Source organism: uncultured Aquimarina sp. (genome assembly GCF_947495315.1).
Lineage (GTDB): Bacteria > Bacteroidota > Bacteroidia > Flavobacteriales > Flavobacteriaceae > Aquimarina.
Map to the genome: position 1 here is coordinate 57,672 of NZ_CANLYD010000006.1, position 57,671 is coordinate 115,342.

Annotated in this window: 52 protein-coding genes (1 of these 52 only partly in view); 29 read left to right on the forward strand and 23 right to left on the reverse strand. The window is 32.1% G+C overall.

Features of this window, described 5'->3' with window-relative positions; translation table 11 throughout:
* Positions 1–114: 114 nt before the first annotated feature.
* The 4 genes from Q0910_RS12145 to Q0910_RS12160 all read right to left on the reverse strand — a co-directional run bounded on the left by Q0910_RS12145 (position 115) and on the right by Q0910_RS12160 (position 6,285).
* A complete protein-coding gene (locus tag Q0910_RS12145) occupies positions 115–951 on the reverse strand; it encodes a LytTR family DNA-binding domain-containing protein (RefSeq protein ID WP_299216599.1) in 837 nt (278 codons plus the stop codon).
* A 140-nt stretch (positions 952–1,091) separates the two neighbouring features.
* A complete protein-coding gene (locus tag Q0910_RS12150) occupies positions 1,092–2,465 on the reverse strand; it encodes a S41 family peptidase (RefSeq protein WP_299216602.1) in 1,374 nt (457 codons plus the stop codon).
* A 94-nt stretch (positions 2,466–2,559) separates the two neighbouring features.
* On the reverse strand, positions 2,560–5,175 hold the full coding sequence (locus Q0910_RS12155; protein ID WP_299216604.1) for a glycoside hydrolase family 31 protein: 2,616 nt from the start codon (positions 5,173–5,175) through the stop codon (positions 2,560–2,562).
* 9 nt (positions 5,176–5,184) lie between these two features.
* Positions 5,185–6,285 carry a Gfo/Idh/MocA family oxidoreductase gene (locus Q0910_RS12160; RefSeq protein WP_299216607.1) on the reverse strand — a complete coding sequence of 367 codons (1,101 nt, stop codon included), beginning with the start codon at positions 6,283–6,285 and terminating at the stop codon, positions 5,185–5,187.
* A gap of 450 nt (positions 6,286–6,735) precedes the next feature.
* Here Q0910_RS12160 and Q0910_RS12165 point away from each other — a divergent pair, with 450 nt between their 5' ends.
* Positions 6,736–8,595 carry a DNA topoisomerase IV subunit B gene (locus Q0910_RS12165; RefSeq protein ID WP_299216610.1) on the forward strand — a complete coding sequence of 620 codons (1,860 nt, stop codon included), beginning with the start codon at positions 6,736–6,738 and terminating at the stop codon, positions 8,593–8,595.
* Positions 8,596–8,623: 28 nt separating this feature from the next.
* Entirely contained in the window at positions 8,624–11,278 is a 2,655-nt protein-coding gene (locus Q0910_RS12170; RefSeq protein WP_299216613.1) for a DNA gyrase/topoisomerase IV subunit A, read from the forward strand.
* Positions 11,279–11,333: 55 nt separating this feature from the next.
* Here the strand turns inward: Q0910_RS12170 and Q0910_RS12175 are convergent, their stop codons facing one another.
* From Q0910_RS12175 to Q0910_RS12195, 5 genes are all read right to left on the reverse strand, one after another.
* Positions 11,334–12,344, reverse strand: coding sequence for a glycoside hydrolase family 11 protein (locus Q0910_RS12175; RefSeq protein WP_299216616.1), 1,011 nt, complete (start codon positions 12,342–12,344; stop codon positions 11,334–11,336).
* 186 nt (positions 12,345–12,530) lie between these two features.
* Positions 12,531–13,109, reverse strand: coding sequence for an alkylphosphonate utilization protein (locus Q0910_RS12180; RefSeq protein WP_299216619.1), 579 nt, complete (start codon positions 13,107–13,109; stop codon positions 12,531–12,533).
* Between the two features lie 64 nt (positions 13,110–13,173).
* Positions 13,174–13,980 carry a TerC family protein gene (locus Q0910_RS12185; RefSeq protein WP_299216623.1) on the reverse strand — a complete coding sequence of 269 codons (807 nt, stop codon included), beginning with the start codon at positions 13,978–13,980 and terminating at the stop codon, positions 13,174–13,176.
* A complete protein-coding gene (locus Q0910_RS12190) occupies positions 13,980–14,357 on the reverse strand; it encodes a DNA topoisomerase IV (protein WP_299216625.1) in 378 nt (125 codons plus the stop codon). Before Q0910_RS12190 ends, Q0910_RS12185 begins: the two co-directional genes overlap by 1 nt.
* A 79-nt stretch (positions 14,358–14,436) precedes the next feature.
* Positions 14,437–14,916, reverse strand: coding sequence for a helix-turn-helix transcriptional regulator (locus tag Q0910_RS12195; RefSeq protein WP_299216628.1), 480 nt, complete (start codon positions 14,914–14,916; stop codon positions 14,437–14,439).
* Positions 14,917–15,301: 385 nt separating this feature from the next.
* On the opposite strand from Q0910_RS12195, the gene Q0910_RS12200 reads away from it, so the two are divergent.
* The 11 genes from Q0910_RS12200 to Q0910_RS12250 all read left to right on the forward strand — a co-directional run bounded on the left by Q0910_RS12200 (position 15,302) and on the right by Q0910_RS12250 (position 25,730).
* Positions 15,302–16,459, forward strand: a complete 1,158-nt coding sequence (locus Q0910_RS12200; RefSeq protein ID WP_299216631.1) for a M14 family zinc carboxypeptidase — start codon at positions 15,302–15,304, stop codon at positions 16,457–16,459.
* A 75-nt stretch (positions 16,460–16,534) separates the two neighbouring features.
* Positions 16,535–17,014, forward strand: a complete 480-nt coding sequence (locus Q0910_RS12205; protein WP_118456411.1) for a winged helix-turn-helix transcriptional regulator — start codon at positions 16,535–16,537, stop codon at positions 17,012–17,014.
* Positions 17,015–17,114: 100 nt separating this feature from the next.
* On the forward strand, positions 17,115–19,697 hold the full coding sequence (locus Q0910_RS12210; protein WP_299216635.1) for a phosphoenolpyruvate carboxylase: 2,583 nt from the start codon (positions 17,115–17,117) through the stop codon (positions 19,695–19,697).
* A gap of 195 nt (positions 19,698–19,892) precedes the next feature.
* Positions 19,893–20,345 carry a cytochrome c oxidase assembly factor Coa1 family protein gene (locus Q0910_RS12215; protein ID WP_299216638.1) on the forward strand — a complete coding sequence of 151 codons (453 nt, stop codon included), beginning with the start codon at positions 19,893–19,895 and terminating at the stop codon, positions 20,343–20,345.
* 187 nt (positions 20,346–20,532) lie between these two features.
* Positions 20,533–21,117: a Crp/Fnr family transcriptional regulator gene (locus Q0910_RS12220; RefSeq protein WP_299216641.1), complete on the forward strand. Its 585-nt coding sequence runs from the start codon at positions 20,533–20,535 to the stop codon at positions 21,115–21,117.
* Positions 21,118–21,191: 74 nt separating this feature from the next.
* Entirely contained in the window at positions 21,192–21,881 is a 690-nt protein-coding gene (locus tag Q0910_RS12225) for a hypothetical protein (protein ID WP_299216646.1), read from the forward strand.
* Between the two features lie 197 nt (positions 21,882–22,078).
* Positions 22,079–22,744: a hypothetical protein gene (locus Q0910_RS12230; RefSeq protein ID WP_299216649.1), complete on the forward strand. Its 666-nt coding sequence runs from the start codon at positions 22,079–22,081 to the stop codon at positions 22,742–22,744.
* 203 nt (positions 22,745–22,947) lie between these two features.
* A complete protein-coding gene (locus Q0910_RS12235; RefSeq protein ID WP_299216652.1) occupies positions 22,948–23,538 on the forward strand; it encodes a hypothetical protein in 591 nt (196 codons plus the stop codon).
* A 191-nt stretch (positions 23,539–23,729) separates the two neighbouring features.
* The gene (locus Q0910_RS12240) at positions 23,730–24,233 is read left to right on the forward strand and encodes a hypothetical protein (protein WP_299216655.1); all 504 of its coding nucleotides are present in this window, start codon (positions 23,730–23,732) and stop codon (positions 24,231–24,233) included.
* Positions 24,234–24,465: 232 nt separating this feature from the next.
* Complete coding sequence (locus tag Q0910_RS12245; RefSeq protein ID WP_299216658.1) at positions 24,466–25,065, forward strand: GNAT family N-acetyltransferase; 600 nt, start codon at positions 24,466–24,468, stop codon at positions 25,063–25,065.
* Positions 25,066–25,217: 152 nt separating this feature from the next.
* The gene (locus tag Q0910_RS12250; protein ID WP_299216660.1) at positions 25,218–25,730 is read left to right on the forward strand and encodes a hypothetical protein; all 513 of its coding nucleotides are present in this window, start codon (positions 25,218–25,220) and stop codon (positions 25,728–25,730) included.
* Positions 25,731–25,765: 35 nt separating this feature from the next.
* On the opposite strand, the gene Q0910_RS12255 is transcribed toward Q0910_RS12250, so the two are convergent.
* On the reverse strand, positions 25,766–26,662 hold the full coding sequence (locus Q0910_RS12255) for a type II CAAX endopeptidase family protein (protein ID WP_299216663.1): 897 nt from the start codon (positions 26,660–26,662) through the stop codon (positions 25,766–25,768).
* The gene (locus Q0910_RS12260) at positions 26,662–27,024 is read right to left on the reverse strand and encodes a cupin domain-containing protein (RefSeq protein WP_366142660.1); all 363 of its coding nucleotides are present in this window, start codon (positions 27,022–27,024) and stop codon (positions 26,662–26,664) included. Before Q0910_RS12260 ends, Q0910_RS12255 begins: the two co-directional genes overlap by 1 nt.
* A 126-nt stretch (positions 27,025–27,150) precedes the next feature.
* Here Q0910_RS12260 and Q0910_RS12265 point away from each other — a divergent pair, with 126 nt between their 5' ends.
* The 7 genes from Q0910_RS12265 (at position 27,151) to Q0910_RS12295 (ending at position 31,890) form a co-directional block, all read left to right on the forward strand.
* A complete protein-coding gene (locus Q0910_RS12265) occupies positions 27,151–27,474 on the forward strand; it encodes a helix-turn-helix domain-containing protein (protein ID WP_299216666.1) in 324 nt (107 codons plus the stop codon).
* Between the two features lie 159 nt (positions 27,475–27,633).
* The gene (locus Q0910_RS12270; RefSeq protein ID WP_299216672.1) at positions 27,634–28,185 is read left to right on the forward strand and encodes an AAA family ATPase; all 552 of its coding nucleotides are present in this window, start codon (positions 27,634–27,636) and stop codon (positions 28,183–28,185) included.
* Positions 28,186–28,416: 231 nt separating this feature from the next.
* Complete coding sequence (locus tag Q0910_RS12275) at positions 28,417–29,349, forward strand: helix-turn-helix domain-containing protein (RefSeq protein WP_299216675.1); 933 nt, start codon at positions 28,417–28,419, stop codon at positions 29,347–29,349.
* Positions 29,350–29,451: 102 nt separating this feature from the next.
* On the forward strand, positions 29,452–30,495 hold the full coding sequence (locus Q0910_RS12280) for a S41 family peptidase (protein ID WP_299216678.1): 1,044 nt from the start codon (positions 29,452–29,454) through the stop codon (positions 30,493–30,495).
* Between the two features lie 69 nt (positions 30,496–30,564).
* The gene (locus tag Q0910_RS12285; RefSeq protein ID WP_299216681.1) at positions 30,565–30,903 is read left to right on the forward strand and encodes a DUF2834 domain-containing protein; all 339 of its coding nucleotides are present in this window, start codon (positions 30,565–30,567) and stop codon (positions 30,901–30,903) included.
* Between the two features lie 90 nt (positions 30,904–30,993).
* Positions 30,994–31,506, forward strand: coding sequence for a DinB family protein (locus Q0910_RS12290; RefSeq protein ID WP_299216684.1), 513 nt, complete (start codon positions 30,994–30,996; stop codon positions 31,504–31,506).
* A 12-nt stretch (positions 31,507–31,518) separates the two neighbouring features.
* Positions 31,519–31,890, forward strand: coding sequence for a nuclear transport factor 2 family protein (locus Q0910_RS12295; RefSeq protein WP_299216687.1), 372 nt, complete (start codon positions 31,519–31,521; stop codon positions 31,888–31,890).
* Positions 31,891–31,919: 29 nt separating this feature from the next.
* Here Q0910_RS12295 and Q0910_RS12300 read toward each other — a convergent pair whose 3' ends face one another.
* The 4 genes from Q0910_RS12300 to Q0910_RS12315 are packed head-to-tail and all read right to left on the reverse strand — an operon-like array spanning position 31,920 to position 34,813.
* The gene (locus Q0910_RS12300) at positions 31,920–32,549 is read right to left on the reverse strand and encodes an esterase (protein ID WP_299216691.1); all 630 of its coding nucleotides are present in this window, start codon (positions 32,547–32,549) and stop codon (positions 31,920–31,922) included.
* A gap of 13 nt (positions 32,550–32,562) precedes the next feature.
* Positions 32,563–33,411: an alpha/beta fold hydrolase gene (locus tag Q0910_RS12305; protein WP_299216694.1), complete on the reverse strand. Its 849-nt coding sequence runs from the start codon at positions 33,409–33,411 to the stop codon at positions 32,563–32,565.
* Positions 33,412–33,413: 2 nt separating this feature from the next.
* Complete coding sequence (locus Q0910_RS12310) at positions 33,414–34,253, reverse strand: alpha/beta hydrolase (RefSeq protein ID WP_299216697.1); 840 nt, start codon at positions 34,251–34,253, stop codon at positions 33,414–33,416.
* Entirely contained in the window at positions 34,250–34,813 is a 564-nt protein-coding gene (locus Q0910_RS12315; RefSeq protein ID WP_299216699.1) for a TetR/AcrR family transcriptional regulator, read from the reverse strand. The genes Q0910_RS12310 and Q0910_RS12315 overlap by 4 nt, the downstream gene beginning before the upstream one ends.
* Positions 34,814–34,897: 84 nt before the next feature.
* Here Q0910_RS12315 and Q0910_RS12320 point away from each other — a divergent pair, with 84 nt between their 5' ends.
* The 5 genes from Q0910_RS12320 (at position 34,898) to Q0910_RS12340 (ending at position 39,562) form a co-directional block, all read left to right on the forward strand.
* Complete coding sequence (locus Q0910_RS12320; RefSeq protein ID WP_299216702.1) at positions 34,898–35,323, forward strand: hotdog fold thioesterase; 426 nt, start codon at positions 34,898–34,900, stop codon at positions 35,321–35,323.
* 1 nt (position 35,324) lies between these two features.
* Positions 35,325–36,401 carry a chorismate-binding protein gene (locus tag Q0910_RS12325; protein ID WP_299216705.1) on the forward strand — a complete coding sequence of 359 codons (1,077 nt, stop codon included), beginning with the start codon at positions 35,325–35,327 and terminating at the stop codon, positions 36,399–36,401.
* A gap of 44 nt (positions 36,402–36,445) precedes the next feature.
* Positions 36,446–38,170 (forward strand): 2-succinyl-5-enolpyruvyl-6-hydroxy-3-cyclohexene-1-carboxylic-acid synthase, encoded by a 1,725-nt coding sequence (gene menD / locus Q0910_RS12330; RefSeq protein ID WP_299216708.1) that lies wholly within the window; start codon positions 36,446–36,448, stop codon positions 38,168–38,170.
* A 103-nt stretch (positions 38,171–38,273) separates the two neighbouring features.
* A complete protein-coding gene (locus Q0910_RS12335) occupies positions 38,274–38,615 on the forward strand; it encodes a DUF2853 family protein (RefSeq protein ID WP_298540489.1) in 342 nt (113 codons plus the stop codon).
* 107 nt (positions 38,616–38,722) lie between these two features.
* A complete protein-coding gene (locus Q0910_RS12340; RefSeq protein ID WP_299216711.1) occupies positions 38,723–39,562 on the forward strand; it encodes a S1-like domain-containing RNA-binding protein in 840 nt (279 codons plus the stop codon).
* Positions 39,563–39,584: 22 nt separating this feature from the next.
* On the opposite strand, the gene Q0910_RS12345 is transcribed toward Q0910_RS12340, so the two are convergent.
* Complete coding sequence (locus tag Q0910_RS12345; RefSeq protein ID WP_299216714.1) at positions 39,585–40,067, reverse strand: hypothetical protein; 483 nt, start codon at positions 40,065–40,067, stop codon at positions 39,585–39,587.
* Between the two features lie 170 nt (positions 40,068–40,237).
* On the opposite strand from Q0910_RS12345, the gene Q0910_RS12350 reads away from it, so the two are divergent.
* Genes Q0910_RS12350 through Q0910_RS12360 form a run of 3 tightly spaced genes read left to right on the forward strand, consistent with a single transcriptional unit; the run spans position 40,238 to position 42,574 of the window.
* Positions 40,238–41,080 carry a 1,4-dihydroxy-2-naphthoyl-CoA synthase gene (locus Q0910_RS12350; protein ID WP_299216717.1) on the forward strand — a complete coding sequence of 281 codons (843 nt, stop codon included), beginning with the start codon at positions 40,238–40,240 and terminating at the stop codon, positions 41,078–41,080.
* Between the two features lie 35 nt (positions 41,081–41,115).
* Positions 41,116–41,928 carry a hypothetical protein gene (locus tag Q0910_RS12355; protein WP_299216720.1) on the forward strand — a complete coding sequence of 271 codons (813 nt, stop codon included), beginning with the start codon at positions 41,116–41,118 and terminating at the stop codon, positions 41,926–41,928.
* Positions 41,929–41,959: 31 nt separating this feature from the next.
* Positions 41,960–42,574, forward strand: coding sequence for a hypothetical protein (locus tag Q0910_RS12360; protein WP_299216724.1), 615 nt, complete (start codon positions 41,960–41,962; stop codon positions 42,572–42,574).
* A gap of 105 nt (positions 42,575–42,679) precedes the next feature.
* On the opposite strand, the gene Q0910_RS12365 is transcribed toward Q0910_RS12360, so the two are convergent.
* Positions 42,680–45,094 carry an alpha-ketoacid dehydrogenase subunit alpha/beta gene (locus tag Q0910_RS12365; protein ID WP_299216727.1) on the reverse strand — a complete coding sequence of 805 codons (2,415 nt, stop codon included), beginning with the start codon at positions 45,092–45,094 and terminating at the stop codon, positions 42,680–42,682.
* 521 nt (positions 45,095–45,615) lie between these two features.
* Here Q0910_RS12365 and Q0910_RS12370 point away from each other — a divergent pair.
* A complete protein-coding gene (locus Q0910_RS12370; RefSeq protein ID WP_299216730.1) occupies positions 45,616–46,320 on the forward strand; it encodes a hypothetical protein in 705 nt (234 codons plus the stop codon).
* A 63-nt stretch (positions 46,321–46,383) separates the two neighbouring features.
* Here Q0910_RS12370 and Q0910_RS12375 read toward each other — a convergent pair whose 3' ends face one another.
* The 6 genes from Q0910_RS12375 to Q0910_RS12400 form a co-directional block, all read right to left on the reverse strand.
* Positions 46,384–49,164 (reverse strand): metalloprotease, encoded by a 2,781-nt coding sequence (locus Q0910_RS12375; protein WP_299216733.1) that lies wholly within the window; start codon positions 49,162–49,164, stop codon positions 46,384–46,386.
* A 41-nt stretch (positions 49,165–49,205) separates the two neighbouring features.
* A complete protein-coding gene (locus tag Q0910_RS12380) occupies positions 49,206–50,456 on the reverse strand; it encodes a T9SS type A sorting domain-containing protein (protein WP_299216736.1) in 1,251 nt (416 codons plus the stop codon).
* Positions 50,457–50,494: 38 nt separating this feature from the next.
* Positions 50,495–51,184, reverse strand: a complete 690-nt coding sequence (locus Q0910_RS12385) for a TIGR00730 family Rossman fold protein (RefSeq protein WP_299216739.1) — start codon at positions 51,182–51,184, stop codon at positions 50,495–50,497.
* A 105-nt stretch (positions 51,185–51,289) separates the two neighbouring features.
* On the reverse strand, positions 51,290–54,133 hold the full coding sequence (gene uvrA, locus Q0910_RS12390) for an excinuclease ABC subunit UvrA (RefSeq protein WP_299216742.1): 2,844 nt from the start codon (positions 54,131–54,133) through the stop codon (positions 51,290–51,292).
* A 457-nt stretch (positions 54,134–54,590) separates the two neighbouring features.
* Positions 54,591–57,059, reverse strand: a complete 2,469-nt coding sequence (locus Q0910_RS12395) for a DEAD/DEAH box helicase (RefSeq protein ID WP_299216745.1) — start codon at positions 57,057–57,059, stop codon at positions 54,591–54,593.
* Between the two features lie 4 nt (positions 57,060–57,063).
* On the reverse strand, positions 57,064–57,671 hold the 3' portion of the coding sequence (locus Q0910_RS12400) for a hypothetical protein (protein WP_299216748.1). The gene runs 169 nt beyond the window's last position; the window shows 608 of its 777 coding nt (coding positions 170–777); its start codon lies beyond the right edge, outside the window — the gene reads right to left on this strand; the stop codon is at positions 57,064–57,066.

The following is a 57,671-nucleotide window of genomic DNA, read 5'->3' on the forward strand; positions in this document are numbered from 1 at the left end:
GAGATTATTTAGAACCAAAGACAATGTGACGGACGGTTAATTATGGGACGGAATGCAAGCTAAAAGTGATTGTTTACATGCTGTTGGGACGAAATACAAAGAAGAAATAAAGGACTAGTTATTTCTGAAATAAGAAACACGAGTTCTCGAAACAGGAATTATTTTATCACAATCAGAAAGAGAAAGCAGCAATCCTTGAGCATTTCCTTTGGTAGAAATAATCGCATCTTTATTAACCAAATAGGATCTATGGCATTTGATAATTGAGGTGCCTTCTGTTTCTGTTATAATTCGTTTCAAAGTGCTTCGTTCAGTTTTAACTTCTAAACTGCCTTGAGAATTTATAAATCCTATTTTAGTATAATTTTGTAATGCTTCAATATATCGAATTTGATAGGTTGGTATCTCAAATACGGAATGGTTCTCAACTTCATTACTTTTAGAAATAGCATTTTTGGAATGATTTATTTCATTAGCAATGTTTTGATACTTTTTTTCGTTTTTTAAAAGTGACCATCCGCCAATAATAATTAATGGTAAGATGCCAATCGTAAATGTACTATAAATCATTTGAGGAAAAAGACTCCAGTCAATATGTCCAATTATCAAAAGACGTGCAAAGAGAAAGTTTGTTAGACTAATAATGATCATGATACATAGATTGTCAAGTATCCACTTACCAAAAGTCCATTTTTCTTGCAGTTTTCTATGTTTAAAGGTATAATGAAGAAAAGCCTCATAAATACAGGCTCCAAGAAAAGTCATACTTCCAAAACCTAAACAAATAAGAAACTTTTTAGAGGTTAATGTAGAAATTCCAAAAGGTTGAAATATATAAAGGAATAAAGTAACAAATACACTAAGAAAAATAAGATTTCTGTAATAAATAGACCTGCTTTCTTCTGGAAATGGTTTTTGAAGTATTTGTATTACTTTCTGAAATAGTTTCATTTTCTAAAAATACCAAAAAAGTTTTTTTGATGAATAAAAGAGTAGGATATATGAAGAAGTATTCTAAATTTTGATATTCGTTTTAGGTTTTGCAGGGATATTAGTATCAAATAGAGTTGTCAAAAATGATCAATCATTATTTAGTTTAATTTTTCCAATAATAGATCTAAAATTTCATCAGTTTCGTCAAGTAAATGATCTCTTATAATGATGTCAGGTATCACACCTTCTTGTTTTTTGCTACCATTAACACGAACAATATATCCTTTAGACACTTTTACAACGATTCCGGTATTTGGTAATGAATATTGAAATTGGGATGCATAAAGAGACGGATAATCTCCTGTTTCTTCTCCTACAATAGTTCCGAATTTATAATCTTGAATTTGAGCTGCTGTGACAGCAGATTGCGAGTGAGATTGCCTATTAATTAGGACATAAACCTTGCCTTGGAATCTTTTATTTTTCTCTTGCGGTTGATACTCTTCGAACTCATAATCATAAATTTCATTGTCGGTATGACTTAAAATATTTTTAAAATAAGTGTCCGTAGTGTCATTATGTTTCCTGGTATGCTCTTTAAGAAATTTACTAGTCTTTATAGTTAGTTTTGAATTCCATCGAAATGGTTTGTTAGCAATATAAGAAACCAGATAGTCACTAAAAGAATTATCTCCGCCAGCGTTATTTCTTAAATCAATTATTAAATTATTCTTTTGATTTTTGTATATTTTTATAAATGCTGAATCAATAAATTTCCGATATGCCTTTTCATCACCTGAAAAATTGCCAGGATTTATGTAATCAGAAGATTTAAAACTTTTTACAGACATTGTTGAATTTAAAACTTCTGTTCTTTTCTTTTCATATCCTTCGATTAGATTCACAGCATTGATAACATGCTTTTTGATTGTTTTCTGATCTCTTATTTCGATTTCGAAACGATCTTGTTTACCAAATACTTGCCAATAGAGTCTTGGAAAAGAAGCTACTTCAATTTTCGCATTTTTTAAATATGTTCTTTCCGCTGATATATGCGGATGTATTTTTGAAAGAATGTCTTTCATTGATATCTCGTTAATCTTTAAAATCTCTGCTCCAACTTTAATCTCCGGATTATTTGAAAAGTTCTTCCGAATTAAATTTTTCCCATCTTCAAAAGATATTTCAAGAGGGAAAAGTGTTCCTTTATTGTATGCATATTCTCTGTAAGATTTAGCTGGAAAATCTATTTCCGTATGCCCATTATTTATAGTAGAGATGAACCTTTGGAAGGTATTTATAGTCTTTAATAAGGTTAACGAATCTTTCTGTATTGACTCTTTTACTGTTTGATAAGTTGAATCTAATTTTTCCTTAGAAACATAAGAATAGATATTGTAATGCGCATCTTTTATTGATGTATTTAGAAAATCTAAGTCAGCTACTATTTTTTCTTTTTCGAATTGTTGTGAAAAGCAATTAGGTACTAAAAAAAGTATTATCAAAAATGTAAAAATGATTTTATTATTCATTGTTTCTTTTTAAATAAAATGTTACCAAAGATTTGTTTTAATAAATACTGTTTATGTATATATGATTTGGTTGTATGATATTCTTGAAACAAATTTATCGTTCTAATGGTATCAAAATGTTGTCTGTGATTTTTTCTCTGGCATCTCTGTGTGTTCGCATATCCTTCAGCATAGCATCATAGTTTTTTTCAAATAATTCTAGTTGCTTAATAATGGATTTAGGATTGTAGCTAATATTTACCGGTACTTGTTCTGCAGAAAATACTCGATCAGATAATAGAGCCCACCAATTTTCTCTGGCAATCTCAATCTTCATTAACCCAATAATCTCTTTTAGTCGTTTAAACCTCCCAGGTTTACCATATAAAAGTTCTTTTTTGGCCATAGAATCTTTATCATAGGTTACGCTAATTTCTACGGTTTCTGAATTTGAAATCTTAGGAACGGTTATATAGGTGGTTAATTCATGACCATCATACGTCCAACTTTTCTCGGTTTTAGCATCACTATATTTGTAGCTTTCTCCATTTATTTGTACAGCAGTAGGAGGGAAACTTACAGGCAGTTGTATTTCATAACTTCGTGAGGTTGGCATACCTTCATAAGAGCCCTTTGGAGGAGAAATGATTATTGTTTTTTTGTTTTCGGTTTCTGCCTGAACAATTGAGGTTTTGGCAAATGCTCCCTTTTTATAGTGTTCATTATCACCTTGATCTTCATAGAGATCAAAAGAACCTTTAGTTCCCGGATATACCTTAAGAAGGAGATGATTAGGTAATTCCTGTAGATTCGTAATTTTAGGATACATAGGGATTATAGAACCTTCTTTTATATAAAGCGGAAGTTCTTTTAACATATAGTTTTTATTGATAATCTCACCACCTTTATATTTTTCGCCGGTTGACCATTCAAACCAATTTCCTTCGGGAAGCCATACTTGTTGTTTAGTAATTAAATCCTCTCCAACAGGTTCGGCGACTGGAGAAAACAAAAGTTGATCGCCATACATATATTGGTGTTTAAACGTGTATGCATTATCATCTTTGGGGTAATCATAATACATAGGTCTGCAAATCGAGACTCCCTTATCATAAGCTTCTCTTGCCATAGTGTATGTATAAGGCGCTAATGCATATCGAAGATGAATAAGTTCTCGCATATGTTGAAATTCATTCGGGAACATCCAAAACCTTCGCTCTATAGATGATATTTTTGCACTATGGGTTCTTAGAATAGGACTAAAAACCCCAAATTGTAACCAACGTGTATATAATTCGGCATCTCTATCCAAGTCTCCTGAACCATGGCCTCCTATATCATGACTCCAATAACCATAGCCTACATTAGAGGCTGTGTGGGTAAAGTAGGGTTGGTATTTCAGAGATTCCCAAGAAATCTTATAGTCACCAGAGAAACCAATTTGATAGCGATGATTTCCTAATCCTCCCCAACGATGAAATAATAATGGACGTTTACCTGTGCGTTCTGCCATACTGGAAAAAAAAGTATAATTGAGCCACCAGGTATTATTTAAGCCTTCTAGTACTTTACTTTCAGGGAATTGTTGCCAATCCAGCCACCAAAAATCTACACCCCAATCTTCATAAGGTTTGAGCAGCACATCAAAATAGGTTTCAGCCCATTTTTTATCTGCCATGCGATACGGAATCCAATCTCTTTTTGTGGTATCAAAACCATAGTTTTTAGCAAAATCCTCATATTGTGACTCAAGTGGTGCCACACCTGATGCTGGGTGTAAATTCAGAGCAGTTTTAAGTTTTTCCTGGTTTGTCCATTCTATAAACTTAGAAGGTTCCGGGAATAATGCCTTATTCCAGGTGTATCCTGTCCATCCTAAAAGCTCTCCGAAAGGGTCTTTTTGTGGATTTTTAATATTTTTTAGCCCTCCATGTGTCAAATGCCAATCCATATCTATGATAAGCACATCTATCGGAATGTCATATCTCCTGAAATCGTTTACCAAAGATTTGAGTTCAGGATCAGAATACGCCCAGTATCGAGACCACCAATACCCAAAAGCATAACGTGGAGGTAACGGGATTTTACCTGAGATTAAGGTGTAATCAGCCAATGCTTTTTTGTATTGTAGGCCATAACCGAAAAAATACCAATCTTGTTCTGAGGTAGATTTTGCTTCTGATACCCAGTTCCAATCAGAATTATCAAAGCGGAAACTATTAGAGTCATCAAGTAGATACCATCCATCTTTAGAGAGAATCCCTTGTTCTAAAGGTATGGGTTTACCATCCCAGGTCTTACCACCATCATAACCATCAAGCGTACGAGTAGTTCCTAAAAGGTTTCCTTTATTTTCTATACCAGGTTTCCAGATTACTTTGTCTCCATTATTATTTAATGAAATTTGTAAATTATCCACAGAAAATTTACCGCTTTCTTTTTTGTAACGCAATTCTAATTCATTAGTTACTATGACTAACCAACCATCTTTTTCGGTTACATCAAATTTGGGTATGGTTGTTTTACGGTTTATGACTATAAAGGAAGCTCTGTTTTCAAATTTCTTTTCATTATTCCATTCCATTCTAATTACTCTAGGAGTTAGCACAGTAAATCTGGCTTGACCAGAAGTAATAATAGCTTTAGGATTGGCTTCTGGGTTTTGGAATGCAAAAGTGTCTATTTTTAGAAATAGTAATAAAAATGCAAATAGATAGATGTTTTTAGACATGAATGTGGATTATTTTTTTAAACGAATAGTTTGACCTAGTTGTGCACTTTTTTTGGCAGCATCCAAAATTTCTACAACAATCATGTTGTTTTCTAAAGAGTTAAGATCGAATCTGTCTAGTTGTACTTTGTTCTTTATAACCGATGCAAAGAGTGCAAATGGATCATCGTATGGCGCTTTTCTTTCTTCAAGTTTCATTACTTGTTCATCATAGCCGTCATAACCTTCTGAAATTCTAACCCGAAGATCATGTCTGTTATCCGCATAAATTACACCTTTTAAACCATAGATTTCCATATCTTTTCTGCCGATAGGCCAGTTCCAGGAACCTTGAATGATAGCAACGGTGTTATCATACTGTAATAAAATAATAGATTCATCATCAACCTTTGGGTTATTTTTAGATTGTAGCTGTTGTGTAATTGCTGTTACACTGTTTGGACGTTTACCATCCATAAACCAAGTAAGTAAATTGGCACCATAACAACCAAAATCTACGATAGCACCACCACCATTTTGAACTGGATCGGTAAGCCAGTCTAAGAATTCAGAATTCACTCCAATTTTTTTTGGTCCTTTATGCCCATCTCTAACTACAATTTTTCGAATATCGCCAATGGTATTTTCTTTTTTACTTAATTCAAAAGCCTTGTGATTCGTTGGATACCAAGTAGTTTCATAGTTGGTAAGTAGATGAATGTTATGTTTCTTGGCAAGAGCTTGCATTTCTTTAGCGTGTTCCATACTGACCGCAAGAGGTTTTTCTACCATTACATGAATGCCTTTGGGAGCAGCGGTTTTTACAACTTCCAAATGTTCGTAGATCGTTCCAAAAGCTGTTACCGCCTCAGGATTTGTTTTAGAAATAAGTTCCTCTATAGTATTGTATACAATGTCCATAGAAAACTTATGTTGATCAGAATAACGCTGAGCTAGTTCTTTATTCGGTTCTACAATTCCTACGATTTTAATGTCTCCTCTTGGATCGCTACCAAAAATCCAATGCACATGAGTATGTGTAAGTCCAATTACACCAACTCTTAATGGTGAGTCTTGTCCGAATAAATTAAGTGAAAGTGAAAGCGCTAATATAATTACTGCTTTTTTCATAATTAAGAGGTGTTTTAGAAGGTTTTTCGTAATAAAAATTATTTGTGGTTAACAAATAAAGGTAAACTGTCTTAGCCAAAGAAAAAATATATTTTCTATACTAGATATTGATTTTACTTTTTATAACAATGTTTTAACAGTAATTGCGGCTATATTTTAAAATCGAGACAGCTATAGAGTTTTAATAATTTCAAAGGTATTCATTGGAAAGTCATTGAGTTTTGATCAATAGTATACCTATTAATCATAGAAGTATTGGATACAGGTTTTTATATTACTTTTCTTTTTGGAAAGAAAAGCAAATGGAGAGAGTACCTTTGTAAATCTTCAATCTGTTGTATGCCAATTAATCAACAAAAACCACGTGATAATTGTTAATTACTTTGTAGTGCGACTGTTTTAATTGTATAAGTGAAACCTTATATTAGCAAGCATTCTACCCAAAATTTTATGAGTAAGGAAACGAAATATACCGAAGATAATATACGATCCCTCGATTGGAAAGAGCATATCCGTATGCGACCCGGTATGTATATAGGTAAACTAGGTGATGGATCATCCGCAGATGATGGAATTTATATTTTACTAAAAGAAGTACTTGATAATTCTATTGATGAGTATGTCATGGGTGCTGGTAAGACTATTGAGATTTCTATTCAAGGTGATAAAGTGATTGTAAGGGATTATGGCCGTGGAATTCCACTTGGTAAAGTAGTTGATGTAGTTTCTAAAATGAATACCGGAGGTAAATATGATTCCAGAGCATTTAAGAAGTCGGTTGGGTTAAATGGAGTTGGTACTAAGGCGGTGAATGCGTTGTCTAAATTTTTTAGAGTAGAATCTACTCGGGACGGTAAATCAGCTTCGGCAGAATTCGAGAAAGGGAATCTTACGAATCAAGACATCTTAGACGAAACTTCTCGAAGAAGAGGTACCAAAGTTTCTTTTGTGCCGGATGAAACAATTTTTAAACATTATAAGTATCGTTCGGAGTACGTGGCGAAGATGCTTAAAAATTATGTGTACCTAAATCCTGGATTAACTATCTTATTTAATGGTGAAAAGTATTTTTCGGAAAATGGATTAAAAGACCTGCTTTCTGATAATATTAACGAAGAAGATAGACTGTATCCTATTATTCATCTAAAGGGAGATGATATTGAAATTGCAATCACGCATAGTAAAACACAATATAGTGAAGAATACCATTCTTTTGTAAATGGTCAGAATACTACACAAGGAGGAACGCATCAAGCTGCTTTTCGCGAGGCTATTGTAAAAACAATAAGAGAGTTTTATGGTAAAAACTATGAAGCTAGTGATATCCGTAAATCTATAGTATCTGCTATTAGTATTAAGGTTATGGAGCCGGTTTTTGAAAGTCAAACCAAGACCAAATTAGGTTCAACAGATATGGGAGGTAATTTGCCTACCGTTAGAACGTATATAAATGATTTTCTAAAGACAAATCTTGATAATTTCTTGCATAAGAACTCTGATGTAGCAGAAGGTATACAGCGTAAGATATTACAAGCAGAACGTGAACGTAAAGATTTATCAGGTATAAGAAAACTAGCACGTGAACGTGCTAAAAAGGCGAGTTTACATAATAAAAAATTAAGAGATTGTCGTGTGCATCTTACAGATAGTAAGAAAGACCGGAATCTGGAGAGTACTTTGTTTATTACAGAGGGAGATTCTGCAAGTGGTTCTATAACAAAATCAAGAGATGTAAATACACAAGCGGTTTTTAGCTTACGTGGTAAGCCGCTGAATTGCTATAACATGAGCAAGAAGATTGTGTATGAGAATGAAGAGTTCAATTTATTGCAGGCGGCACTTAATATAGAAGAGTCCTTAGAGGATCTTAGATATAATAATATTGTTATTGCTACAGATGCCGATGTAGATGGGATGCACATTAGACTTTTGTTGATTACATTCTTTCTACAGTTTTTTCCAGAAGTTATTAAAGAAGGGCATCTGTATATCTTACAAACTCCATTATTTAGAGTTAGAAATAAGAAAGAAACTATTTATTGTTATTCTGAACAAGAAAGAAGAGATGCCATTACTAAGCTATCTGGAAAACCAGAAATCACCCGATTTAAGGGATTAGGAGAAATTTCTCCAGATGAATTTGTGCATTTTATTGGAGATGATATCCGTTTAGATCCTGTAATGTTGGATAAAGAAAAGTCGATAGAAGAGTTGTTGTCTTTTTATATGGGAAAGAATACGCCTAGTAGACAAGAGTTTATTATAGAAAATCTTAAAGTAGAGTTAGATACTATAGAAGAAGAATTATAAGGATACAAAAAGTGCCCCGGAAAAAGGTATGGATATAGAAAACGAAAACGAAGAACTACATAATGAGTTAACTCCTGAAGATCATCAGCCTCAGGAAGTGATTACAAAGGTTACTGGAATGTATAAGGATTGGTTTCTGGATTACGCATCCTATGTAATCCTGGAACGAGCAGTGCCATCAATAGAAGATGGGCTGAAACCAGTTCAACGTAGAATTCTGCATTCTATGAAAGACTTAGATGATGGTAGGTATAACAAAGTAGCTAATATTGTAGGTCATACGATGCAGTATCACCCACACGGTGATGCTAGTATTGCCGATGCGATGGTGCAGATTGGACAAAAAGATCTGTTAATTGATATGCAAGGTAACTGGGGTAATATACTCACTGGTGACAGAGCAGCGGCTTCTAGGTATATAGAAGCACGATTATCTAAATTTGCATTAGATGTAGTATATAATCCTAAAGTAACAGATTGGCAATTATCATATGATGGAAGAAAGAAAGAGCCGATTAATTTACCTATAAAATTCCCACTATTATTAGCACAAGGAGCGGAAGGAATTGCAGTAGGACTTAGCACTAAAATTCTACCTCATAATTTTTTAGAATTGATTGATGCTTCTATTAAGCATTTGCAAGGTAAACGGTTTACAATTTTACCAGATTTTCCAACTGCAGGAATAGCAGACTTTACGAATTACAATGATGGTAATCGTGGAGGTAAAGTTAGGGTACGTGCAAAAATTTCTCAATTAGACAAGAACACGTTGGTTATAAGCGAAATACCTTTCTCTACTACAACTTCTAGTTTAATAGATTCTATTCTAAAAGCCAATGAAAAAGGTAAGATAAAAGTAAAGAAAATAGAGGATAATACGGCAGCAAAAGTAGAGATACTAGTACATCTTCCGGGTGGTATTTCTCCAGATAAAACTATTGATGCGCTATATGCTTTTACGAATTGTGAAACATCAATTTCTCCACTAGGTTGTGTAATTGAAGATAATAGCAGGCCTAATTTTATCGGAGTCTCAGAAATGTTGAAGCGCTCTACGGATCACACCGTAGAATTACTGAAAAAAGAATTAGAGATTCAGTTAAACGAATTGCAGGAACAATGGCACTTTGCATCATTAGAAAGAATTTTTATAGAAAACCGTATTTATCGCGAAATTGAAGAAGAAGAAACCTGGGAAGGAGTGATAAATGCAATTGATAAAGGCTTGCTGCCACATATAAAACATTTAAAGCGAGCTGTTACCGAAGAAGATATTGTTCGTTTGACAGAAATTAGAATTAAAAGAATCTCAAAATTTGATATAGATAAGGCACAACAGAAGATTGAGGCTTTAGAAGAAGATATTGCTCAGGTAAAACATCATTTGGCAAATCTTATTGAATACGCTGTATCCTATTTTAAAAGATTGAAAAGTACTTATGGTAAAGGATGGGAGCGAAAAACTGAAATAAGAATTTTTGACGATATAGAAGCGACCAAGGTGGTTATTAGAAACACCAAGCTATATGTAAATCGAGAAGAAGGATTTGTTGGAACATCACTTCGTAAAGATGAATATGTAACGGAATGTTCTGATATAGATGATATTATTTGTTTCACTGCAGATGGTAAACTCATGATTACTAAAGTTGACGCTAAAACTTTTGTTGGTAAGGATATTATCCACGTTGCTGTCTTTAAAAAGAAAGATAAGCGTACCATTTATAATATGATTTATCAGGATGGTCGAGGAGGAGCATCTTATGTAAAACGCTTTGCGGTTACTGGAGTTACAAGGGATAAAGAATATGATTTAACACAAGGAAAGAAAAGCTCGAAGGTTACTTATTTTACCGCAAATCCAAACGGAGAAGCAGAGATAATTACTATTTTCTTGCGCCAGGCAGGAAGTGTGAAAAAATTGAAGTTCGATCTTAATTTTTCTGATCTATTGATAAAAGGTCGTGGAGTTAAAGGTAATATTGTTACTAAATATAATATCAAGAAAATTGAACTAAAAGAACAAGGTGTTTCTACCTTAAAACCTCGCAAAATCTGGTTTGACGATACTGTGCAGAGATTGAATGTAGACGGAAGAGGAGAATTGCTAGGTGAGTTTAAAGGAGAGGATCGATTGTTGGTTATTAGTCAAAAAGGACTTCTTAAAACTATTGTTCCTGAGATTACGGTGCATTTTGGTTCTGATATGGTGGTGCTTGAGAAATGGAAGCCAATGAAACCTATTTCGGCTATTTATTGGGATGGAGAAAAAGAAAAGTATTATGTTAAACGATTTTTAGTTGAAAATGCAGATCGCGAAGAGGTGTTTATTTCGGATCATCAGAAGTCATTTTTAGAAATTGTTTCCACGGATCATAGACCTGTTGCAGAAATAGTATATAATAAACTAAGAGGGAAAGATCAGAAACCGAATGATGAAATAAGTCTGGAAGATTTTATTTCTGTAAAAGGAATTAAAGCTCAGGGCAATCAATTGACTACCGAAAAGGTGAGACAGATAAATTTAGTAGAATCTTTACCGTATGATGAACCTGAAGAATTGCCTGCAGAAGAAATAGAAGTGATAGAAGAAGAAGCGGTTTCATCTGATTCTAAAAATATTTCTGAAAGTAATGATTTTGAAGATGATGAGAATAGTGATCAACCAACATTATTCTAAAAAAAATACGGTAGAAAACTAAATCATTCTCCGTGAATATGATTTATGACCTTTGTTAGTAGATAATTAATTTATCTACTACCCTGTGATTATCGGTATTTAGTAAAATAAAGTAGATACCCTTTGTTAAATTAGAGATTTTAGCTGTATTCTCTGTATGATTATAGGTTTTTGATAGTATCGTTTTTCCGGAGGAGTCATATATTTTGAGCTTTTTTATTGAACTAGACGTGTTTTTAAATTTTATGTATGCCTCATCTCTTGTGGGGTTAGGATAAATCTCAAAGTATGAATTGGGATTGTTACTATTATTTATTCCTAAAGTAGTATTATCAACAAATACGTCGAGCTCAGTAAATTCAAAATTACCGCTACTTTGGTATCCTTCTACAACAAAAGAAACCTCGTGTAATTTCCCTAAATTCATATCGATAGACTCCCATTGTTTAAAATGCTCAGAAATATCTATAGTACCACTATTTCTTGTGTCTCTTCTTATGCTAAAATATTGTTGAAATGTAGTGATACCTAAAATCGAAGGTTGATTCACTCTTGTATTCTCGTATACATCATATATACTTCCATTTATTTCAAAAGATTTTTTTAAAACAGCTCCATCTGCCATTGATGGAATCCAATTACGCCAATCTTCAATGATATAATATTCTACAAGAGGCTCAATAGTCCATCCGTAAATAGACAAATAGGAATTCCCTGAATTGGTGGAAGGGTTGTAATTACAATTGTAAGTCGTGTAAAAATTTCCTATTTCTTGATGTAGTTGTGTTTGATCATATCCTAACCCTCTTCTTGCTAAATAGTTCAATATGCCATCCCATTCTCCGCTAAATAATGCTTCATTTCCAAGTGTCATACAAGCAGTTCCTTGCGAATTTTGGTTCCATAATTCATATCTGAATCCATCTTCTTCTCCAGCAATCTGTTCTGATCCTGATTGTATGCAATAGGTTTGTGCTTTGCTACTTAGAATATTTCCTAGAAGAAACATAAAAAGTAATATTGGTAGAATTGTGTGATTTTGTGGTTTAGGGAATTGTTTATTCATAATTATTATTTAATAAAAATCTTATTTTTAGTAATTTAAATGATTTACTTAAAGTGATACTTTAGTCATTTAAATCGGAATAAAATTCTTTAATAACAACGAAAAACAAAAATTATTGAGGATATTAAATGTTTTTTTTACTTAAATTTTAAGTAATCTATAGCTTATCCGCTATAAATAAATTGATTAAGTTTTTTTTATAAACTTGGTTAAGATCACGATGTGCTGACCATTAACTTTGCCTTCTATATGTTCAGGATTATCATGTACTAAAGAAATATTACGAACTACAGTACCTCTTTTGGCAGTGAAATTAGCTCCTTTTACGTTTAGATCTTTAATTAGTACTACACTATCTCCAGCTTGTAACACAGAGCCGTTAGAATCGATATGCTTTATAGCAGTATTTTCATCATCACCTTCTCCAGTAGCTTTTGCCCAAGCTAAGGTGTCATCATCCAGATATAACATATCTAACAAATCCTGTGGCCAACCTTCAGAACGTAATCGGGTAAGCATTCTCCAGGCCATAACCTGTACTCCAGGAACTTGGCTCCACATACTATCATTGAGGCAACGCCAGTGATTTGCGTCTATTGTGGCAGCATCTTCGATTTGTCCTTTGCAAGTCGAGCATGCTAAAATGCTAGAATCTAATCCTACATTTGGTGATTCAGGAACATCGTATGCTGATAAATCCTTGGTAGTGCCACATAATTCGCATACAGACCCACTACGATCTTGTAACTCTTTTAATTTACTCATTTGTTTCTATCAATAGGTGAGATCACTATAATTTGCGCAAAAATGCGATAATTTCTTTTAAATATTAATTGTTTTGCCCGCTCAGTTTTCCTTTCTTTCGAAGTTTAAAATTGATAAATTCTACAAATAATGAAAAGGCGATGGTGAAATATAAGTATCCTTTAGGGATGGTGCCAACTTCACTATCAAATAATTGCAAATGTGCTAAATGCGCAGCTTCTGCAATCAACATAAATCCTATCAGAATCAAAAACGAAAGTCCTAGAATCTGAATTGATGGATGTTTGTTTACAAAACGACCAACCGGCGTAGCAAATAACATCATAATTAAAACAGAAATCACCACTGCGATAATCATTATAATTAGCGCATCCGTTGGGTTGTCACTTAATCCATTAGTCATACCGACAGCTGTAAGTATAGAGTCAAAAGAGAAAACAACATTAATCAATGTGATTTGCACAATTGCTTTGGACAATGAACTTGAACTTTTTTCTTTAATTTCTTTCTCTTCTTCTCCTTTTTCATCTACCTTTTCGTGAATTTCGTGAACACTTTTATATAATAGGAAAAGTCCTCCTCCAAATAATATGAGAGACTGTCCGCTAATTCCAGCTTCTATCCAAGGTAGATTAATATGCCAGAAAGGAGCTTCCATTGCTACAAGTAAGGAAATACCAAAAAGCAATACAATTCGCATAACCATGGCTAGTAATAAACCAATATTGGTTGCTTTTTTTTGTTCTTCATTAGGTAACTTGCTTGAAGCTAACGAAATGAATATAATATTATCAATACCTAGTACAATTTCGAGAAAAGTCAACGTCAATAGAGCTACCCAGGCATCGGCAGTTGTAAAAATTTCTAGCATTATTTTGTTTTTTTAGCAGTTCCTCTTTGTTTGTTTTTTTTAACACCTACCAACCCATATTCAAAAGTATACGTGTTTTTATCCGTGGTTAATATCTTCATATGAATTGCTTTTTCCTCTGCCATATTTTTTGGATGAAGTTTCTTTACTATATACTCGCAGTCATTAATCCAGCGAATACTGGCTGTATCACTTTTGCCTTGAAAATAATCTATTTCAATAGAGTCATTGCGCACAAATGTAGTTTTAGCAAGCTGTCCGTTAAGATAGGTTTCAAATTCAAAAGTACCGGTATGGAAATCCTTACAGTCCCTTTCCTGCTGATAACAACTGGAAAGCAACACAGAAATAAGGAGTAAAAAAATAAGTCGCCTCATAGCATTACAATAATGATAAACGAAAATAAATCTATTTCAACAGATTTAACAGCAACAGTCAGAAAAGTTGTTAAGATTTTTAATTCTTGTAGACGTCAAAAGTACCATCCTTATAGAAAAATACAATTTGATTAATTTCTTTAGTAACAGAAGCAGTATTGATGATCTGCTTTTCTTTGTCTTCCGTGATATCCGAAATATTATTTTTAAAATCAGGTTCAGGCAGAGAGAATAAATCTTGTTCAGATTCTTCAGTATTTGGTGCTTGGGTTAGAGTAGGAGTTGTTGGTTTAATTTGATAAGTTGTTTCAATAGGCTTGTCAGTCTCTTCGGATTTAGGAAATGTACCTTGACCATACAGCAACCAGTATAGTTCTGCTTCTGGATAAGCTTCAGTAATTTTCATTACAAAATCTAAACTAGGTTTATTTCTACCAGAAAGAATATGAGAAATAGAGGAACGTCCTACACCCATAGCGTCTGCAAATCCTGATGCCGAAACATGATAAAATTTCATGATTTCCTGTATTCTTTTCCCGAAAGCGGCTGTGTTTACCATTGTAAACGAATTTAAATGAATAAGTTGATTACAAAGTTAAACAAATTCAACACAACATGAGTTTACAATTGTAATATAATAAGAAACACATTGATTGATTGTTAAATAAAAACTTTAATTATGATTGTCTATATTATTGAAATTCATATATTTATGTAAAATATTATTAATCATCATCTTAGTTGTTAATAACTCAATTACTTTAGGAAACTTAGTGTTGCATCCTGTTTAACATACTAAACAATTATAAATTTTAAGTTGTTTACATCTGTAAATAACTATAATTTACAATTGTAAAACCGCCATTAGTTTACATGTGTAAAAACTAAAGTAATTGCTATGAATCTTCAGTAAACAGTAGTAATTTAGACGCTTTAATTAGCCTATGGATATTAAAAAATTGTCGGAGTGGTTCTCTACATATAGAGAATCTTCCTTATCAGGACGTTATATACATTTAGAACATATTGGACCGCTTTTGGCTACTCTTTCAAAAAAAGTAGAGATTGAACTTTTAGGTACTTCAGAAAATAATGCTCCAATACACCTTATAAAACTTGGTAATGGACCGAAGAATTTATTGTTCTGGTCACAAATGCATGGAAACGAAAGTACTACTACAAAAGCAGTGTTAGACTTTATAAATATGTTAACAGATGATTCTAATGAATTTTCTGAACATATTTTGACATCTTGTACCTTATATATCATTCCTATATTAAGCCCTGATGGTGCCAAAGCATATACCAGACTTAATTATAATCAAGTAGATCTTAATCGAGATGCTCAAGATAAGACCCAAAAGGAAAGTATTATACTAAACAATCTAATTCATAAGATTCGTCCTGATGTTGCATTTAATTTGCATGGCCAGCGTACTATTTTTAGTGTAGGAGAAACTGATTTTCCTGCTACAGTTTCTTTTCTGTCTCCAGCAGGAGATCAAAAACGTACCGTTACTCCTTGTCGTAAGGTAGCCATGGAAATCATCTCTGAGATGAATTTTGTGTTACAACAGTATATTCCAAAAAGCGTTGGAAGGTATGATGATGGCTTTAATATTAACTGTGTCGGAGATACCTTATCTGATATGGGGATACCTACTATATTATTCGAAGCTGGACATTATGCTGAGGATTATGATAGAGAGAAAACCAGAGCTTATATATTTTATGCATTGGTTACTGCAGTTCGATATATTTCGGACAAAAATGTAACAGGAAATGGGTATGCAGGATATTTTGATATTCCAGAAAACGGGAAATCTTTCTATGATATCATTATTAGAGATGTTATTTTAAATAAAAAAAATGTGGATATAGCAATTCAGTATACCGAAGAATTATCAGAAAATGATATTAAATTCATTCCAAAAATTGTTAAAATTGAGAATTTAGGAAATTTTTATGGTCATAGAGAAATTATCGGTAATAAAAGAACTATATATAACGAAAACGTTACAGTAGAGGTACTTCCAGAAAATGAGTTGTTAAAATTCCGACTAAACGATGAATTATTCTCAACAGAATTGAGAAAAAGTTGAAAAAAAATGTATGAAAACATTATTTTTCTGTTATTTTTGCAATGTAATTAATCGGGAAAATTTATTAGAATTACTATGGCAAAATTTAAATTAGATGAAGTAGATCACCAAATTTTAGACATGTTGATCGAAAATACACGTACTCCTTTTACGGATATTGCAAAGAAATTACTGATTTCTGCCGGTACCGTTCATGTGCGTGTAAAGAAAATGGAAGAAGCCGGAATTATTGAAGGATCTTCATTAACATTAGATTATAAAAAATTAGGGTATTCTTTTATTGCTTATGTAGGTATATATCTTCAGAATACGTCACAAACCAAGTTTGTATTACAAAGAATTAAGGAAATACCGTTTGTAACCGTTGCGCATATTACTACAGGTAAGTTTAATATCTTTTGTAAAGTAAGAGCAAAGGATACGAATCACGCGAAGGATATTATTTTCCAATTAGATGATATCGATGGTGTGTATCGTACGGAGACCATGATCTCCTTAGAAGAAAGTATAAACGATAAGAAACGTTTGATGCATTCTATCTTTCAAGAAATGTAAAGGGCATTCTATTTAAACATATTAACCCTTTAGGAATCAATCTTAGAGGGTTTTTTAATATAAAATAATTTATTAATCAACCATATTCGTAACCACAATTATGGCAAGACAACCAAAAATAGAACGTTTTAATCATAACGTTCTTACTAAATATCAAATATACAACAGTATATTTATTACATTACCTTTTGATGAAATCACCAATACAGGTGTTTTATTACCACTTTTTAAAGAAGTTTGTGAAAAAGGGTATGATAAAAAGAAGAATCCTTCAGAAATTGTAGAAAGCTTTTTTAAGCTATATCAGGATAACCCTTCTGATAAAGACAAGCATGATCTTTTATTTAGATTTATACAGTATATAGAACGTCAGGTAGTATTATTTGACGCGATAGAAGATGCAGCTTTTCCTATTGTTAATAATATGGATGGTCGCGGTACGCTAAGGAGTATTAAAGAAGAAGCACAGGCAAAGGGACAATTAGAAGAATTGAAAGATTATCTAAGAAGATTTAAAATTAGACCGACTTTAACTGCGCATCCTACACAGTTTTATCCAGGAACCGTATTGGGAATTATTCATGATCTTGATACTGCTATCCGAGCTAATGACTCGCAAAGAATCAAACGACTACTAGCTCAATTAGGTAAGACAGCTTTCTTCAAAAAAGAAAAGCCTACGCCTTATGATGAAGCTGTAAGTTTAATCTGGTATCTCGAAAATGTATTTTATCACTCTGTAGGGACTATCTATAATTATATTCAGCAGAGCATTTTTCAGGGAGAAGATCTGGAAAATGACCTTATTAACCTAGGATTCTGGCCTGGTGGAGATAGAGATGGTAATCCTTTTGTAACCACAGAAACAACACTTAAAGTTGCAAAAAGATTAAGAAAAACGATTCTTATCAACTATTATAGAGATATACGTAAACTAAAGCGCAGAATCACTTTCGGGAATCTACAAGATAAGCTAGGAGTTCTGGAGGAAGCATTATACGATAATTTTTATTACGCAAAAACTGCTGAACCTTTATCAATTGAAACATTGATGAATGGTTTACTAGAGGTAAGAGAAGAATTGATCAGCAAGCATCAATCTCTGTTTTTAGAAGAATTACAAGATCTAATTAATAAAGTTAAGATTTTTGGATTCCATTTCGGAACTTTAGATATCAGACAAGATTCCAGAGTACATCATAATGTACTTACGGAAATTGTAAAAAAGACGAACGATTTAGGTCTAGGTTTTTTTCCTGATAATTATGATTCGTTATCAGAAGAAGAGCAGATACAAGTATTATCTAATGTTACAGGAAAGTTAGATCCATCTGTGCTAGATGATGATATGGCAAGAGCAACAATGGAATCTATTTATGCAATACAAACCATACAGCAAAATAATGGAGAACGTGGCGCTAATCGTTATATTATTAGTAATAATGGTAGTGTTCTTAATGTGATGGAAACCTTTGCGATGATTAGGTTAAGTGATTGGGAGCAACCTTCAGTCGATGTGATACCGTTGTTTGAAACAGTACCTGATCTTGAGGTTTCTCACCAAGTTATGGAAGCATTGTATAGCAACCCTGTATATATGGAGCATCTAAAACGTCGTGGAATGAAGCAGACTATTATGCTTGGTTTCTCTGATGGAACGAAAGATGGGGGATATCTAATGGCGAATTGGGGTATTTTTAAAGCTAAAGAAGCACTGACTGAAATGTCAAGAAAATACGGCGTAAAAGTAATATTCTTTGATGGTCGTGGAGGGCCGCCAGCCAGAGGAGGAGGAAACACCAATCAGTTTTATGCTTCGCTGGGTCCAACAGTAGAGCATGAGCAAATTCAGATTACAGTTCAGGGACAAACGATTAGTTCTAATTTTGGAACCTTAGATTCCTGTCAGTATAACCTAGAACAGCTATTAGGTGCTGGTGTAGAAAATCAATTGACGGATAATGAAGCTAATTTATTTTCTAAAGAAAATAAAGAGACCATGCAGGAATTGGCGGACGTTAGTTATAAGACTTATGTAGATTTTAAGAATCATCCTAAATTTTTACCGTATCTAGAACATATGAGTACGCTTAAGTACTATGGAAAAGCCAATATAGGTAGTCGTCCTTCTAAACGTAGTAAAAGCAGTAGTTTAGATTTTGGAGATTTACGAGCAATACCATTTGTCGGTAGTTGGAGCCAGTTAAAACAGAATGTTCCTGGATTCTATGGAGTAGGAACTGCTCTAAAAACTTATGAGGACCGAGGAGAATTTGATAAGATAACAGCACTATATAAAGGATCTGCTTTCTTTAGAGCTTTGGTAGGGAATAGTATGATGAGTTTGACAAAATCATTTTTTCAGCTTACTGCCTATATGAAAGACGATAAAGAATACGGTGCTTTTTGGGATATCATTCATAAGGAGTATGAATTAACCAAGCGTCTTTTATTAAAATTGACAGGATATACTGAGTTGATGGAAAACGAATCAGCAGGTAAGGCATCCATTGATATTAGAGAAAATATTGTATTGCCATTACTTACGATCCAACAATATGCGCTGAAGAAGATTCAGGATATTACTCGATCAGGTAAGGGTACAGAAGATCTAGAAATTTATGAAAAAATGGTAACCCGTTCGCTATTTGGTAATATTAATGCCAGTCGTAATTCGGCATAAGAAACTATAATTTTTAAACGAAAACCACAGTTACTATTGCTGTGGTTTTTTTGTTTGGTTAATTTTGATTTTCTTTAATAAAAAATGATCGTAGCCGTAGAATTATATGTTTACAAACGGTTACAATAAAGTATATAATAGAAATATACCCAATTGGTTATATACACATGTTACCAGTAATTATAAAAAACGAATATGAATAACGAAATAATTGAACATAAAAGTTGGTGGAAAAGAAATTGGAAATGGTTTATTCCTTTAATAGGCTTATTCCTTGTCTTTATTATTTTGTTTTCCTCTTCCAATTTAGGTAATCATATGGGTGGTTTTGCAAAGGCATACGCTGACTCAGAACTTTCCAAAAACGCATTGGAAATAGCAAAACAAAATAAACGAGTAATTGAAGTTATGGGTGATTTAAAACCAATTGACAACTTTGCAATTCTTGCTGGAGAAGTTATGTATTCTAACGATAGTAAATCTGTTGATTTATATATTCCAGTTGAGGGTAGTAAGAGCAAAGAGGCTTCTATGGATATTTCTGCTGACAGAATAAATGGAAAATGGAACTATAAAAAGATTAATATTCGAATTAAAGAGCCTGTTGAGGAAAAAGAAATTATTGAGGTGATTAAGCAACTCGAATAAAAAACTGGTAACATTATATATAAAATCAGAGCAATTTAGTGTTTAATCGAAAGGTCTTTTCCTTTTTGCAATGGCGCTATATTTTTATAAGTTTAATAATAAATAAAAATGCGCAGATAGATCGGTTGGTTTAAGTGTATTTGCCTTGCTCCGATTCATATATTTGGCGTTAGCTGCAATTTGAAATATGGATAAAAATCAATCTTCATTAATAAATTTTATTAAACAAATCATTCCAATAAATGAAATTGAAGCTGAAGAAATCGCTAGTACGTTTCACTTTACAAAAATTGAAAAGAATTCACTTTTTTTAAAAGAGAATAAAGTTAGTGACGACTATTTTTATCTTGAAAAAGGATTAATGAGAGTTTTTCTTTATGATTTAGAAGGAAATGAAATCACTACAGATATTTTCACGGAAAATAACATCGTTTTTGAAATCACCTCCTTTTTCAATAGAGTTAAATCTGAGACCAATATTCAAGCTATAACTGATTGTATTGGTTATCGCATTTCTTACGAAGAATTAAACAAGCTGTTTCATCATAAACCTGCATTTAGAGATTTTGGTAGAGCTATTTTAGTTAAAGAATTCATCGCTTCCAAAAAGAGAAACTATGCTATGATTAATCAAACTGCCGAACGACGCTACCAACACTTATTAACTTCAAGACCTGAAATATTAAAATATGTACCATTAAAATATATAGCTTCATACATAGGTGTTACAGATAGTACACTAAGTAGAATACGAAAGAAAAAACAACCATAGCTTTTTCTTGCCTTTTGTCAAGTGAAGTATATTTTTGACTGCCTAATTTTGAATTTCACAATAAAGATTACAAAATGGCAGAAATTTCAATTTTCACATCTCTTGGGCTAATTCTAACAACCCTAATCTCTCTTTGGTTATTTTTTAAGGCTTCTAATAACAAAAAAACTCTTTACGTCATTATCATATGGATGCTTGTTGTAGGTGTATTAGGAGTAACCGGATTTTACCAAAAATTGGAAACATTTCCACCAAGGTTTACTTTATTACTTGCTCCAACTATTTTATTTGTTTTGATACTTTTTACCAATAAAAATAATGAAAAGTTTATTGATAGCCTTAGTATAAAATGTTTAACAATAGTGCATATTGTACGTATTCCTGTGGAAATAACTCTTTATCTTGTCTTTTTAAGCGGATTAGTTCCTGACTTGATGACCTTTGACGGCTATAATTATGATATTATATCAGGAATTACAGCTCCTATAATCTATTATCTAGTATTTGTTAAGAAAACAATAGGGCGAAAAGGTCTTCTAATATGGAATATCGTCTGCTTAGGACTATTGATTAATATATTGGTGATAGCTGTATTAAGTGCACAAACTCCCTTTCAACAATTGGCTTTTGACCAACCCAATATTGGAGTAACTTACTTTCCTTTTGTATGGATACCAGCAGTCATAGTTCCGATAGTTTTGTTTTCACACTTGGCTAGTATTAGACAATTGATATTAAGAGAAAAAGCAGCTAACAATGTATAAAAAAACATATAATAATTTAGTCTTAACCGAAAGGTCTATGCTTATTGACTACGTCCACTAAATATAAAATTTGACGTTCATAGAAGAAAAGATAAAAGCAAAATATTATATTTGGTTTGGTAGCAATCCTAAATGTATCGCTTATTACCTGCCCTACGTTTCTTGTACTGAGCGTTGGTGATAATTAAGAAAAAAATATGTTTAACTGGTTCAAAAAAAGGAAATCTAATAGGGAATCTGAATTTCAATCAGAATCTTCAAAGACTTATGACTTTAAATGGTATGAGATTGGCGAAGGAAATCCTTTTAATAAAAGAGTTTTGGACATTCGTTCATATACCGGAACTATGCTTGCATTTACAAAAGAAAAAAAGCTTGCTGAAAAATACAATGATATGCGTCAATCAAATGGGGAATATTTAAAAAACCAACAAATTTTAAACTCTGTTGATTCAATTATTTATTTAAAGTATCCTCATAATGGAGATAAATTAAACGGAATTATATTTAAAGCAGATAGTATGGACTGCAAATGGGATATTTATGCTTTTGAAAACTTTTTTTATTTTAGTAGAAGCTGGAATGGAGATTTGGCTTACAAGGCAAAGTTTAAAATAGACTCGGATTCAATTGAAATAATTGAAATCGAACACTCGAATGAAATTGAACAGAATATTGCATTAAGTGATGTACATTATTTAATAAAGACACACGCCATAAATCAGCCAATTCCACATACAATTCCTAATGATTTGAAAACGGATATAGAAATTGCCCAATGGTCATTTGCTAAATTTGGTAATCGAGCATATTATGCAACCTATGAAAATGTTTTTGATACTATAGTAACTTTAAAAAAATAAAACTATCACCAACATCAAATATGTGATCATAGCAGTTAAGTGATAATTCAAAGGTTCTTGTGTTTTTGCAGTGGCGCAATGCTTGCAAAAAGTAAAAGTTAGCAATCAATGCGCAGAAAAATCGAAAAGCAGGGTAACATTTTGCTTTGCTACGACACATATATTAAACGTTGTAGCCAATTACCCAAAGAATATAATTTTTAATGTATACAGTAGACGAAATCAAAAATAATTACAAAAAAATGTCTGATTCTCAAATTGAGAAAATCGCTCTTTTTGAATCTAAGGGTTTAAGAAAAGACGTAATTAATATTTTGAGGAGTGAAATTAAAAATCGTAAATTAAATTCTGATTTATTAAATTGGGTAAATGCAGAGACAAAAGCATTTAAAGAACAAGAAATAATTGAACTTAAAAATAAAATCTCAAACTTAACCTGTCCCAACTGTCTAAATAACACAACGAAACTCTCCGGTTTTGAAATTAACAAAATTATATCTTTTCTAGTTTATTCAAAAGAGACAAATCAAAAGAAAGTACTATGCAAAAATTGTGGAAATAAAGAAAAAACTACTTCAATATTACAAAATCTATTTTTTGGATGGTGGTCTCGAAATGGTATATTAGCTACTCCATATCTAATTATTAAAGATTTAATTAATTTATTTTACTCCGAGAAGATAAGTGACCGAATTCTAGTTAAAATGATAGAAGGTAATACTGGATATTTTAGAATGAACGGTACTGAAAAAGAAATACTAAGTGATTTTATAAATAAGTTTAACGAAATATAAAACTGGCTACAACAAGATATATGTGATCATATCTTATTATGGCTAGATCGAGAGGTCTTTGTATATTTAGGATGACTCAATACTTGTCAAATGAAAAAAATAGCAATCAATGCGCTGATAATGTCGAGAGTTAGGTAACAATTTGCACAGCTACAACATATATTTATAACGTTACCCAACATTAATACAAATTGAATTATAAAGTAACACATACACTTTTGACTTTAGCAATTTCTATATTTGGATTGCTGATTTTCAGTTGTGTCGAAAACTCAAAAAAAGAGGAAAAAGAAATCAAGGCTGAAAATATAATGACCGAATTAAAAAAATACAATTTGCCAGAATATTTTAAGAAATTACAAGAGAAAGAGCTGTTATTTTTAAAAGAGAATGTTTTTTATGGACTTCCATCTGGAATACCAAACAAAAAGAATCAATATTATTTCTCGAAAACTGACTTCGAAATAGTATTATCTCGTGTTGAGAATCTAAATATCGGAATTGACTTTATTGATATTTACAAAAATGGAAAAATTGTTTCTTCCGAATTCCCAGAAGATTATCATTTAAAATCCAATGACCCAAAATGGTATAAATCTTCATTTAAAAAGAGATCTAATAATGCAACTGACTTGAGATTTAATGCAGTTTTTGGATTACCGGATGATTTACTAGACAAAATATTAAATAATTAAAAAAACATTTGGTAAAACTATGTGATCATAGCAGTTAAGTGATAATTCAAAGGTTCTTGTATATTTATAATGGCGTAAAAAAATTTATGGCGAGAAAGTCATAAAATCAGCGCAGATTTGTAGATGGTTGGGTAATATTTTGCTTTATTACGACACATACTTATAACGTTATCTGCAAGCTTAAAAAAGCAACGGATAATAATTATACAAACACTTAATCGTTAATTGCGAAATGAATGACCAAATAATAGACCGCGAATTTCTGTCCGAGTTAAGATTTGAACCATTGACAAAAGACAATTGGAATAAGTTTGTGAAGCTTTTTGGAGCGAATGGAGCTGGTGCGAACTGTTGGTGCATGCACTTTAGACAAAAAAAGTCAGACCACGAAGAAGGAAAAGCTGATGATAAAAATAAAGATTCAATAAAAGAACTTGTGTGGAACGACCAACCGACAGGAATACTTGGTTTTTATGATGATATTCCAATCGCTTGGTGTGCTTTTTCCCCAAGAGAAGATTTTATTAGACTTCGAACGTCAAGAGTTCATAAACCAATTGACAATAAAAAAGTATGGTCAGTTCCGTGCACTTTTGTTGCAAAAGAATTCAGAAAACACGGAGTTTCAATAGAGCTTTTAAAAGGAGTAGTAAAATACGGTAAGGAAATAGGTATTAAAATTATTGAGGCATACCCTACAATTCCAACACAAGAAAAACTTCCCGATGGTTTTGCTTGGATTGGTTTATATAAATCCTTTGAAAAAGCAGGTTTTGAAATAGTTGACAGAACATCAAAACACAGACCGATGGTTAGATATTATATCGAATAAAAACCAGCCGTACATAATTAATTGCTTTGCAAGTGTTTATTTGGAAAATTCCTTCAGAATTTTTTCGGGTTCGTATTTGTTTACTAAATTAATTGCTAAACCACGCAACTAGCCATACACAAATCGTTAACAGTAATATTTAGGGACCTTAAATGAAATTTATTCTTAGAAAAAATATTAAACTTGGGATAACTAAAGCTGAGTTTGATATAAGATTTAAAGCGAACGTAGTAAAAGAAGAAATTCATTATTTTATGCCTCCACTACTCAAAAATAAAGTTACAAAAGCTTATTCGGGAATTATTTATAATAATGAATTTCGTTTAAAAAAAAATACTTCTTTTAATCCTAATCTAAATTTTGAAACTTGTTATGGAAAGGTAATAGAGACGGATGAAGGGATCGAATTACAAATTACAATACATGGGATTCAAGGTTTTTCAATATTAATGATATTTATTTTTATTTTAGTTGGATTAATTACTTTATTAAACATAGTTTTCGAGGAAAATTACAATCAAAATGGCGCATTGTATGTATTAGTTCCAATCTTCGGTATTTTCTATTATTTAATCTATAAAAAGATAATAATTCAAATTGTGGAAGATGTTGCTAATACAACTGAAAATTTGGAAAGCAATATAAGAAATTGGTTAAGAACATAAGTATATTAAAAAAATCAAGTATCTGATTATTAAACTCATAAATGATGGTCTCTGAAAAAATCAGTAGGTTGTGCTTTTTTATATAAATAGGATACTAGAGGTTTTAACTTACCTTTTTTCTTGCACATCCAATAAAGATAGAAGGCGAGTAGGGTCATAAAAAGAATGGAGAAAAAAGAGTCTTCTATTCCAAACTCAGAACCTATAAATAAGCTAGGACCATTGAATTTACTCGATAATAAAGCATCAAAATTAGTATTACCAGATAGAGGTGTTCCATATACTATCTGTGCAAAATTCCAGCTAAAGTGAAAAAAGAATGGTAGCCAGAGTCGCTGTGTATACGTGTACAAAAGACTTAATACTATACCCAGCATTATCACAAACCAAACCGAGGTAATTGTAGCATTTGCATTTCCATAATGTAATACACCAAAAAAGAATGCTTGACTTAATGCGATGTTCGTACCAAATCGTTCTTCCAGAATTCTATAAATAATTCCGCGGAAAATAACTTCTTCAAACAAAGCAGCAGATAATAATAATGTCAGCGGTAGCAATATACCCGAAAACTCATTGAAGTTATATACTTCAAAATAGCCTAAGAGGTATAGTATACCTATGCAAAGTGAAATGAGTCCAAAACCAGTAGATATACCTATTGATAAATCTTTTTCAATTTTGTTCAAGGACAATTCATGAATCTTTCTTTTTTCTAATAATTTATAGAAAACATAGTAAATAACGATGATCACAAAACCAGATATTAAGTTTTGTATTCCATCTTTTAGCTCTTGAGAATCTAGAATTACCCCAAGAATCGGTTGAGATATAGCTTTTTTGATAACTAATATACCTAAGATACATACTGTGATTCCTAATACTATTTTTACGATCCAATGCTGTGTGATTTTTCTTAAACTAATATTCATTATATCCATTTGAATTTTGATACTGTTTGTTCGCAATTTTTATCTCCTGTATGTTTTATTTCTGATGGTTCAAATAGTACTAACCAACATTCTTCTTGAGCTATAGGTTTATGCTTTATTCCTCTGGGAACAACAAGCATTTCACCTTCTGTAATTGTTTTTTCTGAATTTTCAAAACATATTTTTAGAGAGCCTTTAATAACATAAAACAACTCATCTTCGTGTTCATGAGTGTGGTAAACTAGCTCTCCTTTTACTTTTACGACTTTAATTTGCTGTCCATTCAATTCAGCCACAATTCGTGGATTCCAATAATCTTGAAATAAGTCATATTTTTCTTTTAAATGAATTGTTTTGATCATGGGTTTATGTTATTTAGGTCCAAAGCTAATTTATAAGTTCCATTTGTACAAGTAGTTATTTTAAACTAACTTAGTCTTTAAATTAGACTAATGCTGTTGTTACTAACAGAATATTGAAATAAAAATATGGATAAAGACAAAATAATGTATGATAACTGTCCGGTTGTGTATTGTATGACAAAGATTGGAGGAAAATGGAAGCCAATAGTTTTATATCTAATTTCTAAAGATCTTAACCGTTTTGGAAAACTACATAAAAGAATTCAAGGTATTAGCAAACAGATGTTAACAACGCAACTCAGGGAACTTGAAAGAGATGAAATTATTGTGAGGAAGATCTATGCAGAAATTCCTCCAAGAGTCGAATACTTTTTAACAGAAACAGGTGATTCATTAATGCCGATTATTCAAAGTATGCAGCAATGGGGTAAGGAGAATAAAAGTAAATAAGGGGCTACGAAATTAATTATTATTGAAAATACTTAAGACAATAAATGAAGGTTTTCTATTCTGTTTGTATTTCCTAAATTAGTTGCTTAAATCACGTAACTGATTTTATGCAAGCACATTTCCATTAACAAATCCGATATAAAAACATGTTAGTTTAAAATGAAAATTTTGATATTTGGAGCTTCAGGTTCCGGAACGACGACGCTAGCCAAGGAAATTAAAAAAAGGACAAGTTTTGTTCATTTGGATGTTGATGATTATTATTGGAGGAAGACAATACCTCCTTTTCAAAAAAAAGTATCATTAATCGAGCGAAATAAGAACCTTAAAACTGATTTCGAAAAGTTTGAAAATATAATTATAAGTGGTTCTTTGGTAAGTTGGGGAAAGGAATGGGAAACATTATTTGATTTAGCAGTTTTTATACGATTGGATCATAAAGAAAGAATGATCAGGCTCGAAAAGAGAGAAACTGAACGTTATGGAGAAAAGCTGTTAACTGATAAAAAAATTCAAGGGAATTCAAAAGCTTTCTTAGAATGGGCAAACCAATATGAAAATCCAAACTTTGATGGTAGGTCATTAAGAATTCATAATGATTGGATCAAATTGCTGGACTGTGAAATTTTGAGAATAGATGGGAAAATGGAATTGAATGATAAAATCGAAAAAGTATTAACCAAAATAAAAAACTACCAACGACAAGGTTAGGATTAATTATACATAAGCTAAAAACCTTTTAGATAAACCATTCATCTATAAAAAAATGATACAATAGACTATAGTGTTTTAAATATCATAGTTCTTTTTGGAGCAATACAAGGATTTACATTGTGTCTTTATTTACTTTCCAAAAGAAGGGATAATAAAAGAGCATTCAATTATTATATGTTGTTTTTGTTTTCCTTATCCTTTTATAATCTAACATATGCATTCTTGTATATGAATGTGGATTCAATAGGGTTTATTCCTTTAGCTTCCTTTCCATTTCCTTATAAATATCTGATTGGTGTGGGGTTTTATTTTTATATCAAAAGCCAAATTAAAAACGTAAAGGTTATTCCCTCTATGGAATATCTATTGTTTGTTCCTGCAATTTTGTATGGGATGTTAAGAGCTTACTGGTATGTGATGCTCCATAGTGGTATTGATGAATATATCTTTTATAGAGTGTATCAAACTGGATTTTTCCTATATAATGATTTTGCTTACCTGATTTTCAATCTACTACTAATGATTAGTGCTCTGAGATTTATAAAGAAGAACAAAGATGTAATAAAAGGTTCTATGTCGATACGGAAAAATTGGGAATGGTTGTCGACATTTTCGTGGATGTTTATTGTAATTATTATACTTAATTTATTACATCAAATTATTGCAGTGCTTTTTAATCTTCAAGATAGTGGAGAATTTTATTATGTCATATTAGTTTTGAATTCTTTTTATATATACTGGATAGGTTTTATTGGTTTTACCAAATCCAATCTATTGTTTAAAACATTTAATCTCAAAGATGAAAAAGAAGAAGAGCAGGGTAGTTGGTTAAAAAATAAAATAGAGCACTATATGAAGAATGAAGAAATCTTTACCAATCAAAATCTTAAAGTTTCAGATGTAGCTTCTTTAGTATCCATGTCCGAAAAAGAACTATCCTTATATATTCACGATATCTATCATATGTCTTTTACAGATTTTATAAACACCTATAGAATTGAAAAGGTAAAATCATTATTAGTTTCTTCTGAACAAGAAAAATTTACACTGTTAGCGATTGCAGAAAAATCTGGTTTCAGTTCTAAATCTTCATTTAATGCAGTATTCAAAAAAATAACCGGTTTAACTCCGACTCAGTATAAAGCAAATCATAAAAACTAACATGTCCAGTATTTATTTTCTGGACATTATCCCGCTGTTTCTGAGGTTGTTTTTCTATAAAAGCTTATAGTTTTGAAATCATAAAATTTTAAAACTATACTTATGAAAAGATTACTTTTAGTTGTTATTATTGGTGTTTCTGTAGTATTTCCAAAGGTCTACAGTCAAGGAAAAGTAACATCGGTCCAAGATAGCATTAACATGTTCTATGATCGGTTCTTTGAAGAATTAGAAGCTAATTACCTATATCGAAAAAGCGTTAATTGGAGCCAAATAAAACCATACATAAAAAAGGAAGCACTAAAAGGCGGAACCTTTGAGAAATCATTAGAGATCAGTTCAAAACTTTTTGACACTATACAAGGAGATCATTTATTACTATTTTCAGAAAAAGGAATGTATCAAAGTAATCTCAAACGAAAAATTGAACAAGAAGACTTACATAGAAACTTACTCATAGCATATAGTGAAGAACTAAAATTTGAGGCAAAAGTAATCAATGATCATTATGGGTATGTTTTTATTCCGGGGATGCTTTTACTTAACGCCACGGAGAAAGAGTTAAATGAAAGGGCACAAAAAATATACGATGCTATCTTAAAATTGAATAAAACTCAAAAAATTAAAGGGTGGATCATCGATTTGAGATTAAACATAGGAGGCAATTCTAATGTTATGTTAGCTGGATTATATCATTTAATAGGAGATAACACCGTGTCATTGTATTTAGATGCAGATAAAAATGTAAAAAACCGTTCGGGTCTGCATAATGGTATTTACTATGAGGATCAAAAAATACAAGCACGTGTAAAGACAATTGCAAAACCTAATACCGAAATTCCTGTTGCTCTAATTACAGGAGTGATGACTGCTAGTGCGGGAGAGTTTGTAGCTTTAGGTTTTAGAGGAAGAAAAAACACTGTAATTATCGGTGAGGAGAGTTACGGATTGACTACGGCTAATGATTTGTTTGAGTTGCCATTTAAAACAAAAGCTGCAATTACATTGAGCTATGCAACAGATAGATCTGCAGTGTTTACTAAAAGTATTAAACCTCAGATAGAGATTGTTAAAGAGGCTGATTTTAAGGATTTAACTAAAGACAAGAATGTTATAGAAGCTATTAAATTTATAGATAGCAAGTAATGAAAGTAATTAGAGTATTTGTTTAAGTAAATATATTTTAAATTAGATAAAGTTTTAAAAATCATACTTATGAAACTTAAATACGTATTTCTTTTATTAGCTATTCTGGGGCTTTGCTATACCTGGTATTTTAATATTCAGTTTTATTTAAACGCTGAAGATACATCGCTTTTAAACTATATCGCACAAACGAAAACTACATTTCCGGCTAAATCATTTAATGCAGATTTGTTAGTGGTGGTATTTACTTTTTTTGTTTGGTACATTCCAGAAGCGATTAAATTAAAAATGAAACACTGGTGGATATTTATTCCATTGACTTTTATGATTGCTATAGCATTTGCCTTTCCGTTGTTTTTATATTTTAGGGCACGTAGATTGGAGAAAAATGCGGTGATTGAAGAGTGAGATGTATTTAGATAATAAAGAACTGTTAATGACTTTATGGATTGAAATAAGAATTAGTACATTTCTACTTTTATTTATAAATGATAATGTATGCAGTCTTTACTAACTTCAAGAGAGTATAATCCTTATTATGGTATTTATATTGATCAAGCAGAAAACGCTAATATCATAACGGGCTTACAGCAAAGTAAACAGAAGTTTATTGATTTTGTAAATGCTATTTCTGAAGAAAAATTAACATATGCCTATGCAGAAGGAAAATGGACGATCGCCGAAGTATTCCAACACATAATTGATACAGAACGCATTTTTTCTTACAGGGCGCTTCGTTTTGCTAGAAATGACAAAAGCCCATTGATGGGTTTTGATCAAGACGAATATGTTCCTAATTCTAATGCAAATAATTATAGTAAGCAGGAATTTATAGAAGATTTTGAAGCAACTAGAAATAACTCAATAGCATTATTCAAAAGTTTTACAGAGGATATGTTAACTCAAATAGGCGAGGCTAGTGGAAGCCCAATGAGCGCCAGAGCTGCGGGTTATATACTTTCTGGTCATCAGAAACATCATTTGGATGTAATTAGAGATCGATATTTATAATTCATAAATGAAATGACTAAAGAAGAAGTAGCAAAAAAGTATCTATTCTTTTTAGAAAAAGGAGAGATGGATTGCGTAGTTGATCTGTTTACAAATGATGGTGTGGTAGAGTCTCCGTTATATGGAGTTCTTTCTGCTAAAGAATTTTATAAAGCCTTAGCAGAAGATACTAATTCTTCTCAGCTTCGTTTTGATGGATTGTTTTTTGAGAAAAATACGAATAGGATTTCTTTATTTTTTGACTATGTGTGGATACTAAAAAACAATAAAACTGTTGAATTTAAAGTAGTGGATATTTTAGAACTTACTTCTGAAAATAAAATCAAAAAACTCATCATTATATATGATACGGTGAATGCCAGAAGTTTGATAGACACATTATAAAGGTGATTTTTCTTTAGATTGCTTTAATCTCAAACAATATCTTTTAAAGTTTCTATATTTAATTCGTGACCTCCAGGATGTGATCTAAATTCTATTTGTGATAGTATCTCTTTTACACGTATTTTTTCGGCTTCTACTTTGTCTAATTCAAAATAGGGATCCTTTTCTCCTAAAATATGAGTTACTTTGGTCTTTTGGGTTAAAAATATAAAATCTTCTTTTCCTAATTCCTTCGGAAATCCTCCGGAAATCATCACAAAGCCATCTGGTTGTATTTGTCTACTGGCAATCCATCTACTGGCAATACTAACGCCTTGTGAATATCCCAGGACAACAAATCTAGCTGTAGAAGGAAGTTTTTCTGCTTCAATAACTGAATCTATATAATTCAGTACATTTTTAGTCTCGGTTCGGGTATTCTCTTTGGTGAGCCAGCTAGATCCTACTTTTTTATAATCATTATTTTTATAATATTTGGATGGAGCTTGCGGAGCAATGACATAGTTTTCCTTAGGATCCAAACTCTGGAATAACCGAATAAAATATCTGCTTAGATAACCAATTCCGTGAAAGACTAACCAAACAGTTTTCGTTTCAGAAGTCAACTCATTTAAAGTATCATAGGTATTTGTGGATTGATAAACAACCTCTTTTTGCATAATTAGTAGCTTTTTATAGTTGGAACCATTCATCTATTATAGGCCACAAGATATTCTGATTTTTCTTTCTAAAAAAATCAAAATGGCCAATTGTTTTTAGGTTATAATCTGATGGTTTTAAGTGTTTTCTGATAGTTTTAGCATTGTTATATACGCGATCACTTAATATGTCTACTGATTTCTTGGGAGCAAAAAGGTCATCGTCAATACTAATTAATAGCATAGATTCTTTAATATCTTGATAATAGGTTTCAGAACTTCCTTTGGTAAAATGTAGCATCGAATCTGGATGTAATAAGAAAGTTGCCCAGTCCTTTGCAGCTTTTGTGGTCAAAGGTTTTCCTAATCCAAACCAACTTGATGGGTAGTATCCCAAGACCGATGTAGTAATAGGTACAAAGAACTTAAAATTAAGATATATCAAAGCACGTATCCTTGGGGTAAAATGTTTGTAAAACCCAAACTGAGAACCTATAGTAAGATACTTGTCATAATATTGAAACGCGTCGCTAAAACCTACGCTGTTTCCACCATAACTATGACCTATCATATATTGTGTGTTATCGGGAAATTCCTCTTTTGCATATTTTGATACAGCTTTAAAATCCATTGCCCACGAAAAGAAACCATACTCTTTTAGAGATTGAATACTTTGCGATGTAGAAGATCCAATACTTCGATAATCAAAAGTAAAAACATTACATCCTTTTTCTGCCAGGTATGTAGCCATACTAAAGTAAAACTTTTGCGGAACAGCTACAGCAGGGGCAAAGACGATTGTTTTATTATTTGATGATTTTGGAACAAATTCATGTACCGAAATAGGGTAGTTATCCATGGATTTAACAGTATATGATTCCATTGTTAAGGTTTTAAAATTGAGTTTTGTTGTAAATATTGTTCAGTCTGTAAGTCGAAAAAAGTAACAATCTTATTGAAGTAATCATTTCGGGACTTTGATTTTGGTATCTGAGCATGTTTTGCATTGGAAATAATGTGTAATTCCGATTGGATAGGTATAGTTTGGTTAAAACGATATCCTGCATCATCTTTAATGAGTTCATCTTTATCTAGATATATAAAAAGAACCTTTTGCAAACTATGAGCATCTTTGATTCTATCAATCATGCGTATTTTCTTTTTTAACTTAGGATTAAAAGTATTAAGTGTTTTTAAAGCAAAATTTGCAAAAGGATATTGAACCCAGAAATCATCAAGCGTATTAGCAGCACTTTCTATAATAGCAAAGTCATAATCATGTTTTTCTGCAAAAGCAATAGTAGCCCATTGTCCGCCTAAAGAGATCCCTAAATACCCTAAAGGAGTATTTGGGAATAGGTTTCTAGCGGTATCTCCGGCAGAAATTATATCTTCATGATAATAGAAATTTCCGACTTCACTTTCTCCAAATCCGTTGATGTCAAAAATGAATACGTTATAGCCTTGATTTCTTAGTATATCAGTATATCCATTTTTAAGAAAATATCCTTTGGCTTCTTTTCCCATGGGATGTCCTAATACAATAGTAGCTTTGGTTGTATCATTAATGGAGTATGAATACATTCCTTTTAGTAAAGCACCAGATTTACTTTTAAAGGAAATAAAATTCCATTCTTTGTTCTGTTCTTTGGATAATGGATTTTTCCATGGTATCATAAAACGTCCAAAAAAAGGTTTTTTCGCAATCTTATAATATGTTTTCATTTCTTTAATATTATCTTTTCCATTCTGGAAACTGCATTATTAATATATTTATGATCGTTATAGATACGCATCAATAAAATACCGCCTTCAAGATCCTGAACCATTTGTTCCGCTAGTGATAATGATTCTTCTTTAGAATAGTTAGGTTCTAGCAAAATCTGTAAACCGGCAATGAAATCTTCAAAAAAATGTTTGATTTCATCCTTGTAAATAGGATCCAGATGGGCAGTTTCTAGGGCGGTGTTTGCCATAATACAACCGCTATTCGCATTTTTAAACATTTTATCAATGAGTCCATGAACTTTTTTAAGTTTTTGTTCAATAGTAAGCGTATTGTTTTCAATCACTTTGAATAGATTGTGTTTGAAATAACTATTTACGGTTGCTAGCACCTCTTTGATTAATTGCTCTTTGTTATTAAAGTAGTAGTAAAAATGTGATTTCTGAATTTCACAAGCTTTAGCCAACTCACTCATGCTACTTTTACAGATACCTCGTTCTCTCAATACTGGAATGACTTTACTGAGTACTTCTTCCTTAGATGTTTTTGTTTTTGGCATTTTATTGAACGTTCGTTAAAATAATACATAAATATAGTTAGAATTATTTAATGTCATTGTTTATTTTTACTTAAAATTAAATTTATGAAATTAACTGAAGAAGAAATATTGGAACAATGTGCTAAAATGTGCAAGAATACACTGATGGAGACATTAGATATTTCTTTTTGTGAGGTAGGAGCTGATTATTTAGTAGCAAAGATGCCTGTAACTCCTAGGGTTCATCAACCAGATGGTGTGTTGCATGGCGGTGCTATGGTTGCTCTAGCGGAAAGTGTTGGTAGTGCGGCCTCACATATTTTTCTAGATACTAAAGAGTTTTATATTAGAGGTTTGGAGATTTCTGCTAATCATGTAAAAAGCATTAAAGAAGGATATGTATATGCCAGAGCAGAGATTGTACATAAAGGAAGGACGACTCAACTTTGGGATATTAAAATACGTGATGAAGAAGGTAACTTGATCTCCATTGTAAAATTAACAACTATAGCATTGTCTAAATCCAGATAATATGGATGCTTCAGCATTATACCTGAAAATCCAATCTCAATTGGATCATCAATTACCATTTGTTGTATATAGAAAATCTGGAGAAAAAAAAATAAATAGTTTTCTTCAAAATGATAATCACTTGTATGATGTAAATGCATATGATACTTCAGGTTTTGTGTTTGCGCCATTTGATAGTGAGGACAAAGCAATATTAATACCGACAGATAAAAGTAGTTACTATAGCGCGGTTATTCTGTCGGAGCGCAAAGTTCAAAATCAAAATCAATCTTCCTCTATTCATAACAATCACAAAGCGAAAAAAAGTCATATAAAGCTGGTTGAGGATGGGATAGGCGCTATCGCTAATGATTCTTTTAAGAAGGTGGTATTGTCCAGAAAAGAAGAAATGACTTTCCCTAGTAAAGACTATTTAAAAGTCTTTCAGCAGTTAATTGATAATTATCCCAATGCTTTTGTGTATTGTTGGTACCATCCAGCTGTAGGAACCTGGCTTGGTGCAACTCCAGAGACTTTGGTTACTATAAAAGAAGATCAGTTTTTTACGATGGCATTAGCCGGGACTCAGCCTTATGTTGATTCGTTAGAAGTATATTGGGGAGCTAAGGAAATAGAGGAACAAGCGATGGTTACGGATTTTGTTTTGAATGAACTCTCATCTAAAGTAAGTAGTATTGAAAAATCAAGTACATATACATATCAGGCAGGCACATTGTTACATCTAAGAACAGATATTAAAGGCTTCTTGAAAAATAAAAAATCTAGTGTACAAGATATTATCAAAGTATTACATCCCACGCCTGCTGTATGTGGTTTACCTAAAAAACCAGCAAAATCTTTTATTTTAAAGAATGAATTATATGATCGAAAATATTATACAGGTTTCCTTGGAGAATTATATATCAATCATAAAGGAAAAACTGAATCTAATCTGTACGTAAACCTAAGATGTATGGAAATGTCTTCTGGTAAAGCAATAATTTATGTAGGAGGGGGGATCACCAAAGATTCTATCTCTGAAAAAGAATGGGAAGAAACAGTACGAAAGACTGAAACAATGAAAAAAGTTTTGCATTAAAACACTGGCTTTAATTATGGCTATATCGTAATTTAGCGACTCGAATGAAGAAACGATTATATTCTAAAATTCCTTTGTCTCAAACTATTGTTGCTTTGTGTGAAGCAAAAGGAATTCATCATATTGTAATATCTCCAGGATCCAGAAATGCACCGTTGACTATTGGTTTCACTGAAAATCCTGACATGCATTGTTATAGTATTGTTGATGAGCGATGTGCAGCTTTTTTTGCATTGGGAATTGCACAACAGATTAAAAAACCTGTAGCACTGGTGTGTACATCGGGTAGTGCATTATTAAATTATTACCCGGCAATTTCAGAGGCTTTTTATAGTGATATTCCTTTGGTAGTATTAAGTGCTGATAGACCTATTGAGCGTATTGATATTGGTGACGGGCAAACGATACGTCAAAAAAATGTATTCGAAAATCATATTTTGTACTCTGCGAATTTATATTCTGAAATTGTACCAGAGACAGAAATAGATGATCTTAAGATAAAGCAAAAACAACACGAAGCACAAAAGCATAATGAAAGAGAAATCAACCTAGCTCTTAATGTTTCTATAGAAAAAAGTGGTCCGGTTCATATTAATGTTCCGTTCTATGAGCCGCTATATGATGTAATTGAGCGACCAACCATTTCTCCCAAAAACATTCCTGTAGAATATATAGAACATCGTATATCAGATACCTTGAGATCCAGTATGCTTGTCGAATGGAATAAAGCAAAACGAAAAATAATATTGATAGGTGTTAATGCACCAAACAGTATTGAGCAGAGATGGATAGATCATTTCGCCAAAGATTCTTCTGTGTTGGTTTTGACTGAAACGACATCAAATATTCATCATGTTACTCATGTTAATTGTATCGATCAATTAATTACATCCTTAAATGAAGAAGAATTTAGAGCATTGCAACCTGAGATTCTACTTACTTTCGGTGGAATGGTGGTTTCTAAACGAATCAAAGCTTTTTTTAGAAACTATCAACCTAAAGTACATTGGCATATAGACGAGAAGAAGGCTTATGATACATATTTCTGTTTAACGGAACATATAAAAATGAATCCTAATTCCTTTTTTTCTAATTTCCTTCCGAATACTGTAGCAATGAAGAATGATTACAAATCATTTTGGATATCCCTAAGAAATCAAAGAAGAGAACGACATGCTGAATATTTAGAACAGATAGGTTTTACAGATCTAAAAGTGTATGAAACACTTTTTAATCACATTCCAGATGATCAGATGATTCAGTTAAGTAATAGTTCTACGGTACGATATGCACAATTGTTTTCATTGAATCCCTCTTTTAAAGTGTATTGTAATAGAGGAACAAGCGGTATCGATGGAAGTACATCTACGGCTATTGGAGCAGCAGTAGCTTCTGGGATTCCCACAACCTTAATAACAGGAGATCTTAGTTTCTTTTACGATAGTAATGGATTATGGAATGATAATATACCTGCTAATTTTAAAATTATTTTAATCAATAATAGCGGAGGAGGAATTTTTAGAATTTTACCAGGTAAATCAGAGACGGACAATTTTAGTACTTTTTTTGAGACGAAACATAATCTTACTGCAGAGCAGCTTTGTACTATGTTTAGTTTTAAATATGCGCAGACAAATGAAATAAAAGGATTGGTAAAAGGCATTGAAAATCTATATCTCAACAATGATTCACCTCAGTTATTGGAAGTTTTTACACCAAGAAAAATGAATGATGGTGTTTTAATCGATTATTTTAAGCATTTTATCTAAAAACGCCCAGAGAATATAATTTATAAATGAATTATTCATTTATAAATAAGTTATATTTGAGATAACATAATAAATTAACTAAAACCTAAAACATTATCACCTTATGAGTAAAAGAGACGAATTAATAACTAAGTACGCAGCTGATATCAAAGATAAAATTGGTCAGACACCGGATGTGGATTTTTTAACCAAGGTTACTATTGGTTGTGGGCCATCTATTTATAATAAAGACGCTGCTACCGTATCAGGAAGCGATGCTGCAGAATTAGAAACAGTAAAGAAGAATTTCTTAATCAAAAAATTAGGGCTTTCTGATGGGCCAAAATTAGATGAAGCAATTGCTTCTGTGATGGATGCGTATGGTAAATCTAACCGAAATAAGTATAGAGCAGTAGTGTATTACCTTCTAGCTAAACACTTCAAGAAAGAGTCTGTTTATAAATAAAATAGCAGCTCATAAAAAAATAAAAGGTGTTCTCTTATGAACACCTTTTTTGTTTTAATATGGTATACAGGAAGATTAAACAATTATCTTTGCGCAAAAAATAGAACATGCTTAAGCTCGGTACATATAATACACTAGAAATCGTAAGAGAAAGAGATCAAGGGATTTACCTTAGCGATGATGATGGAAATGAAGTGTTATTACCTAATAAATACGTTCCGAATGAATTTATGATTAGGGATGAAATTAAAGTATTTTTATATTTAGATCACGAAGAGCGTATCGTAGCAACTACTTTAGAACCTTATATAACAGTTAATTCATTTGCTTATTTAAAATGTACGACAGTTTCTGATATTGGTGCTTTTATGGATTGGGGATTAGAGAAAGAGCTATTTATTCCTTTCAAAGAACAGGCTTCTAAGATGAGAGTTGGTAGTTGGTACCTTGTTTTTGCGTATTTGGATGAAAAAACAAACAGGCTGGTTGGTTCTAGTAAGACTAATGCTTTTCTTGATAACTCATTAGTGTTGTTATCTGCTTATGATGAAGTAGACTTGATGGCATCACACCCTTCTCCATATGGTTGGAATATGATTGTGAATCAAAAACATCTAGGATTGGTGTATGAAGATGAAATTTTTCAAAAAGTTACTCCTGGAGATCAGTTAAAAGGTTTCGTGAAAAAAGTACGCCCTGATGGTAAAATCGATCTTACATTACAAAGACACGGATATAGAGCTATAGAACCAAATGCGCAACAAATACTAGATGAATTAAAGTCTAGCGGAGGTTTTATTGATCTTAATGATAAATCAAATCCTGATGATATCAAAGACGTTTTTCAGCTAAGTAAAAAAAGTTTTAAGAAGGCTATTGGTTCCTTATACAAAGCTAAAAAGATAGTTATAGAAAAAGATGGGATTCGTTTAGTTGACGAGGATTAATTGTTACTAATAAAAGTGTTTTTTAATAAGTAAGGGGTATACCAGTTACAGGGCAATATATGCCAGTATATGTACTTGCGTCTCTATAGGCATTATTTTTAATACTTCCCTTACCATTATTATTGGCGTTATATCCACCATTTCCTGTTATTGTAAATCTTAAGTTATTTTGATTTTGAGTTGTGGTACTGGGAAGAGTAAAAGCATAATCAGATTGTATAAACTTATTTTCAGGAAGCATGAGAATAGGAGTGTCCTTTTTTAAATGCTGTTTACGCAAATCAACGGCTAAATTTATTTCCATTAAAAAATAATTCCCAGTAGAAATTATTTCACGTAGATAAGATAAAGAAGGAGTGATCTCTTTATGCTCTAATGCGTATTGGGAGTCGTTTTCTATTAGTTGTGTGTTCCAAGTTTCCCAATCGATAGTAAGTGAAGACTTTTCTTGTCCATAAGAGATTAGACTAATACAACTTAAAAGGAATACAAAAAGAATCTTCATGGTAGTTTCTAATTATCAGTTTTGTCTAAAATATCAAAAATCGTGCAAATGTCATGTTAATTTATACAAAAGATGTAAAAATATTACTTTTTTAACTTGATTTAACTACTATAATGATGTAGCTGGATACAATATATTATATTATTTTTGATAGCACTAAAAAATATATGATGAGTTCAATAAATTGGAAAACTGTAAAAGAATATCAAGATATAACTTATAAGAAATCAAATGGTGTAGCCAGAATAGCATTTAACAGACCAAATGTGCGTAATGCTTTCAGGCCTCAAACTACGAGTGAATTGTATGACGCATTTTATGATGCACAGGAAGATACTTCAATAGGAGTAGTACTACTTTCTGGTGAAGGACCATCTACTAAAGATGGTGTATACAGTTTTTGTAGTGGAGGAGACCAAAAAGCAAGAGGGCATCAGGGATATGTAGGGCAAGATGGAATGCATAGATTAAATATATTAGAAGTTCAACGACTTATTCGTTTCATGCCAAAAGTGGTAATAGCAGTTGTGCCAGGATGGGCTGTTGGAGGAGGACATAGTTTACATGTGGTTTGTGATCTTACTCTTGCGAGTAAAGAACACGCTATTTTTAAACAAACGGATGCAGATGTTACTAGTTTTGATGGAGGATATGGATCTGCATATTTAGCCAAAATGGTGGGGCAGAAAAAAGCACGTGAGATTTTCTTTTTAGGCAGAAATTATTCTGCTCAGGACGCTTATGAAATGGGAATGGTAAATGCAGTAATACCTCACGATGAATTGGAAGATACAGCATACCAATGGGCTCAGGAAATCTTAGAAAAATCTCCGACATCTATAAAAATGCTAAAATTTTCTATGAACCTAACAGATGATGGTATGGTCGGGCAACAAGTTTTTGCAGGTGAAGCTACACGATTAGCTTATATGACAGATGAAGCAAAAGAAGGTAGAAATGCGTTTTTAGAAAAGAGAAAGCCTAATTTTAAAGATATTAAATGGATACCATAGTAGTGTGATATTGATCTTCAAATTTAAAATGGATAATGAAAAATAAAGAAGACGAATTATTATCAGTACAATATAGGATTGAAAAATCCGGAATGAAACAGCAAAAGCTAGAGAATCGTCTTGTTTCTATTTCAGAAGAATTAAAAAAGAGTAAGAGGAACAGTTTGATTTTCATGATTTTTTTTATGACTGTTATTGTTGTTATGGCTGGCGGAATATACTATCTAAATAAAAATGATGCTTTATTTTCTGCTGATGAACAAGAGAACACACAGGTCGAGATAGATCAAATTCAGAAAACCAATGACTCTTTACAAGAGGAATTAGTGAAGCTTAAATCTGATATTGCGGATTATAAAAGAGGATTAGCTTATGAAACAGATAGTCTTAGTACAGAATCTGCTGATACTAGCAATACAGATGTAGACGGAAACAATCGAATAGCAATCACAGATACTATCAAGAAATTAAAATTCGAGAGAAAACATTGCTATGTTAAAAAAGTATTTAGAAACAACGGAGTAATTTTTATTGAAGCTGATTTTATAGAATATTTTAAAGGAAGAAAAGCTGTAGAAAAAGCCAAGGAAAATAATGAAGCAGAATATGATATTGATAAAAATGGGGATACATTATATTTCTTATACGACGATTATTATGTGTCTAACACTAGTTATAAACTAAGAAGGCTCGAATTAAATGACAAAGTTCGTATTCAGGACATAAATCAAATTTCTAAAGGATTTCCGTTAAAGGCCTTTCAGAAAATTATTGCAGATAAACCTATTATGATTTTAGAAATAAATGATGGAATTGTATATAAAATAAAGAAACAGAAATTACCATAAGCCTATAAATCTTTCTAATACCCCATAAAAAATGCCAGATATTAAAAATGAAGATCTTTTATCATTGCATTATCAGATAGAAAAAGCTGAGGTTGAACAACGAAAGCTAGAGGATCTTCTTAATGATAAGTCATTAGAACTCAAAAGGAACAGAGCGTCTAAAATAATGTTTAAAATACTTTGTTCTGTTTTATTAATTACTACGATAGCCCTGATTATATATGTGGTATTCTGGATAGATAACAGCGATAGCAGTGTAACCACTAATAACAAAGAATTCTCATCTTTTCAATCAGAGATCAATGGACTTAAAAATCAGCTGAATCAATTAAAAAAGGATCAACCAGATCTTAAAAATATAAAGGATCTTTATTTATATAGAAGTTTAATAAATAAGGACACCGTGTATTCTGTTCAAATACAGTCGTTCACAACGGATAAAGTTTCTTTAGTTTCAGAGAAATTCACCAATACTCTTTTTTATAACGATACGTATTATTATAAACTTAGTTTGGGGATTTTCGAGACTCTTGAAGAAGCTCAGGAATTTAGAAAAATCCTACTTCAATCTGGGATTATTGATAAGAATATATTTGTTATTTCCTATAAAGAAGGAGAGCGTATACGAATAGAAAACCCTTTTTAAAACCAAAACCCCTCAACGAGGGGTTTTGGTTTTTCTAAGCTTATTGGCTAAGAAAAATATAACTTTATAGGACCAATGTTATGGTTTTGATTAAATGTTCTCGGCTTATCTTAGTTTAGGATATTCTACAGGATTAACTTCGTTCATTAAGTTGTAAACTTTCTCAAAAATATCTTCTGTAGATGGTTTACTAAAATAATCTCCATCAGTACCAAATGCCGGACGATGTGGTTGTGCACTTAAGGTTTGTGGCTCGCTGTCCAAATATTGATAAATATTTTGTTCATCAATAAGTTTGTGAAGTATATAACCCGTAGCTCCACCAGGCACATCTTCGTCAATAATCATTAGTCTATTGGTTTTAGCTACACTTTTTACGATATCGTGAGTTAAATCAAAAGGAATTAAGGATTGTACATCAATTACTTCTGCATTAATACCCAATGATAATAGTTCTTTAGCTGCTTGTTCTACTAGTCTTAATGTTGATCCATAGGAAACCAGGGTTATATCGTTTCCTTCCTTTACGGTTTCAACGACACCAACAGGTGTTCTGATTTCGGATAAGTTAGAAGGCATTTTTTCTTTAAGACGATATCCATTAAGACATTCTATTACCACTGCCGGTTCGTCACTATCCATTAAGGTGTTGTAAAATCCAGCAGCTTTAGTCATATTTCGTGGTACAAGAATATGGATTCCGCGTAATAAGTGAATCAAGCCACCCATTTGAGAACCGGAATGCCAGATACCTTCTAATCTGTGCCCTCTTGTTCTAACAATTAACGGTGCTTTTTGTTTAGCGAATGTTCTGTATCTTAAGGTAGCAAGATCATCACTTAATCCTTGAATACAGTATAAAATATAATCAAGATATTGTATTTCGGCAATAGGTCTAAGACCTCTCATGGCCATACCAATTCCTTGTCCAATAATAGTCGCTTCTCTAATACCAGCATCAGAAATTCTTATATCTCCAAATTTTTCTTGTAATCCTTCAAGTCCTTGATTAACATCACCAATTTTACCACTATCTTCTCCAAAAATTAATGATTCAGGAATTCTACTGAATATTTGATCAAAATTATCTCTAAGAATCAAACGAGCATCTACGATCTCTGCATTTTCTGCATATTGTGGTATAACTTCTTTAATTTTAGTAACATTATTATCAAAATCATTATATAGGTGATCACTATATTTAGGTTGAATTTCTTCTATATAACTGTTAATCCAATTCTGAAGTGCAGTTTTTTCTGGAAAATCTTCTTTAACAATATATCGTAGCGTTTTTCGTGTTGCTTCGAGAATATCCTTACGGATTGGTTCATCTTTATCCGCTAATGTTTTTACAAGAGGAGAGATGAAATTTTTATTAGCACTTTTAGCTTCTACAGCTTCTAACATACTAAGTGCTTGTTTTTGTTCGGCAACAATTTCAGATATGTAGGCGTTCCAAGCGCTTGTTTTACCTTGCCTAACTATTTTTTTACAAGATTTTTCTAATGCAAGCAATTCATCAGCCGTAGCGACATTATGATCAATAATCCATTCCTTGAATTTCTTATTACAGTCATATTCACGTTCCCAGTTTAGACGTTCTTCGCTTTTATATCTCTCATGAGATCCTGATGTAGAATGACCTTGTGGTTGTGTAAGTTCTTTTACGTGAACTATAACCGGAATGTGCTGTTCTCTAGCTAAATCTTCAGCAGTTTCATATGCTTCTACAAGAGCTGGATAATCCCAACCGTTTACTACTATGATTTCGTATCCATCATGCTTTTCATCACGTCTAAATCCTTCTAGAACAGCCGATATATTTTCTTTTGTAGTCTGATGTTTTGCATGTACTGAAATACCATACTCATCATCCCAAACACTAATCACCATTGGTACTTGTAAAACACCTCCGGCATTTACAGTTTCCCAAAAAAGGCCTTCACTAGTACTTGCATTACCAATAGTTCCCCAGGCTACTTCGTTTCCATTAATAGAAAAGTTAGTATTTTCCTTTACGCTTTTCTCATTACGGTATACTTTGGATGCTTGCGCTAAACCAAGTAATCTAGGCATTTGGCCGGCAGTAGGAGAGATGTCAGAACTAGAATTCTTTTGCTTTGTTAAATTTTTCCAGGATCCATCTTCATTAAGACTATGGGTTGCAAAGTGACCACCCATTTGTCTACCTGCAGCAAAAGGTTCTTTTTCAATATCGGTATGAGCATATAAACCTGCAAAAAATTGTTCTACAGTGTATTGCTCTATTGCCATCATAAATGTTTGATCGCGATAGTATCCTGACCTGAAATCACCATCACGAAAAACTCTAGCCATTGCTAATTGAGGTAATTCCTTTCCACCACCAAAAATTCCGAATTTGGACTTTCCTGTAAGTACTTCTCTTCGTCCTAATAAACTACACTCTCTACTTATTAAAGCAATTTCGTAATCTCTAAGTATTTGATTTCTATATTCTTCAAAAGAAATATTAGGTGTAATTGTTGTTTCAGGCTGCATGTGAACGATGTTTTACGGTCCGCAAATTTAGCTAAAATCCACGCCAATTCCAAGACAAGAAGTATTAAATTTATTAAGGATAATTCATTTAAATCAACTTTTTGTTATTGAATTCTTTTTTTAGGTCATTATTTTAAGAACTGATTAACAAATATTCAAAATTTTCACATTTATTATTTTATTGATTTATTACACGAATTATTTGAATTTGTAATCTCGAAAAGCTTGCTTCAATCGTGTTGTGTATACTTTCGATACAATCATATTGTACGTTATTTTAACTTTTATGATTTATTTTTTTGAATAAGGTTATCTAACTTTTTTTTATTAAAAACTTGATTTTTAGTTTTTTAGAAGTTGTTATTTGTAATGTTCGGAGAAGTATGTTTAAGGTTAAGTTCATTTTTTTCCTACAAATCCGAAAAATAATATAACTTAGAAGTGTTGTTGAAGGTCACTATAAGAACATTAGTGATTCTTTATAGATAGCAATGAATTATTAGAAATGTAACAGTGTATTTTTGAAAAATATAAGGCTAACAGATATATTATTCTATTTTGCTTTCGCAGTGGTTGTTATAATTGCTGTTTTTTTCGATAGAAAATATTTAGCCTACGCATTACCAATAATAATAGTTTCTATAGGTGTCATATATTTTGAACGTGCAGTTAAAATAAATTTTTGGTATGTACTTAGTTTAATTTCCATGATTATTTGCGATACTCTTATTTATATTGATTTCGTTAAAAATTTTGCAACAATATGTATTTTGACCGCCATATACTTTATAGCGTGTACACTAGCGTTGAGAAAGTATTTATTGGTTAAAAATATTAAACGTAGTACGTTTTTATCAATACCTATTTTAGTTAGTTCCGGATTAGTTGTGTATTTGATATACGCTATTTCTCAATTACTTATTGATGTGGTTAAAGAAGCTATTCCGGAGGTAGTTGTTTGTCTGATTGGCTCTACTTCATATATACTAGTGTCTTATCTTATATATGTACAAGATATGTCTAAAGAAGGCTTAAAATTAATTGTAGTTGCTTTTTTATGCATATTTATTGTGTCTTTATTGCCTATAAACGAGTTGTTTTATTCAAGTAAAATTTTCACCGTATTTATTAATATCGCTCACGTATTAAGTCTGTATCTTTTTATGAAATATTTAGTAAGAACTACTCCAGAAAAAGAAATGCCTGTTCATGAAAACTATCTTTGATAAAAATATATTTGAACTGGAGTATTGAAGGAAGAAATTATTTTAAAAATACTTCAATCTTTACTAATACCATTCTCTGGTAAATAGACCAATAAGTGTTTGTGGACTTAATGTAATAATAAATCGAATCTGCTCATTGTAGTTAGGTTGATTGATTTCAAAACCATTATTAGAGGCTACAGGAAAGAAAAGTTCGAAATAATCAGCAACAAGACTCACTCGCACACCTGCATCATATACAAATTTTGGTGACATCCCTCTGTTTTTAACAAAACCAACATCTCCATATGCATATATCCATTTCCAAATATTGGTGTTGGCATTAAGTGTGGTGATCCATTGGTTAGCAAAAGGATAATCAAGTTGAGATTTAAATCCTCCTTCTGCAATGATAATTTGTTGACTTACTAATCCGGTGTCTTCACTACGTCCTAAGTAGTTAAAATCAAAAAGATAATCGGTTGGTCGATCTAAAGCAAAGCTGAAAAAATCACCATCTTTTTCGGTATCATTATAAAGGAAAGCTCCTGCAAACAAACGAAGGTTTATTTGTCTATTGTTCAAAAAGACTTTTCTGTAATTAAAGGTGGTAGATAGTTTACTAAAGTTTTTGGCTATTTGATAATCAAATATATAAGAAGTAAAGTCTAAAAGATTAAAATCAGAATACCTGTATCTAACATTAAAAACACTGTAATCTGGAGTTTCTACCGGATTATCGTCGTCGCGCTCTCTAAATACATTTACACTACGTATGGATAATCGTTGTCTCTCATTAGATCTTAGATCTTGTGGTCTCCAAGAAAAATCAACAGAAGGGGAGAAACGCCTAAATAATAAATCTGGAGCATAACTAAACATACTACCACTAAACGCATATCTAATCTGGTAAAGCCCATAATCCGCAATTTGATCTCTATATTGAAAAAAAGCAGAACCGATTAGTTTTTTAGACAGAAAACCATAGCTAGGCGTAATTCTATAATCAAAATCTCTTCTTATGAATGTTTTATTATAAAATTTAGAACCAATAGTTAGACCATCATAAACGTTAAACTCAAATTCTGGAATATAAAACACCTGACTACGTGTGGGGTCTTCAACATCTTGTAAGAACCTGAATTGTATTGGTTTATTAAAAATCCCTTTTAGATTTCGGTGATTATTTCTGCGGTTTACTTCTGGTATATTTTGATCATAATCTAAAACTAATTTGTCGATATCTTCATTAGCTATTTTTACTTTCTTCTTTCCTGTGATATTAGTTACCCATGTTTTGGAGACTAATTGTCCATCTCTTAACCCAGCCAATGAGACAGGCATTGCGTTATTTCTTTTATTCTTTATAGTAACTTCAAGAGAGTCTTTTCTTTTTTTAATCGATTTAATTTTGAAATCCAACTTCTCATTGGTAGGGATGAAATCTTCAAAAAACCAATCAATATTTTTAGGAGTTAAATCACTTAAGATTTTCTCAAATTCCTTAGAATTTGTAAGCTTTAAAGCATTATCGTGGTAATAATTTTTAACTGCTTCTGCTAAAATGTTATCATCTTCCAGATAATCTTCTAAATATTTAAAACCAATTCCTGCTTTATAAGCATTGGCAATATTTTTATTGAATTTTATGAGCTTATCTTGTGGTTCAGTAAGAGGTTGATCCAAAAACAACCTTGCCATATTTTTGTATCCTAGAAAATACTGATCATTAAAATCTAAATCTGCAGCATGAAACCATCGGATACCGATAACTTTACTTAGGTTTCCTATGATTTTCATATCTGGATAATACTGTTCAGTATAGGACATCATTAAGTAGATATGAATAGCATCTTTTATCCAGGCGTCGTATCTGGGATTTATGATTAATGTCTTTTCCAGGTAGCTTTCGGTAATTGATTTTAGCTGTTTGATTTCATATTGAAAACCATCTGGAAACGGTCGTAATATGTCTGGTAATTGGTTTAAGCCGTATACAGGATTGTTTTTGTAATCATTTTCTGAAACTAAAATTTTACCAAATGGATAGGAGCCTAATCTTTTTTCTAAAAACTTAATGATTCTTTTTGTTGCCACACTTTTCATCTCTGGCATTAAATCATTATCTTCTATATTGCTAATAAGTTTTAACCCATTCATCTGGAAGTTATAAAATGAATTATTTTTTTCCAGATATAAGTTTACTTCGTTTCTGTTTTTGCCAAGAAGTTGCACATTTTTAGTATCCTCATTAGGTGGAGATACTTCTTTTTGGTCAAATTCACTAGTAAGATTATAGTAAGATGGTACGGTTATATTTACTGCGTAATCGGCTAATGGAGCATATAAGTCATCCAGGTTTTTATGGCTATAGACATTCCATTTTGTATCATATACAGCAGGAACAATATACCAATACTTAAGGCTGAAATCTCCATTTCTATGATAACCGTATCGCGTGAATTTTTCACTAGGAATTTTTACTTTATAGGTTAAACTAAACGTAAAACTATTTCCAGGATATAATGGTTTATCAATGTCTAATTGTATAATATCAGGAGTTTGATTATGACGTGTCCAGGTTAGACTACTTTTAGATTGATCAGTAATAGACTCAATAGCGGTGGCTCCGCGCTCATAATCCTTTGCAAAATAGAATCGTTTTAAAAAATCTTCAGAAAAGCGTTCGCCAAGCGGAGTAGTTTTACTGTTAAAACTATTCGCCCAATCGTGTAAAAATATTTCTTGTAAGGTGTCTTTAGAATCGTTGGTGTAAGTAATCTCTTGTTGTATCGATATTACTTTATTTTCGGCATCCAGAACTCCATCAATACTTATAGTATGCTGAGCTGAAACAGCCTGCAATGCAAAGAGAGTAAAAATTATATGGAATATTCTGGAGAAGCTCAATTTTTCTTTAAAAATTTAATCGTGTTACTATTCATGCTAACTGGAACAAGGTAGTACATTCCTTTGCTCAATGCAGATACAGGAATATTAGTAATACTATTTCCATTTGCAGAAAAGGATATTATTTCTTGCCCTAAAGTATTGTATATCTTGAAATCTATAGGTTCCGGATGATTATTTATTTGTAAAGATAGAATATCATCAATTATAGTACCACTGTTTAATTGTATAGTTTTTACAGTTTCCACAAATTCTGGACTGCTAAGTAATTGTTGATTTACTTGTAACTCCATCACAACGGGTAAATGGTCACTCATATTATATAATGCATCTCTCAGTGCACTATCAAATGACCCCGTACAATCAATATTATCAATACGTTGGTTATAGCAATTACCGTTATTGCCATACGCGGAGTAAGTATTGGGTGTATAACTTAATTCTGGACTATTTACCATGTTTTCTGACATTAAAATAAAATCAAACCGATCATCCAGTCCACCGCCACTTCCAAAATCACCAAACTCATCGCTACTTATACGTGTACTTTGTGTATGTATATTCGTAAAAGTACTGTTACTGCTCCAATCACCCGGAGTAGTTATAGGATCTACCATGATAATTTTATTATTAGCGTCTAATAATTCTTGATAAGCCGGTTCTTCTGATGAATATAAATTAAAGTCGCCTGCAAAAATCACATAATCATTTTCATCCAGATTAGCATAGTTGTCCGTAAACTCTCTTACCATATTAAGACGTTTGGTCTCATTGTCAGCACCTCTGCTGGCTTTAAGATGAGCCACAAAAACTTCTATTCTAATAGGATTATTCGCTTGATCATCTGAAATTAATTCTAGTGTATACCAGTTAATATCTCTTATTGTGGTTATTAGTCTTTGGCTTTGTATTAAAGTAAACTTTTGATTGTTATAATACAGAAATTGATGTAATTCTACATCAGAATTAGAAAAATTACTTAAGAAAGGAGCACTAGAATAATTATTAGCATCATCATTTAATGAACTATTTAGTATTTCATCACCTCCGGCTTCGGTTTCCAATTCACAAATCATAAAAATATCAGGTTCATAACTGTCTATGATAGTTTCTAATATTTCCTCTCTATTTGTGGGTGGAGCAGAAGGGTAGTTTAAAACGTTATAAAACATAGTTTTAATAGTAGCCTGGCCAAATGAAATTTGGGCACTACAAAATACGATGACTATTATTAATGTTCTTTTCATTGTTGAGTTTGTTGAGTTTGTGTGAAAAGAGATACTTTTTAGAAATTAGGACTTAGATTGTATTCTCCATAGAATTTATCTAATATATCTAATACTTCTTCTGGAGTATCTACTACGTGAATCAAATCCATATCTCCAGCACTAATATTTCCGAATTTACTTAATAAAGTACTTTTAACCCAGTCCATTAGTCCTCCCCAGAACTCAGTACTTACTAAAATAATAGGAAATACTGCAATTTTTTTGGTTTGTATCAAGGTGATCGCTTCAAAAAGCTCATCTAAGGTTCCGAATCCTCCTGGCATTACTACAAATCCCTGAGAGTATTTTACGAACATTACCTTGCGAACAAAGAAATAATCAAAGTCCAAGCTTTTATCACTATCAATATAAGGGTTATCGTGCTGTTCGAACGGTAATTCTATATTAAGTCCTACAGATGTTCCTCCACCTAAATGAGCTCCTTTATTACCAGCTTCCATAATACCTGGACCACCACCGGTGATAACTCCATAACCGTGTTCTACAATTTTTTGAGCTACATCTACAGTTAATTGGTAGTATTTATCATCAGTCTTGGTTCTAGCAGATCCAAAAATAGAAACACAAGGCCCAATTTTACTCATTCTTTCGAATCCATTAACAAATTCTCCCATGATCTTAAAGATTGCCCATGAATCATTTGTTTTTATCTCATTCCATCCTTTGTGACGTCTTTCTTTTCTCATAAATTATATTTTATGGCTTTCAGCAAATAGCTGATGTAGCCTTGATTGGTTGTTTCTATTTGTTTATTTATTTTAAAAGTGAAGCATGTAATTTAGTAATTATTCTTATGGATTACTTACTTCTAACTCTTTCTTCAAAAATTTTGCGGTATAGCTGTTTTTGTCTTTAATAATTTCTTCTGGAGTTCCTTTTGCTACAACTTCTCCACCATTTTTTCCTCCTTCATATCCGATATCTATAATATAATCGGCCATTTTTACAACATCCAGATTATGTTCTATAATTAATACCGTATTTCCTTTGTTTACCAGTTCATTTAATACCTCCATTAATACCCTGATATCTTCAAAATGAAGTCCTGTTGTCGGTTCGTCTAATATATAAAAAGTATTTCCGGTATCTCTTTTTGATAATTCGGTTGCCAATTTAATACGCTGTGCTTCACCACCCGATAGCGTAGTAGATTGCTGGCCTAAGGTAATGTATCCCAAGCCAACACTCCTAATAGTTTTTAATTTTCTAAAGATTTTAGGGATTTGATCAAAAAACTCACAAGACTCATTAATGGTCATTTCTAATACATCAGAAATAGATTTTCCTTTATATCTTATTTCTAAAGTTTCTCTGTTAAATCTTTTTCCCTGGCAAGTTTCACATTCTACATAAACATCTGGTAAGAAATTCATTTCGATAACACGTAGACCACCTCCTTTACACGTTTCGCATCTACCGCCAGTAACATTAAAACTAAAACGTCCTGGTTTATATCCGCGGATCATAGCTTCTGGTGTTTTAGAGAACAATGTTCTGATTTCAGAAAATACTCCGGTATATGTTGCAGGATTAGAGCGTGGTGTACGACCAATTGGTGATTGATTAATGTCGATTACTTTATCCGCGTGCTCTAAACCTTTAATTTTTTTATAAGGCATTGGTTTTTTAACACCATTAAAATAATAAGCATTAAGAATAGGGTAGAGTGTTTCGTTTATCAATGTAGATTTACCACTACCAGAAACTCCCGTAACAGCCACCATCTTACCTAAAGGAATATCGATCGAAACGTTTTTCAGGTTATTCCCTGTAGCACCTGTTAAAGAAATCTTTTTACCATTTCCTTTTCTTCTTTTAGCAGGAACTTCTATTTGTCTTTTACCACTTAGATAATCAGCGGTTAATGTATCGTGATCTCTTAAATCTTCTGGAGTTCCCTCACTGATAATTTCACCACCGTGTTTTCCTGCTCTGGGACCAATATCAATTACGTGATCCGCTCGCTCGATCATATCTTTATCGTGCTCCACAACGATAACAGAATTACCAATATCCCTCAGTTGAACCAAAGAATTAATCAGTTTTTCATTATCACGTTGATGTAATCCAATGCTCGGCTCATCTAAGATATATAATACCCCAACCAATTGAGAACCTATCTGTGTTGCCAAACGAATACGCTGTGCTTCTCCACCAGAAAGTGATTTACTACTTCTGTTTAGAGATAAATATGTTAATCCTACATCAATTAAAAATTGTAGTCGGGCATTAATTTCTTTAAGGATTTCTCCTGAAATTTGCTTTTGTTTTTCATTTAGTTGATCCGGAAGATTAATAAACCAATCTGCCAGCTCAATAATATCCATATTAGCCAGATCGGCAATATTTTTTTCGCCTACTTTGAAGTATAAGGATTCTTTGCGCAGTCTGGATCCATTACATTCAGGACATTGGATATTGTCCATAAAATCCTTTGCCCATCTACGTAGAGAAGTAGAATCATTATTGGTATACGTATTATCTATAAAAGTGGCAATACCTTCAAAATCAATTTTATATTCTCTGGTAACTCCTAAGGTTTTACTATCGATACTAAATTTTTCTTTCCCACCATAAAGAATGACTTCCATCGCTTCTTCAGGAATCTTCTTGATAGGATCACTTAGTTTAAAATCAAAGCGTTGTGCGATTAATTCTAATTGCTTAAAAATCCAGTTATTCTTTTGTGGGCCTTGTGGAACTAAACCACCACTTTTGATAGATTTAGAATCATCAGGGATGATTTTTTTTGTATTTACTTCATATAAATTTCCAATCCCATTGCATTTAGGACAGGCACCTTTTGGTGAGTTAAATGAAAAATTATTTGGTTCAGGATTTGGATAGGAAATTCCGCTTGACGGACACATTAAATTTCTACTAAAAAACCGTGCTTCTTGAGATTCTTGTTCAATTACCATCAATACATCGTCACCGTGATACATAGCGGTATTGATAGTCTCCATCAAACGTTTAGAATTATCTTTGTCGTCACTAACAGCAAGACGATCAATAACGATCTCTATATCGTGCATTTTGTAACGATCCAACTTCATTCCTTTGGTGATATCTTTGATTTCACCATCGGTGCGTACTTTTACAAAACCTTGTTTCGCTATTTGTTCAAAAAGTTCGCGATAATGTCCCTTTCTGGATCTTACAATAGGAGCGAGGATGTTGATTCGTTTACCGTTAAAATCTTTGAGAATAAGATCTTTGATCTGCTCATCGCTATAACTAACCATTTTTTCGCCTGTGTTGTAACTATAGGCATCACTTCCACGAGCAAACAAAAGTCGTAAGAAATCATAGATCTCTGTAATAGTTCCTACGGTACTTCTTGGGCTTTTACTGGTTGTTTTTTGTTCTATAGCAATTACAGGAGAGAGACCATCGATTTTATCTACATCAGGTCGCTCCAGGCTGCCTAGAAATTGTCTGGCATAGGCAGAGAATGTTTCAATATACCTACGCTGTCCTTCTGCATAAATAGTATCAAAAGCCAGTGATGATTTACCAGAGCCCGAAAGTCCGGTAATTACTACTAATTTTTCACGAGGTATAGTGACATCAATGTTCTTAAGATTATGAACTCTTGCCCCTAAAACCTCTATATTTTCATCTGATATCGCCATAAATTTTTAACCAAGATTGCAAATGTAGTTATTTGATAGCTCTTAGTAAAATGGGGTTGGCTTTTACAATTGTTAAATAGCTGTTATAATTTTGGACTTCGGCTTCGCGGCTGCTGAGTTTACCGAAGTACAGCCCTCGGAACCCGAACCCTGAGCGTAGCCGAAGGGTGATTCTAGGTGAACCGGGCTTCGAGAGCCTCAGTCCACGGTTGGTAATGCAAAGCGAATGGTTGGCGAGACTGATTGAGTCGTTCGCGTAGGGTATCCATGCGTTGGCGTTGGTTGCCGATGTCTTGGTGCAGCATACCGAAGCCTTCGCTCTAACACACCTATCCTTGGCGAGGGATCACGACAGCTTAGCGATTACCCCTAAACAACCTGCAAGCATTTTTGGCTTGTGGGTTGTTTGTTTTTGTGGTGGGTTGGATAGACACGAGCGGAACGCTAAAACTAGCCTTTACAAATACTTTTGAATTTCAAATTTAAATAAATCATTTTGTAAATTTAAATATTGCATAAAGTCCATATTCGCTTCAAGATTTCCAAAATCATTCAGTTTTAAGTTTTGTGCCTGCTCTTCTTCAATAATTTTATGTACTACACTTGGAGCCAAACCTAAACGTATTAGCTTTATTAATTCTGAATTAGTTGTTCCATAAATGTGTGTCAAATATTCTTCTTCAGAAATTAAATCAAAATCGAATAAAAAAACAATGAGCTTATTCAGTTTATAATTTACAAAGTCCTCTTCAATCTTCAACTTTACTATACTCAAATTAACGAGTACTTCATCTGATTTATTTGTTAAATTGACATAAACTGTATCTTTATATATATGACTATTATATGCAGTTGAATTCCTGACTACTTCACCATAGGATTTTCCAATAAACATATATGGATCAACTGATTTCGATTTCTTTTTAAGATAATTTAATGTCTTAATTATATTCTCTTTTAGTGATTGTTTCTGAGTATTTTTTAAATAGAAATTGTAGTAATTCTGGGCAGCTGGATTTTTTAATCTTTCAATTTCAAAATCTTTAATTATCTCTATATTGTTATTAATAAATATTCTAACAATTTTTTGAATTAAATCTATATCAGTCCAGTTTTCATTTTTAGAAACGTCAATATTGGATATAATTTGACTTATTGCTTCGTCAACATTGCTATAAAACTCTTCAAAATTATTTTCAATAAAATATTTCTTTGCACGTATTAATGGTGTTTGATTTTCAATATTGTCTATTAGGAATTTGGTGTTATCCTTAATTAGTAGATCTTCTCTTCTCCGACGCTCTTTTACCTGTTGTTTAGTTAAAAACTCTGTCTTCGCAAAGTCTAGCTTATCAATATCGTAGGATGTGAGTAAAGGGTTTTGGATTTTATCTTTAAAGCTATGGTTTCTAAGTAGTTCAATTTTGTTTGTCATAGAATAAGAACCTTGATATTTTGGTAAATCTAAAAAATGAATTTTTGGATTAAGTTTTTTGAGATTATTTTCTTGAAAAACAAAATTTAATCTGTTTACCCTACCAATCAAGTTAACCAAATCCTTACCATCTAAATATGCGGTACTTGTTACAAAAATAGTATCAATAGGTAAGTTGATTCCTTCAAGTATTACCTTGTTGGCAACAATATACTTTAGACTTGTGATTGTTTTGAACTTGTATTCCAAGTATTCCTTTATTTGATTAGGTATCTTTCCATGAATATATACTATTCCTTTTTTTATGTATTTGTTTACATAGAAGTTTTCATGAACTTGACTTGTTAGAGTTGAAACTATGAGGTTTATTGTTGACTCTTCAATCACCTCTTTTATGTTTTCAAAAACTTCTTTTGCTAATTGTTCAATTTTTATTGGGCGAAAATTATATATGAAGTTTTTACTTTCAGAATTTGAAAGAATATAATCCATGAACCCAACATTTTGGTTTACACCTATATATTCGTTAGTGAAACGATTATATATTGAGACCATTTGTTCTTTTAGGAGAAATATATCTTCAGATTTTAGATTGTGCTTCACTTTTGCTGAAGTTATTTCACTGTTATTCTCGAGTCTAATGTTTTGAGGGTCATCGATTAATGGAGATAGGTAGATTGTTTTTTGTCTATTATTTAGTGCTTGATTACCTTTAATAAATCTTGCAAGTAAAACACCTCTAGAATTTTTTTTGTTGTATCGAAAAATGTTGTGGGCTTCATCAATGAATAAAATATCAAATGCCACATTTTTTCTCAACATTCTTGTTGCTCTTTCTTGAGTTAGAATGCTAATAAACCTTTCTTCTCCATTGTACATTTCATCATGGGTTATTAGTTTATAGTTAAGGTTTAATGCTTTAATATCCTTATAAGTTTGAACCAAAAGAGATTTAGTAGGAACAATTATTCCAATTTTATGATACTCATCTTTCAAAATAAAGTCTTTTATCAATGAGCTTTTCCCAAATGATGTGGGAGCAATATAAAGTAGGCTTGCAGAGTCACTTATTAAAAGGTCGCGTCCAGATATATTTTGCTCTAAAGTTTCAAGATAACCTTCTCTTGAATTTTCAAATTTTTTATTTACTATATTATACGAAATAAGTTCAGATATGCTTTCTATGGTTATTAACTCTTGATTTAAAATTGTTTTACAAATAGGATAAAATCCTATTTGCATGCTAATCTCAAAAAGCGGTCGGAAGTCACTAAATAAAAGGGAGTATTTTAGGATGATATAGTAACCAATCTTAAAATAGCTTCTGTAACGGCTATCCTCATTATATACTTTTAAAAATAAAAGAGCGCAAAGAAGAATATACTCTTTGTCCTTAGCTGAAATGGATCCGTCATTGACAATTAGTTTTGAAAAAATCGAATTAAATTCTGTACTATTCTTCAATAGAGTTAATTGTTGTTTTTCAGACATCATATTAAGAATTTAAATATTCAAGAAAACCATCTACCGATTTTTTATTTACACAGATGACATTAATTTTTTTGTATTCATATTTCTTAATTAAAGTTAGTAACCTTGTCTTCAAGGCAACATTGTCAATACATTCCCAATCGTCTCCCATATAGATAGTCGAACTTGGAATGATGTTAAAATTTTTGATGTTTTCAAAAGTTTTTTTGATGAATTTTTTTTTAAAATCATTAAGGTTTTGTATGAGTGATTTGTTTGGGTTAATCTGTTGAAGGCTCGCATGATTAACTGCGTTAGCCCACGGATCTAATGGGTTTCCTTGTGAGTCTTTTTTTGATCCATTTAATTTATCTCTTAAATCACGGTACGCTTCACCAATATTTGCATTGTGAGTCGAATCTGTTGTTGGTAACGTTGATTTGCTTTCATATAGAAATAGTTCATTATTAAATTGATAAAGCCCATCGAAGCCTTTTTTCATTGCTCTAGTTTCTTCCAGATTCCTGAACAAAAAGTGCTGCTCAAAACTCAACTGATTTAAATATAAATGACAAAAAAATTCAGAAATAAATCCACATACTTTGGCTTCATCTTTTCCTAAAAACCAATTAC

Excerpts from the sequence above, each read along its gene's own strand:
- Q0910_RS12145 (WP_299216599.1), bottom strand. The coding sequence starts at position 951 with ATGAAACTATTTCAGAAAGTAATACAAATACTTCAAAAACCATTTCCA.
- Q0910_RS12150 (WP_299216602.1), bottom strand. The coding sequence starts at position 2,465 with ATGAATAATAAAATCATTTTTACATTTTTGATAATACTTTTTTTAGTA.
- Q0910_RS12155 (WP_299216604.1), bottom strand. The coding sequence starts at position 5,175 with ATGTCTAAAAACATCTATCTATTTGCATTTTTATTACTATTTCTAAAA.
- Q0910_RS12160 (WP_299216607.1), bottom strand. The coding sequence starts at position 6,285 with ATGAAAAAAGCAGTAATTATATTAGCGCTTTCACTTTCACTTAATTTA.
- Q0910_RS12165 (WP_299216610.1), top strand. The coding sequence starts at position 6,736 with ATGAGTAAGGAAACGAAATATACCGAAGATAATATACGATCCCTCGAT.
- Q0910_RS12170 (WP_299216613.1), top strand. The coding sequence starts at position 8,624 with ATGGATATAGAAAACGAAAACGAAGAACTACATAATGAGTTAACTCCT.
- Q0910_RS12175 (WP_299216616.1), bottom strand. The coding sequence starts at position 12,344 with ATGAATAAACAATTCCCTAAACCACAAAATCACACAATTCTACCAATA.
- Q0910_RS12180 (WP_299216619.1), bottom strand. The coding sequence starts at position 13,109 with ATGAGTAAATTAAAAGAGTTACAAGATCGTAGTGGGTCTGTATGCGAA.
- Q0910_RS12185 (WP_299216623.1), bottom strand. The coding sequence starts at position 13,980 with ATGCTAGAAATTTTTACAACTGCCGATGCCTGGGTAGCTCTATTGACG.
- Q0910_RS12190 (WP_299216625.1), bottom strand. The coding sequence starts at position 14,357 with ATGAGGCGACTTATTTTTTTACTCCTTATTTCTGTGTTGCTTTCCAGT.
- Q0910_RS12195 (WP_299216628.1), bottom strand. The coding sequence starts at position 14,916 with ATGGTAAACACAGCCGCTTTCGGGAAAAGAATACAGGAAATCATGAAA.
- Q0910_RS12200 (WP_299216631.1), top strand. The coding sequence starts at position 15,302 with ATGGATATTAAAAAATTGTCGGAGTGGTTCTCTACATATAGAGAATCT.
- Q0910_RS12205 (WP_118456411.1), top strand. The coding sequence starts at position 16,535 with ATGGCAAAATTTAAATTAGATGAAGTAGATCACCAAATTTTAGACATG.
- Q0910_RS12210 (WP_299216635.1), top strand. The coding sequence starts at position 17,115 with ATGGCAAGACAACCAAAAATAGAACGTTTTAATCATAACGTTCTTACT.
- Q0910_RS12215 (WP_299216638.1), top strand. The coding sequence starts at position 19,893 with ATGAATAACGAAATAATTGAACATAAAAGTTGGTGGAAAAGAAATTGG.
- Q0910_RS12220 (WP_299216641.1), top strand. The coding sequence starts at position 20,533 with ATGGATAAAAATCAATCTTCATTAATAAATTTTATTAAACAAATCATT.
- Q0910_RS12225 (WP_299216646.1), top strand. The coding sequence starts at position 21,192 with ATGGCAGAAATTTCAATTTTCACATCTCTTGGGCTAATTCTAACAACC.
- Q0910_RS12230 (WP_299216649.1), top strand. The coding sequence starts at position 22,079 with ATGTTTAACTGGTTCAAAAAAAGGAAATCTAATAGGGAATCTGAATTT.
- Q0910_RS12235 (WP_299216652.1), top strand. The coding sequence starts at position 22,948 with ATGTATACAGTAGACGAAATCAAAAATAATTACAAAAAAATGTCTGAT.
- Q0910_RS12245 (WP_299216658.1), top strand. The coding sequence starts at position 24,466 with ATGAATGACCAAATAATAGACCGCGAATTTCTGTCCGAGTTAAGATTT.
- Q0910_RS12250 (WP_299216660.1), top strand. The coding sequence starts at position 25,218 with ATGAAATTTATTCTTAGAAAAAATATTAAACTTGGGATAACTAAAGCT.
- Q0910_RS12255 (WP_299216663.1), bottom strand. The coding sequence starts at position 26,662 with ATGAATATTAGTTTAAGAAAAATCACACAGCATTGGATCGTAAAAATA.
- Q0910_RS12260 (WP_366142660.1), bottom strand. The coding sequence starts at position 27,024 with ATGATCAAAACAATTCATTTAAAAGAAAAATATGACTTATTTCAAGAT.
- Q0910_RS12265 (WP_299216666.1), top strand. The coding sequence starts at position 27,151 with ATGGATAAAGACAAAATAATGTATGATAACTGTCCGGTTGTGTATTGT.
- Q0910_RS12270 (WP_299216672.1), top strand. The coding sequence starts at position 27,634 with ATGAAAATTTTGATATTTGGAGCTTCAGGTTCCGGAACGACGACGCTA.
- Q0910_RS12275 (WP_299216675.1), top strand. The coding sequence starts at position 28,417 with ATGAATGTGGATTCAATAGGGTTTATTCCTTTAGCTTCCTTTCCATTT.
- Q0910_RS12280 (WP_299216678.1), top strand. The coding sequence starts at position 29,452 with ATGAAAAGATTACTTTTAGTTGTTATTATTGGTGTTTCTGTAGTATTT.
- Q0910_RS12285 (WP_299216681.1), top strand. The coding sequence starts at position 30,565 with ATGAAACTTAAATACGTATTTCTTTTATTAGCTATTCTGGGGCTTTGC.
- Q0910_RS12290 (WP_299216684.1), top strand. The coding sequence starts at position 30,994 with ATGCAGTCTTTACTAACTTCAAGAGAGTATAATCCTTATTATGGTATT.
- Q0910_RS12295 (WP_299216687.1), top strand. The coding sequence starts at position 31,519 with ATGACTAAAGAAGAAGTAGCAAAAAAGTATCTATTCTTTTTAGAAAAA.
- Q0910_RS12300 (WP_299216691.1), bottom strand. The coding sequence starts at position 32,549 with ATGCAAAAAGAGGTTGTTTATCAATCCACAAATACCTATGATACTTTA.
- Q0910_RS12305 (WP_299216694.1), bottom strand. The coding sequence starts at position 33,411 with ATGGAATCATATACTGTTAAATCCATGGATAACTACCCTATTTCGGTA.
- Q0910_RS12310 (WP_299216697.1), bottom strand. The coding sequence starts at position 34,253 with ATGAAAACATATTATAAGATTGCGAAAAAACCTTTTTTTGGACGTTTT.
- Q0910_RS12315 (WP_299216699.1), bottom strand. The coding sequence starts at position 34,813 with ATGCCAAAAACAAAAACATCTAAGGAAGAAGTACTCAGTAAAGTCATT.
- Q0910_RS12320 (WP_299216702.1), top strand. The coding sequence starts at position 34,898 with ATGAAATTAACTGAAGAAGAAATATTGGAACAATGTGCTAAAATGTGC.
- Q0910_RS12325 (WP_299216705.1), top strand. The coding sequence starts at position 35,325 with ATGGATGCTTCAGCATTATACCTGAAAATCCAATCTCAATTGGATCAT.
- menD (WP_299216708.1), top strand. The coding sequence starts at position 36,446 with ATGAAGAAACGATTATATTCTAAAATTCCTTTGTCTCAAACTATTGTT.
- Q0910_RS12335 (WP_298540489.1), top strand. The coding sequence starts at position 38,274 with ATGAGTAAAAGAGACGAATTAATAACTAAGTACGCAGCTGATATCAAA.
- Q0910_RS12340 (WP_299216711.1), top strand. The coding sequence starts at position 38,723 with ATGCTTAAGCTCGGTACATATAATACACTAGAAATCGTAAGAGAAAGA.
- Q0910_RS12345 (WP_299216714.1), bottom strand. The coding sequence starts at position 40,067 with ATGAAGATTCTTTTTGTATTCCTTTTAAGTTGTATTAGTCTAATCTCT.
- Q0910_RS12350 (WP_299216717.1), top strand. The coding sequence starts at position 40,238 with ATGAGTTCAATAAATTGGAAAACTGTAAAAGAATATCAAGATATAACT.
- Q0910_RS12355 (WP_299216720.1), top strand. The coding sequence starts at position 41,116 with ATGAAAAATAAAGAAGACGAATTATTATCAGTACAATATAGGATTGAA.
- Q0910_RS12360 (WP_299216724.1), top strand. The coding sequence starts at position 41,960 with ATGCCAGATATTAAAAATGAAGATCTTTTATCATTGCATTATCAGATA.
- Q0910_RS12365 (WP_299216727.1), bottom strand. The coding sequence starts at position 45,094 with ATGCAGCCTGAAACAACAATTACACCTAATATTTCTTTTGAAGAATAT.
- Q0910_RS12380 (WP_299216736.1), bottom strand. The coding sequence starts at position 50,456 with ATGAAAAGAACATTAATAATAGTCATCGTATTTTGTAGTGCCCAAATT.
- Q0910_RS12385 (WP_299216739.1), bottom strand. The coding sequence starts at position 51,184 with ATGAGAAAAGAAAGACGTCACAAAGGATGGAATGAGATAAAAACAAAT.
- uvrA (WP_299216742.1), bottom strand. The coding sequence starts at position 54,133 with ATGGCGATATCAGATGAAAATATAGAGGTTTTAGGGGCAAGAGTTCAT.
- Q0910_RS12395 (WP_299216745.1), bottom strand. The coding sequence starts at position 57,059 with ATGTCTGAAAAACAACAATTAACTCTATTGAAGAATAGTACAGAATTT.